The sequence below is a fragment of the Streptomyces endophytica genome, assembly GCF_026153355.1.
Taxonomy (GTDB): Bacteria; Actinomycetota; Actinomycetes; order Streptomycetales; family Streptomycetaceae; genus Streptomyces; species Streptomyces endophytica.
In genome coordinates this window covers 6,723,336-6,781,006 of the sequence record NZ_CP110636.1, presented here as the reverse complement: position 1 = coordinate 6,781,006, position 57,671 = coordinate 6,723,336, and the positions used below count along the sequence as shown (strand labels likewise).

The window sequence follows — 57,671 nt, the reverse complement described above, 5'->3', positions numbered from 1 at the left end:
GCTTCCTCCGCACTCCGGCGCCCGGCCCTCACCGTCCGCCCGAGCGTGGGCTCGTCGCCTTCGCATCCGCGGCCGGGGGAACCCGGCACGGTCTCCTCGCTCAGAACGCCCTGGAAACACACGCCGACCAGGTCGCAGTGGCGATGCGCGGTCACGCGGTTCTGGGTGCCGCAGCGACACCGCGGCGACTGCTCGGCGAACTCGCCGACGCGCGTTACGTCCACGTGGCCGCGCACGGGGCCCACAACGAGTGGGCCCCGTGGTACCAGTGCCTGTTCCTGTCGCCGGATGCGGACAACGACGGTCGTGTCTTCGCCCACGACATTCTCCAGGCCGACCTGCGGGGCGTCGAACTCGTGACGATGAGTTCCTGCGAATCTGCTCTGGGTCGCTTCGACGTCAATGACAATCTGCGCGGCCTGCCCGCCGCGTTCCTGTCCGCCGGCGCTTCGGCCGTCATCGGCTGCCTATGGCCGGTTCACCCAGACGTGGCCACGGACTTCTTCGGAACGCTCTACGAGCGTCTCGCGCAGACACCGGACCGGCGGGCCGCCTTCCGCGCCGCGCAGTCGGCCGTCCGCGGCCGCCATCCGGCATTCCGCGATTGGGGCTCGTTCTGCTTCATCGGCGACTGGCGCCATTCCGATTCGAACCAAGGAGTTGCCTCGTGACCCATCTGGAACTGCCCCTGCCCCCGCTCCACGACATCGACCTGGTGGAGGTGCCCCGGCTGCAGTTGCCTGCCCCGCAGCATCGCATCGAAGGGCGGGTATCGCTCAGCACCGCCGTCGTTCATCCACTGACTGCCGAGGAGGCAGCCGCAGGCGAGGCGGATTGGCTCGGCTTCCTGACCGCGGAGGCGTCGCACAGCGACTATCTCCTCCTCAGCCTCACGTGCGCCTTCCGCCCGTCGGCAAATGGTGATCCTTTCGCCGACGCTGCCGTCGGCGTTCGTCTGGAGTCTTCTGATGAGCCTGCAGACCGACAGCCGATCGCTTGGTCGATCTCTCCCAAGAAGCGCTCCCACCCGGTGGAACGGGCAACCACCATTGGACTCAGTGCCAAGCTCGCGATCGTCGAATCCACGCTCGAAATCACCCCCGGCCAAGGCCGGGAGGACCTTTTCGTCATCGGAATGGGCGAAAGGGACAGTGACCCGGAGTGGCGCGTCCAGGCGACCAGCCGTCACCCCCTGATCGGCGACGAGACCTTCACGCTGATCGTCAAGGCCACTGCCGGCGCTCCCGTTCAGGCCCACGTGACGGTGGCAGCCACCATCAAGCATCGGCGATTCGGCCTGATTCCCTACCGGGCAGACCTCCCCGCCACATTGCGAACCATCGATCTGCGTCGTCAGACCGATCGGTGGGACCGAAACACAACGGCTGCCTTGCCTACGAGCGGCGCTTGACACAGAGCGAGCCGCCGGAGTGAAGTGATGCCGCCAGGCCAGTTCTGCTGCAAGGGACTGGACAGCAGGGAGAAGTGCGGGTGTTCCCAGCGGAACGCTGTGCGCGTACTCTCCGCCCGGCTCCGGCAAGCTAGCGTGGAAGTAGCGCAGGAGCGAGAGACCGCGGCGTCCTCATGCATGAGATGGGCTCGGATCGTGCAGCTTCTTCAATTGAAGACCACGCTTCGGAAGGCATTGCGGATGCGGGTCAACGGTTCGCGGTCGCGGGTGTAGTAGAGCTTGTTTGTCAGCAGGACGGCCCAGGTTCCCCGCTTGGGGGAGATCCACATGCCGGTGCCGGTGAATCCGTAGTGCACGTAGGTGCGGTCGGCGGGGTCGGTGCCGGGGGCGGGGTGCCAGAAGAGACCGCGCACGGGCTCCAGGGTTCCGGTCTGGACGCTGAGCGACTCCTCGACCCAGCTCGGCCCGAATCCCGGCGCTGCGGGGGCGGTCGTGGGGTCGAGCATGTACCGCAGGAAGCGGGCGAGGTCGTCGAGGACGGAGAAGGTGCCGGCGATACCGCAGACGCCGCCGAGGAGGCGGGCGGAGAAGTCGTGGGCGGTGCCCTTGAGGTGGCGGCCGGTGTCCTCGTCGAGTTCGGTCGGGGCACAGCGGACGGTCAGCTCGGGTAGCAACGGGCCGAAGCGGGTGTGGGCCATGCCCAGGGGCTGCCAGATGTGGGTGTGGGCGAGTTGGTCGAGGCGCCGGCCGGAGAGGTGTTCGGCGAGGTAGCCGAGGATGAGAGCGGCCCGGTCGGTGTATTCGACGGCCTCGCCGGGCGGCCGGTGCAGGGCTTCGTGAAGCACGCCAGCCCGGATGGCGGCCGGGTCGGTGCCGTAGAGGTTCTTCAGCTGGGCTCGCAGTGGTACGCCGGCGGTGTGGGTGAGCAGGTGGCGGGCGGTGACCTGGCCGAGGGGGCGACCTGTGGCCTCGGGCCAGAAGGTGTCGAGGGGCTCGTCGAGCGGGAAGGAGCCGTCTTCCCAAAGGGCGCCGACTGTGGACCAGACGGCCAGGATTTTGGTCAGGCTGGCGACGTCGAAGACCGTGTCCGGCCGCATGGGGATGTCCGGCTCGGCGGGGTCGAGGACACCGGCGGTACCTCTGGCCTTGATGCCTGTGGCGTTGCCGGTGGCCCACACCGCGCCGGGGTAGACCTTGTCGCGGACGCCGTCCGCCACGAGCTGCTTGATCCGGTCGGTGCTGTCTTCCATGAACATCTCCGATGTCGCGGTGCGGGCCCGCCCGTCAGCGTAGTGACGCGGGCGGGCCCGGCCGGGGAACGTGGCGGGGCGGTCAACTGATCCGGTGGCCGACCTCGGTCAGGGCCCTGGCGGTGGCGCTGAGCGGGTAGCGGGCGGCATTGCTCCGCCCGGCCTGCCGCAAGGCAGCGAGCAGCCCGGGGTTGTACGAAGGCGGTCGACGTCTCGGGTAACGGCTGCGGGGCGGGTGAAGTCGGTCGCGGTGCCGGAGGCGGCGAGCATTTCGGCCAGGCCGGGGACGGGCTGGTAGAGCACGGGCAGGCCACAGGCTTGGGCTTCGAGGGCGACCAGTCCCATGGCTTCGAGGGTGGTGGAAGGCATGACGAGCAGGTCGTGGTCGGTGAAAGTTCTCCACAGCTGTGGGCGGCGGAGCCAGCCGAGGTACCGGATCTTGACGCCGGACCGCCGTACCGCGCGGCTGAGGGTGCGGAACTGGTCTTGCGGGGCGGCGATGCTCAGCTCGACGCCCTGTACGGCCGCCAGGGCCAGCAGCAGATTCTCGGCGCCCTTCTCCGGCGTGAGCCGCCCGGCGTACAGCAGCCGGAAGGGACTGCCTGGCGGACGGGGCCTCTGTGCGGCGGGTTGGCCAGGAGTCGGTCGGGGATGCCCCAGGGAATGTGGGCGATCTTCGCGCGGTCGGTGGTAGGCGCGATGCGCAGGAGCCGGTCTGCCATGGCCGGTGTCGGCACGACGATGGCGTCGGCGAGCCGCACGGCTTCGGTCAGCACTTTGTGCTGGTGGCGGTGGGCTTCGGCGAACAGCAGGTCGGTGCCATGCACGAGTGCGATCCGCGGGTGCTCGCGCAGGGCCCTGATCAGCGCGGGGGTGCCACCGAAGGTGAGGTGCTGGAGGTGAAGGACGCCGATGTGGTCCGGGTCGATTGCCTCGGCCAGGGACCGTTGGAGGGCTGCTACGTAGCGGTGGAAGGCCGGGCCTTCGAGACACTTGCCGACGACTGGCAGCAGGCCGAGACCGGCGGGCAGTTGGGGGCTGGGGCTGGCGGGGGCGAGCATGAAGGCTTGTGCGGGAATGAGGGGCCTGTCCCCGGTGTAGAGGTCGAGGAAGAGCTCGACGCTGCCGCCGGGGCTGGGGAAAGGGAGGTCGAGGGCAGTGGCCACCTTGACGTTCATGGTCGGCAGCCCCCAGGGATCTCCTCGTACAGGCGGGAGGTCTCGATTCCTTGGCTGGCTGTGTACTTGAGGCCGTGCTGCTGGTAGCTGGCCGCAGCGCCGAGGGGCTGCAGGAAGACGAGCTTGCCGAAGGTCATGCCGGGATAGACGCGGACCGGCTGGCTGGCGCGGATCTCCAGGGTCCAGCGGATGGCGTGGCCTTGGTGGCCGAGCGGGGCGGAGACGTGGACCCAGATCCCGAGGGCGCCGGTGGTGCGGTCGCCGTTGAGGAGCTGTGCGTAGGTCTCTGAACCGGTCTTCTCGTGGGTGACGCCGAGGTAGAGCACACCGGGTTTCAGGACAAACCCCGTGCGGGGGATGGAGATCTCGGTGGACGAGGTTGGGGTGGCGGCGTCGAGGTCTCCGTCGCAGATGCGCAGGTGGTTGCCGAGACGCCAGTCGTAGGCATTAGGGGAGAGCCTGTCGGGGTCGTACGGGTCGATGGTGATCTCGCCCGCGGCGTGGGCTGCGGCAATGGCGGGGCCAGTGAGGATCACGGCGCCACCGCTTCCAGTTGGGCGACGTCCCGCCAGAAGGCGGAGGGCTTGGGCCCGCTGGCTGCCTGGTACTTGCCCGAGTAGGGGGTGATGGGCCCGACGGCGACGAAGAACATGATCTGCCCGATCTTCATGCCCGTGTAGACGCGTAAGGGGCGGATGGGGGAGAGCATCAGAGTCCATTGGCCGTGGAAGCCGATGTCGCCGATGGGGCGGTGATCTCGACGAACAAGCCGAGCCGGCCGACGGAGGAGCGGCCGAACAGGAGGGGGACGAAGGTGTCGGAGCCGACCTGCTCGACGGTGTGGCGCAGGTAGAGCTGGCCGGGTTTGAGGACGTAGCCGTCGGCGCCGATCTCGATGCGGTGGGTCGGGTTGGACCGGTGGGCGTCGATGACAGGGGCTTTGTAGGTGAGCAGGGTCGGGCCCAGGCGGACGTTGTAGCTGTTGGGGTTGACCTGCGCGGCGTCGAAGGGGTTGATGCGCAGGCGGCCGTCGACCTCGGCTGCGGTGATTTCGGGGCCGGTGAGGATCATCGGTGAGGTCCTTCGGTCAGGATCCGCTGGAGGGCCTGGCGGAGACGGATGCCGGCTTGGTGGGTGCGGCCGTCCAGGTAGCTCTCGGCGAGGTAGTCGGTGGACAGCACGGTCGGCAGAGGCGGCGGCAACGGTGCCGGTTCGGTGATCAAGGGGCCGGCGCTCTTGGTGAGGTGCGCCAGCAGCGCGCCAGGGTTGTCTCTCAGCGCGTCGGGGACACGGGCGTGGACGAGCTGGTTGTTGAAGGGCTCGATGGTGAGGAGGTCGCCGAAGGTGAGGACGTCGTCGAGCTGAGTGGAACGCAGGGCGGTCTCGTTGAGGACGACGGCTTCGGCGCCGAGGGCGGTGTGGAGTCGGGTGGCGAGGTTGGAGAGGAGGCGTCGTCGATCGAGAGCCTTGCCTCGGTACGGCTCGGCGACGGCGCCGATCGGCAGGGCCAGGCGATCTCTGAGGTCCTCGCTCCGGGCATGGACGGAGGCGAGTTGGGGCGGTAGCGCTGTCGTGCCGGTCGTGCCGGTCGTGTCGGGGAAGCGGGCGGTGTGCCCGGCCCATCGTGCGGGGGCCGGTCCGGCGAGGGCGTAGCCGACGCCCAGTTCGCGGCCCTTGAGGACGAGGGTCTCGCCCACATGGATGGGGCCGTACTGGTCGCTGTGGCAGTGGCCGGCGAAAATCACGTCGAGAAAGGGGCAGGCGGCGGCCAGTTCGAGGTCCTCGTCGAAGCCGCTGTGGCTCAGCACGACCCAGGCGTCGACTTCGTGGTGGTGCGCCAGCATCACTTCGCGCAGGGCCTGGGCCGGGTCCGTGACTCGGTGCCCAGCTCGCTGTTCGACGGGGATGGAGCGGAACGCCTGCTCGCCGATGACCGCAGTGACGGCGACGCGCCGGTTGCCGATGCAGACGGTGTGCAGGCGGCGGAAGAGGGGTTCGCCGGTAGAGCCCTCTACGGCGTTAGCGCACACGGTGATGTCCCGGACCGCGGGTTCGAAGTGGTGGACCCATCCGTGGTTCCCGGGCGCGATCACGTCGTAGAGGCCCTGGAGGATTGCGGTTTCGATACGGCCGTGGCCGAGGCGGTAGTAGCCGCTGCCTTCGAAGAAGTCGCCGCAATCGACGATGAGCGTGTCCCGCCGGATGGCGTGCAGGTGGGTCAGCATCGGCAGGGCGTTGTCGAACGACGAGTGGACATCGGTGGTGGCGACGATCCGTTGCAGTGCGCGTGGACACGGGGTGACCTCGCAGATGTCGGCGCCGAGTGCGAGCAGCTTGGTGGGGAAATCAGCGTGGCCTCGGCGGAGCTGTTCGAGGCCGCCGAGGGTCGTGACGCCGCCGGCGGTGAGGCCGGCGATGAGTAGGGCCGACCCGGTGCGGATGTCGGTGGCCTCCACTCCCGTGCCGATCAGCTGCTGTGGCCCGGTCAGGCGGCACTGGGTGGGGGAGGTCTGGTGGATGTCGGCGCCGAGGCGAGCGAGCTGGGGGATCAGATTGCTGTGACGCCCGGGGTTGATCGCGTCGGCGAACAGATGGGTGCCGTGCATTCCAGCGCCAGTGCCATCAGAGCGGGTTCGAAGTCGGCGTCGAGCCCGCGGGGAGAGAGTGAGGCGATGGCTCGCAGGGGCTGGTGGGTGGGCCGAGTGCCCTCGGCACGGACGTGGAGGGCGTCGTGCTGGGCGTCGACGGGAATGCCGAGCCAGCGCAATGCGGCCACCATCGGCGCCACGTCCTTGCTGCGTACGCCCTCGACGCGGCCGTTTCCGCGGGTGGCAGCGATGGCGCAGGCCAAGGTGCCTGCTTCCACCTTGTCTCCGGGGACTTCCCAGGCCACCGGCTCCTGTGGTGCGGAGGCGGGCGGAGTCAAGGAGAGTACGCGCTCGTCGGCCCGTGTCTCCCAACCAGCCACCTGGAGTGCTTGCAGGACGCTGATGACTTCGGGCGAGAGGTTGGGCTGGCCCAGCCGCAGCGGTCGCCCGGCGACGACGGCGCGCAGTATTGCCGCGATGCTCGCGCCGCGGGAGCGGAACGGCAGCATCACCGACACCGAGCCGGTGCGGCTCTCACCGGCTTCGACGCTGTAGCCGTGGTCGTTGACGAGCGTGCGGTCGCCGAACGCCTCGTACACCTTGAAGTGCTGCTCCATCCCGCGGTCACCGATCCGGCAGCCGCCCGGCCACGGCAACACGGCCCGCCCGTGAACGGCGAGGAGAGCCGGAACCAGGTAGTACGAAGCCCGGATACGAGCAGCGGTTTCGTGGAATTCCGGCGCGATGTGCACACCGTCGCTCGGCAGTACAAGGGCCGTGTCGGGCTTGCCTACCGGGTGGGTGATGCCGTGGCCGGCGTGCTGGAGCAGCCTGAGCATGGCCTGGACATCGTCGTTGGCCGGGACGTTGGACAGCTGGACGGGCCGGCGCAGTACGGCTGCCGCAGCGAGGAGCGGCAGGGCGGCGTTCTTGGAGCCGTCGACGGTCACGGTCCCGGAAAGCGGCGGGCCGGGACGGATGGCGATCACCTCGGAGGTAATGGCTGGTGTCCGAGCGGTTGTCACGGTCGTCTCCTCGGAAGTGGAACGGGTAGTGCGACTTCGGGACTTGAGACTGCTTGGAGGTGGACCTCCGCCCAGCACCGCTTGCCAGACGCGGTCGGTTCGGTGCCGTACCGGTCGGCCAGGGCCGCGACGATGGACAGGCCCCGACCGTGCTCGTCGTCCTGGCTGGGCGACCGGGGCCGGGGCAGATCGCGAGTGCTGTCGCTGACCTCGACCCGAATGGCGTTGCCATCACAGCGGGCAGTCACGGTGACTGCGCCGGGACCTGCGTGCTGCACGGCGTTCGAGAGCAGTTCGCCGGCCATCAGTTCAGCGGCGTGGAGTGGTTCGCTGCCGGCAGGCAGGCCCCAGTCGCGTATCGCGGCGACGAGCCGACGCCGCGCGGACGCCGCGGCAGCGGGTGTACCGAAGACAGACAAGCGGATGTCGTGCACTTCCATGAGTGGCCTCCTGGATGGGTGCGGCTGCTCCACGCAACCGCTCCAGGAGCAAGCGCAACCAGTCCGTGTGCTGGGGCTGCATCACTTATGCACGAGCTGCATCACAGCCAAGTGCCAGTCCATTACGCTCGGTTGAGCAGGCAGGATCGGCGACGGCGGGAGGAGCCGTGGCGCAGATGGCCGAAGCGCAGAGTGAAGCGAGACGGATCGGTGAAGTGATCCGTCAGGCACGCGTGTTACAGCGGCGCTCGCAGAAGAACGTCGCTGCCGCACTGGGGTATCACCAGTCCAAAGTGAGCCGCCTGGAAGCCGGCAGAGGTGCCCAGGACGTCCACATCCTGCGCGAGATCGCGCGGGTGTTGGGCATCCCGCCGCACCACCTCGGCCTCGGCGCTGCTCCGGATGCCACTTCCTCCAACCCAGAGACAGAAGACATGCACCGCCGTACCTTCCTCGCTGCGGGCGTCGCCGCGCTTGCGGCCCCGACCACTCCCGCCGGCGCACACCAGGATCTGATCCAGTCCCTTCTCCCCGGCCCGAGCCCTGCGGCCACAGACCCCGTACCGGGTCTGCAGGAGATGCGAGATCACGTCGCCGCCGCACGCCGCCTCTTCTCCACCTGCCACTACACGCAGCTGGAGCGCACGCTGCCCGGACTGATCGGGCAGCTCCGGCAAGCCATCGGCGAATCCCCCGGCTCGACCGACCTGTCCGGACTACTGGCCACGGCCTACCAGACCTCGGCAAGCCTGCTGCTCAAACAGAGCGATCACGGCAACGCATGGCTCGCGGTCGGCAGGGCCATGGCCGAGGCCGAGCGCTCCGGAGACCCGGTGGTGCTCGCGTCCAGCGTCCGGGTACATGCCCACGCCCTCGCCCGTGCCGGCCACACCACCCAGGCCATCACCCTCGTCCGGCACACCGCCGACCAGCTCACGGGCGGTACGATCAGCGATCCCCGAAATACCTCGCCGCGCTCGGCCTGCTGCTCCTGCGAGGCGTCACCGCCGCCAGCACCGGCGCCGACCGCTCCGCCACACAGGACTTCCTCATCGAGGCCAAGGAAGTCGCCCGCTACGTCGCGCTCGACCGCCCCGACGCCTGGGCGAATTTCAGCCCGACCAACGTAGCCCTGCACGGCGTCAGCGCGGCCGTTGCCTTCGGCGACGCAGGAATCGCGCTGCAGACCGCCCGCCCCCTCATGCGACGCCACATTCCCGTGCCTGAGCGCCGCGCTGCCCTCTGGGTTGAATCCGCCCGCGCCTACAGCCAGCAGGGCCGCCTCGCCGACGGCTACCAGGCGCTGCGCATCGCCGAGAGCTGCGCGGCCCAGGACATCCGCCGCCCGGCGGTCCGGGAGCTGGTCGCTGACATGGCCGCCCGTGACCGCCGTCGTACCCTGCCGGAACTGCATCACTTCAGCCGTCGACTGGGAGTCCCCGCGTGAGCGAACAGCCTGACCAGCAGACCAAGAAGCCGTTCCTGTACGTCGTCGTATGCGCGTCCGGAATCGCCGACGACGTCGGCAAGCTGATCACGGCTGCGCAGGAGACGAACTGGGATGTCGGTGTCATCGCCACCCCACAGGGCCTCGGCTTCATAGACACGACGGCGGTCGAAGCGCAGACCGGCTACCCCATCCGCTCGGCCTGGCGTTCACCCGGCGATCCTCGGCCCCTGCCGCCCGCCGACGCCATCGCGGTCGCGCCGGCCACGTTCAACACGATCAACAAGTGGGCGGCCGGGATCTCCGACACCCTCGCGGTGGGCATCCTGTGCGAGGCGTACGGCTTCGGTATTCCGACCGCCGTCTTGCCGTATCTGAACTCGGCCCAGGCCGCCCATCCCGCGTACCGGCAGAGCTTGGACCGGCTGCGCGAGATGGGCGTCCTGATCGGTGGGTACGAGCCTCACCAGCCCAAGGCCGGCGGCGGGGCCGACCACTTCCGGTGGGAGGAAGCGCTGGAACTGCTCGCCCCGCAGGTGTCGGGGCGGTCGTGATCACCGGAGTCGTGGACGCGGCGCCTCCTGGTGGACGACTGCCTCCAGGGAAGGAGCAGCAGGGGGACTGCTGCGTGGACGCTGCGGCCGGGGTACGGACGCGTTCGGGGCGATGTACCCGAGGTGGTGCAGTCACCAGACCAGGACGTCACTGATCGACTCGGCGCTGCCCAGTTCACGCTGCTGAGCGGCCTTAGTCAGCAGGGCGACGATGTCGTGGCCGGCACCCTCGGCCTGGTCGAGAACAGCGGTCAGCGCGTCCCGGCCAAGCTCGGCCTCGAGGCGGTCGGCGAGGTGGGGGAGCGCGGCGCGGATCGTGGCGGCGTGACGCTCCCGGGCCGGGTCGGGCAGTCGCTGTCCGTAGGTACGCATGGCGGCCAGTGGACCGGCGGCAGTTGCCTGGTACGCGACGCGCAGGCGGTCTGCGGCCTGTTGAGCGGCCTCGGCCTGTTGGACATGGCCGCGGGCGGCGTGCCAGCGGGCAGCGCCGATGACGGCAAGGATCATGACGTCGAGGACCAGGGCAGTGGCGGCACCGTCCTGACCGCTGCTGAGCGCGATCCCAGAGTGGACGATCTGGTTGGCCGCGCGACGCAGGGCGTACATCTCCTCGTTCTTGGCGCGGATGTGGGAGCGAGCGGCGCGCTCGAAGTACCGAGCGGCTTCTCGCAGTTCTGCCTGTGTGGGCCGAGCGAGGTTTGGGCGAGGGCGTCGAGGACCTCGCCGACTCCGATCAGCTGGGCCGCTGTCGCGCTGTCGTCGTCGGACGACATCGACGCCAGTGCGGAGCCAGTGGCCTCGGCGGCGAAGTGGCGGGCGCGGACGGGCGCGGAGGCTGCGCTGCGCTCCAAGACTGCGGGAGGCTCGGGCATGTCCGTCGTGGCCGTCAATCGCTTTCGGATCCTGGGCAGGGACAGGTCCGGGGCGAGTTTGGAGCCGGAGAACCAGACAGGTTCGTTGTCTTTGTTGCGGTCGCCGACCATGGCGACCGAGTAGCCGAGCACGTCGCCGGAGGGCGCGATCCGCTTCTTGACGCGTACGCCTTCGGCGGCGAGCCGGTCGAAGAACTCGCTCTCGTCCATGGCCCCGGCCAGCGCCCGATGGACGCGCTCACGAAGGAGGTCACGTGAGGTGGCGTTCTGACCGCGACGTTCGGCCTTGTGGCGCTCGGCGCTGGTGGGGCGCTTGGCGGCGGTACCGTCACCGGGCGCGATGCGGCGGAGGCCGTAGTCGGCCTCGATGCGGCGGGCCTCGGTCTGGGCGCGGCGGGCTTCGTTGTGGAGGCGTGGGCGGCGGCCGTCGTCGCGGACGAGGGTGGCGATGATGTGGATGTGGTCGTCGGCGTGACGGATGGCCGCCCACCGGCAGGCTTGCTCGTCGCCGTCGGGGCGATGCCGGTGGCGGCGACCGTGCGGCGGGCGATGGCGGCCCAGTCTTCGTCGGACAGCACCGGGTCCTCGGGGCTGGCCCGCACGGAGATGTGCCACACGTGCTTGTCGGGGCGACGGTTCTTAGTCAGGGCGTTGACGGGCTGGTCGAGCAGGCGCTGCAGCTGCTCATAGGTGGCGCTGAGGTCGCGGCCGGGGTCGGGGGTGAGCGGGTCGAAGGCGGCGACCAGGTGCGGGTCGATGTGCTCCTCGTGGGCGCCGGGGCCGTAGAGGTAGCGGATCAGGCCGATCGTCTCGCTGCCGCGCTTGTGGATGCTGGGGATCACGCCGACTCGCTGCCGTCGCGGTGGGCGAGGAGGGCATCGGCGGCTTCCTCCATGCGGCGGGCCGCGTCGTGGACCGCCTGTGCGGTGGCGTTGAGGTGGGGTGCGTCGGCGCCGGAGTTGAGGGCTTTGGCGACCTGGTTGAAGAGGCCGTGGATGCGGCCCAGGTGCCGGCGGGCGGCGAAGATCTCGTCGAGGACTTCCCGTTCGGTGGCGATCTCGGCGGCGGTGCGGGTCAGGTCGCGGGCCGCCTTGTCGACGGCGTAGGCGAGGAAGGCGGCGTTGGTCATCTTGCAGTGGGCGGCTGCGGCGGTGAAGCGCGCGTACTCGGGCTCGTTCATGCGGCAGCTGGGCTGGTGCAGGCGCTTGAGCGGCTTCGGCTGACGGGCGCGCTGACGCTTCGGCGAGAGGGTCTCGGGCTGCCGTTCCCCTCCAGGCTGCGGTCCGCCCTCGGCCGCAGCTTGCCGGTCCGGTGCCCCCTGGCGCCGGTCCGCTCCCGCCACCCCGGGGCGGGAGACCCGGGAGCATTGCTCCCGGTACAACTTGCTCCGCATGGGGCTGGGGAGGCGGCTTCCGCGTTGGGATCGGTGGGGTTTTGTGGCGCGAATGGTGCATGGTCTCTCTGGGTGAGTGGGACGGGTGGGGAGTTGGGCTGTGAGCGCGCAGTGGTTGTGCGCAGGAGATGTCGTTGGGACCGGGGCCGGGCGCGGTTGTCCAGGGGCCGGGGCGGCGACGGGGATCGGTCCCCGCGAAGCACTGCGTTCGGGGACCGCGCTTCTGATGCCTGGTTTCCATTTCCCGCGAGCGCGGCGGTCGGCAGTGCCGCGACGGTCCCGCCCTCGGTTTGCCCTTTCAGTCCCGTTCGGGGACCGGGGCTGGGTGACCCTAGGCGGGGTGACCTGCGCCTTTGTTGGGACTGGTCCCCGAATCTGCTGTATCCGACGGGGACCGGTCCCCGAAGCGTCTGGGGACCGGTCCCAACTTTCGACCGGGACCGGTCCCCGGTTCTTGGCGGGACCGGTCCCCGACGGAGTGTCAGGGGGACCGTCCCCGGCGGGGACCGCGAGCGGGACCGGTCCCCTGGTGAGTCCCTGCTCGGTCCCCTGAGTCGGTGGTGCACGTCCCGAACAGTCTGGGGCTTTCGGTCCCTTGTGCGGTGGGGAATGGTCCCGGGACCGTCAGTTTTGGGACCGGCGCCTGCGGTCGGGGCCGTTGAGGATGACGCGTTCGGTCATCTCGGCGAGGCGGGAGGCGATGCGGTCGCCGAGGGCGGTGCGGAGGGCGTCGGTGGGGAGGTTGGTGGTGATGAGGGTGGGGCGCATGTGCTCGTACCGGTGGTTGATGAGCCGGTAGGTGAGCTCCTCGGTCCACTCGCTGTTCTTGGCCGCGCCGAGGTCGTCCAGGAGCAGCAGCGGGCAGCGCGCCAGGGTCTGCAGGTCGCGTTCGGCGTCGTGGCCGGAGCGGGGGCGCAGGCGGGCGTACAGGTCGGCGGCGGTGACGGCCTCCCAGCGCAGCCGGACTCCGGCGGTGAGCAGGGTGCGGACGGCGCCGTACGCCTGGTGGGTCTTGCCGGTGCCGGTGGGGCCGACGATCAGCAGGGACGGGCCTTCGGCGATGCCCGGTGCGCCGCTGGGGCCGGGGCGCCCGGTGGCGGCGATCGCCTCGGTCCAGGCGGTGACCTGTGGGTGGTCACCCAGGGCGTGGCGGTATCGGGCGGGGATGCGGGCATCGGCCAGCTCCAGGGCCGTGACCGGCTCGCTCGGCGGCTCCTGCGTGCTTGCTGCCTCGGGGGCGATGCCGCGTGCGGTGAGGATGGCGCCGAGCCGCTCGGCGAGCGGGCCGATGCGGTCCGGGGCGTGGGTGAGGGTGGCGGTCACAGGTCACCCCGTAGGCGGCGGCGACGTCGGACGGATTCGTCCACGACCGGTGGACGGCGCCGGATGCGGTCGGGGCGGCGTTCATGGCCTCGTGGACGAGGCTGGGCAGGGTGCTGGGGTGCAGACCCTTGGCCCGGTGACGGTCAAGACCCGCACGTATGTGGTCGGGGGCTATGCCCTCGCCGAGGAGCTTTTTGACTTCGCCGCCGAGGTGTCCGAGCACGCCCGCAGGCGGTCGGTGGCTGCAGGCGGCGGCGTACTCGCCTATGAGGTCCTTCGCCGAGACGGTCTGGGGCGCGGGGGCGCTCGCGCCCCCCAACGGGGTAGATCCTAGATCCTGTTCCTAGGTCCTAGATCCGGACCGTGAGCACTCGTCGCGGGCTCCGTGAGGTCTCCCTGCATCGGCGATGAGGACTCATTGAACCGGTCCTGACCTGCTGATTCGTCGCTCACCGCGTCCTGCGTGACACCTCCGGGAGCCGGTGCGGAGGGCTCAGTGAGGGGTGCGTGCGTCGGCGGTGAGGGCTCACGCGGAACACCCTGATCGTGGTGGGGACAGGCAGGATGGCGCACCCCGCTGGGACGGTTGACCTTCTGGTGCTGGGCGAAGGTGACGACGTGCAGGTACCGCTTGCCGTTGGCGCCTTGGTAACGGCAGACCAGCTCGGCGGTATGGAGCTGGGCGAGGTCGTCTTCGACGCCCAGAGGGCCGTGTTCAGGGCGAAGGGACCACAACAGGCCGGCGATGACGGCAGGCTGGTCGCGGAACCGGCCGTAGTCGTCTGCCTGGGTGAGCAAGCCGAAGAACGTCCGCTCGGCGGACAGGGAGACCGCCGCGAGGGACTCCGAGTGGAACGCCTCGGGCTTGATGGTGCGGATACGGGCGATGTCGATCGACCACCTTCGTCGCAAATCGGGGCAGGGAATTCGGCGGTGCCGGGGGCATGGACAAGACAGCCACACCAGGGAGCAAAAGTCCAGAGTTGGTTCTCAAACTCTGTACTACTTCCGGGCCGGTCGGAAAACAGTAGACCCGGATCCCCGGTTGCCGAAATCGGCCCTTTGAAATCTCTGACGATCGGCGCATCGCTCACAGCAGACGGGAAAGGGTTCCCGTCGCCGGGGAACGCAAGCTACAACACATCCATGCCACCGCATTCCTTTGAAATCGGCCCCGCAGGAAAGACCGCCGCTCGGGCCATCGTGCGCGCCCGCACCGCCCGCGGCTACTCCCAGCGTCAGCTCGCCGCCCGCGTCACCGCCCTCGGCCGGCCCATGACCGCCACCGCGCTCTCCCGCATCGAACGCACGGTCCGGCGCTGCGACATCGACGACTTCGTCGCCATCGCCACCGCGCTCGGAGCCGCCCCGCACACCCTCCTCGCCAGCTCTCCGCGCGACCGGGGCCATGCGGAGCGGGCGGAAACATAGCCGACGATCGCCGGTTGGCCAAACCGGCGATGCTCCGCATCATTGAATATCCCGGCACCCCGTCGTGCCTTCTTTCAGTAATCCGCTCTTTCCATGCGAGGAACCCCTTTGCCCCGACCCCTCATAAGCCCTGCCCGAAACCCCCTCGACAACGAGGAGGCGGGGTGCTGATGAATGGCTCCAGCCGCTCGCGTGACAAAATGACCGTGGACGAACTCTGCGCCGAGCTTCAGGTCTCCCGGTCGACTTTCTATGACCGGCGATAAAAGAGCCAGGTGCCCCGCTGGGTGAAACTTCCGAACGCCATTCTGCGTATCCTCCGCAATCATCTGGAGAACTGACCCACCGATTGCGAGTGCCGCGCATGACGAACCGGTCCTTCAAGGTCCGCTCCCTCCCGTACCTCACAGAGAACCTCCTATGCCTGCCCGATCTTTGCGTGCCCCCACAGCTTCCCCGGGCGCCCTACACACGGCCTTCCTGACCGTGAAGGCCGCCGCCGACTACCTCGGCCTCTCGCCCCACACCCTCTACGTCTGGCGCCACCGTCGACAGGGACCTCCGAGCTTCCGCATGGGTCCACGAGGCCGCGTCATGTACCGACTCGAAGCCCTCGACGCCTGGGTCCGCGAGCAGGAGCAGGCCGACTCGCGCTCAAACGAGGCTCTCAACCCGCTGAACGCTCCTCGTCAGGAACGGCCCACCCGCCTCATCAGCGCTTGACGCTCCAAGCGCCGTAGAACGCCGTCTCCATCCTCGACATCAAGGAGTTCCACCTGACCGGCTACATAGAAGACCGATGGCTCAAGAAGCGCCCCAACCCGACGACCGGCAAGCGCGAACGCACGGCCATGTACGGCAAGTGCACCCGCTACCGAGTCAAGGGCATACCCGGCGTCAAGGACCGTTCCTTCGACGTACTCCAGGACGCCAAGACCTGGCTCGCCCAGGCTCAGACCGACGCACGTCGGGGCGAGTTCGTCGATACACGCGATGGAGCCATCTCTCTCAAGGACTACATCGCGACCCACTGGTGGCCCACCCAGAGTGGCGACCCGTCCACGCTCGAACGCATCGAGCAACGGGTCCGCCGGCACATCGTCCCGCACCTCGGTGCCCTGCCGCTCAATGGCGTCGGTACCGAAGTGCTGCGGAGTTGGAAGAAGCGACTCGAGAAGGACCTGGGCCCCACCTCCATCCGTCTCGTCTGGGCCACACTGTCTGGTGTTCTCCAGGCCGCTGTCGAAGACCGACGCCTCGCACGTAACCCGTGCCGTGCGAGCACAGTTCGCCCTCCGGCGGCTGCACCGGGCCGGGTCGAGGCATGGCTGCCCGAGCGCGTGCTGGCCGTACGCGCAGCTATCCCGGACCGCTACCGCGTGCTTGTCGAGATTGGCGCTGGACTCGGCTTGCGACAGGGGGAGGCATTCGGCCTGTCGATGGAGGACATCGACTTCGACTCGGAGATCGTCCATGTCCGGCGCCAGGTCAAGATGGTGCGGACGAAGCTGTGCTTCGCTCTTCCCAAGGGGCGCAAGGTCCGCGACGTGCCCCTGCCCTCAAGCGTGGCCAAGGCACTACGGCAGCACGTGGAGTTCCTCGCACCCGTGCCGGTCACCATGCCGTGGGACGATCCGCGCCCGCCGCAGACCCGGTAGAAGCCAAGCTCCGTCGGCCCAGGACGTACAACCTCCTGGTGACGGGCCGCGAGCATAAGGCGATCAATCGGAACTACTTCAACTCCTACGCCTGGAAGCCCGCCCTGGCCGAGGTCGGCGTGATCGCTGCGCTGGAGGAGAGCGCACCGGACGGATCCCGAACCTGGGAGCCCTCCCGGGAGCACGGCTATCACGCCCTGCGTCACTTCTATGCCTCCGAGCAATTGGAGGCCGGCGAGTCGGTCGTCTCCCTGGCCAGGTGGCTCGGCCACTCTGACCCCGGCTTCACGCTCCGGAAGTACGCGCACTTCCTGCCCCGCGCCGGTGCACGCGGCGGCGCAGCCATCGACGCGGTCTTCGCGTAGCCGCAAGCCGACCGGCAGTAGCTCGGTCCTGGCGCAAAGTCCCAGAGAAGTCCCAGACATGCCGCCGCACCCCTCCCTAACCCGATAAGTAGCAGGTCAGACGGGGTGTGGCGGCATCCGCACATCAAATGTCCCGGAAGATCTCGATCTGGGCGCCGATCGAGTTGAGGCGGGCCGCGAGGTCCTCGTAACCGCGGTTGATGACATAGACGTTGCGGAGGACGGAGGTGCCCTCGGCGGCCATCATGGCGAGGAGGACGACGACGGCGGGGCGCAGGGCCGGGGGGCACATCATTTCCGCGGAGCGCCAGCGGGTCGGGCCGTCCACCAGGACGCGGTGCGGGTCGAGCAGTTTGACCTGGGCGCCGAGGCGGTTGAGGTCCGTCAGGTAGATCGCGCGGTTGTCGTAGACCCAGTCGTGGATCAGGGTCTGGCCCTGGGCGCTGGCCGCGATCGCCGCGAAGAAGGGGACGTTGTCGATGTTCAGGCCCGGGAAGGGCATCGGGTGGATCTTGTCCAGCGGGGCCTGGAGTTTGGACGGGCGGACGGTCAGGTCGATCAGCCGGGTGCGGCCGTTGTCGGCGGCGTACTCCGTGCTGCGCTCGTGGTCCAGGCCCATCTCCTCCAGGACCGCGAGCTCGATCTCCAGGAACTCCACCGGCACCCGGCGGATGGTCAGTTCCGACTCGGTGACGACCGCGGCGGCCAGCAGGCTCATCGCCTCGACCGGGTCCTCGGAGGGTGCGTAGTCCACATCGCGCTCGATGTGCGCGGTGCCGTGGACGGTGAGGGTGGTGGTGCCGATGCCGTCGACCCGGACGCCCAACTCCTCCAGGAAGAAGCAGAGGTCCTGGACCATGTAGTTGGAGGAGGCGTTGCGGATGACCGTGACGCCGTCGTGCCGGGCCGCCGCCAGCAGGGCGTTCTCGGTGACGGTGTCCCCGCGCTCGGTCAGCACGATCGCGCGCTTGGGGGCGACGCTGCGGTCGACCTCGGCGAGGTACGTGCCGTCGGTCGCGGTGATCTCCAGCCCGAAGTGCCGCAGCGCCGTCATGTGCGGGTGACGGTGCGGGTGCCGAGGTCGCAGCCGCCCGCGTAGGGCAGTTTGAAGTGGTCCATGCGGTGCAGCAGCGGACCGAGGAACATGATGACGCTGCGGGTGCGGCGGGCCGCCTCCAAGTCCATGGAGTCCAGGTCGAGTTCCGCGGGCGGCACGATCTCCAGGTCGTTGCCGTCGTTGATCCAGCGGGTGCGTACGCCGATGCTGCCGAGCACCTCCAGGATGCGGTAGACCTCCTCAATACGGGCCACCCGGCGCAGAGTTGTGCGTCCGGCGTTCAGCAGGGTGGCGCAGAGCAGCGCCACACAGGCGTTCTTGCTCGTCTTCACATCGATGCTGCCGGACAGCCGGCGGCCGCCGACCACCCGCAGATGCATCGGACCGGCATAGCCGAGCGAGACGATCTCGCTGTCCAGTGCCTCGCCGATGCGGGCGATCATCTCAAGGCTGATGTTCTGGTTCCCGCGTTCGATGCGATTCACCGCACTCTGGCTGGTGCCGAGCGCCTCCGCGAGCTGCGTCTGAGTCCAGCCACGGTGTTGCCGGGCGTCACGGATGAGCTTGCCGATGCGTACGAGGTAGTCGTCTGCCATGGGCCGACCGTATCTCAGATATGAGATGGATACGCAATTGATGGTGGTTGAGTTGTTCTAGTAGTATGCGAATAAGTGGGGGTGGTGACTGAGGGTGGGTCAACGTCGGTGCGTACGCGGTGTCGTGGGCGCGTGCCGAGTGGCTCTTTTCGGCTGGTACCCCCTATGGCGCACTAAATGCCGCACAAATGCTTCGTAGCGCGTGAAAGGTGTGAAAGGTGTGAAGGGGATGAAGGGTGTGTCAGAGGTCGGGGTCGGGGTGCGGGCGCGTTCCGGGTTGGCGTCGAAAGGTCCCTGGTGGGCCTGATCGCCGCGTTCCCGTTCGTCGCCGCGCTCACGACCGTCGTGCTCGTGTACGTGGCCGTCGCCGACCGGCTGCCCGAACCGCTCGCGACCCACTTCGCCACCGGCGGCCGGGCCGACGGCTATGGCACCGCCCAGGACCTCCTGACGGTGGCTCTGGGGCTGCTCGTGGTGTCCGGTGCGGTCTTCGGTGCCCTCCTCCAGGTGCGTGCGTTCCGCCCCGCCACCCCCTGGCTGATCGCCGGCGGGTACGCCACGGCCGCGGGGGTCGGCTATCCCGGCTGCATGACCCTGTTCCTCAACGACGGTGTCGCGAAGGCCTCGGCCGTACGGCTGCCGTTGTGGCATCTGCCCGCGATGGTGGCGGTCGCCCTGGCCGCCGGTGCACTCGGCCGGCTGCTGGCCGGCGCCCCGCCCCGGCAGCCGGACCCGGCGTCCGGCGGGGCGCCCCGGCTCGATCTCCCGGCCGGCACGACCGCCGGCTGGTCACGCACCGTCAGCTCGCCCCTGGTGGTCGTCCTCGGCATCGTGCTGTTCGGGGCCGGGCTCGCCGTCGGCGTCCTCGGTGCCTGGCCGACGACCCTGATCCTCACCCTCGTGGCCGTCCTGGTCCTTCCCTTCGCCTCCGTGCGGGTGACCGTCGACCGCCGCGGCCTGACCGTCGCGTCGGCCCTGCTGCCGTCGCGCCTCCGCCTCCGCCGTGTCCCCCTCGACCGCATCAAGCAGGCCACCGGCCGGCCGATCGCCGCGCTGACGGAGTACGGCGGCTGGGGCTACCGCATCCGCCCCGGCGGCAGCGGGCTCATACTGCGCTCGGGTGACGGGATCGTGGTCACGCTGACCGGCGGCCGGACGTTCGCGGTGACCGTCGACGACGCGGCCACCGCCGCTGCCCTGCTCAATACGTACGCCGACCGCGCGCGGTCGCGGCAAGGAGGCTGAGGTGCTCTTCCAGGTCGATCCCGGCTCGTCCGTCCCGCTCGGCGACCAGATCGCGGCATCGGTCCGCGGGGCGATCGCCGACGGCACCGTCGGCGCCGGGGAGCGGCTGCCGGCCGCCCGTGAACTCGCCGGGTCGCTCGGCGTGAACGTGCACACGGTCCTGCGCGGCTACCAGCGCCTCAAGGAAGAGGGGCTGATCGAGCTCCGCCGCGGCCGCGGCGCGGTCGTCACCGGCACCACCTCGCCGGCCCGCGCCCGCCTCGGGGAGACCGCCGCCCGCCTGATCACCGAGGCCCGCCAACTCGGGCTCTCGGACGAGGAGATCGTGGGGGTGGTGCGGGTGGGGCTGAACGGGCGGTGAAGAGGGGAGGGGGCGCGGAGCCGGCCGTCCGCCCGCTGCCGTCCCCCTCCCGGTGCCGGGCCGTACGGATCACACTGCCGCCATGGAACCCACCCAGGACCGGCGTACCGACGCCCTCCTTCAGCGCTTCCGTACCGCCCTGCACACCCACCTCCCGCTCCGGGCCCTGTGGGCGCACGGGTCGCTCGCCGGGGGCGACTACCAGGAGGGCCGCAGCGACCTCGACCTGATCGCGGTCCTCGACCGTCCCCCCACCCCGGAGGACGAACGGCACATCGGTGCGCTGCACCGCGCGCTCGACGCCACCGACCCGCTCGCCCCGCATCTGCACTGCAGCTACCTGGTCGCCGACGACACCGCCGCCGACCCCGGGTGCTGCCACCTCACCTGGGCCCAGCGGGAACTGTTCCACCGCCCGGTCACCCCCGTCACCCGACGCGAACTCCACACGTTCGGCCGCGTCCTCTCCGGTGACGCCCCCGGTGCGCTGCTCCCGCCCGTGACCGATGTTGAGCTCGCCACCCATATCCGTCACGACTTGCAGGGCTACTGGCGGCCCGCCCTGGACCGCCCGGCGCGCTGGCTCCAGGACGTCTGGGTCGACCTCGGACTGCTGACCCTCGCCCGCGCCACGGTGGCCCTGCGCGACGGCACCCTCATCACCAAGGCCGAGGCGCTGACCGTCCTCGGCGAACTCGGCGCCCCGGCCGCCGTCGTCACCGACATCACCAGCCGGCGGTACGGCCCCGGCCCCCGGCCGTCCCCACGGACCCGGGTGCTCCCGGTCCCTCGCCCTGGCACCTCCGCCGCGCCGACCTCACCCGGGCCTTCCTCGGCCCGGCCATCGACCGGACCCTCGCGACGTACGGAAAGGGCCGGGAGTGAGGCGTCAACCACACCGCGAACGCGGCAAGTTGAGCCCCTGCACCGCCGGCCGGGCCCGGCGTTCCGGGGTCGGTGAAAGCGGGCAATTGCCGTGATCTAGATTGGGCCGGGTGACCACTCGCCCCTCCCGTGACGGAGCCCGACGCCGACGTCGACGCCCTCGCAGACGCCCGCGCCCATGCCGGCTTCCGGCCGGTCCCGGTCCCGCGCCCGGGTGCGGGGGATCGCGCTCGGTGCCGTGCCGCTGGTGGCGCTGCTCGCCGTGGCGGCGGTCGCGCCGCTGCCGTACTCCGTCGCGCGGCCCGGGCAGACCACGAACGTGCTGGGAACGCACGGCGGCGGGGAGGTCGTCTCCGTCAGCGGTGCCCCGGTGCGCAAGACCCGCGGCCAGCTGCGGATGGTGGCGATCCAGGCGACCGGGCCGCATGTCGACATCCACCTGGGCCAGCTGGTCGACGCCTGGTTCCGTACGGATCGTGCGGTGATGCCCAAGGATGCAATCTTTCCGCCCGGAAAGTCTGATGCGCAGGTCGCTCAGCACAACACCGCGGACATGAAGTCCTCCCAGCGGTCCGCCGTCGCCGCCGCGCTCGGGCTGCTGCGCAAGGACCCGGACCAGGTGAAGGTGAAGCTGACGCTCGACGACGTGGGCGGGCCCAGCGCCGGGCTGATGTTCTCGCTTGGCATCGTCGACAAGCTGACCGGCGACGGCAGCGGCGTCGACCTCACCGGCGGTCGCACCATCGCCGGTACGGGGACGATCGACGCCGACGGCACGGTGGGTGCGGTCGGTGGCGCGGCGCTCAAGACGCAGGCGGCGCGGCGGGACGGCGCGAGCGTCTTCCTCGTACCGAAGGAGGAGTGCGCGCAGGTGCAGCCCGCACCGGCGGGGCTGCGGCTGGTCCCCGTCACCACGCTCAAGAGTGCGGTGCAGGCCCTGCGCGCGCTGGCCCGCGGCGGCACGGTCCCGCACTGCTGAGGACGGGGCCCAAATCACCGCCGCGGCATGCCAGTTGACCTCACTCATGACCAGCCGGTGACCTCCAGGTCGTCGCCCTCGTCGAGGATGGTCAGGTCCAGGCGCCGCAGCCGTGCGAGGTCGGCCAGGATGTTGATCTCGACGATCCTTCCGTGCGCGACGGTGAAGCCCATGACGGAGAAGAGCCGGCCGTTGTGCACCGTGACCGCCCCCGGCGCGCCGTTGACCAGGGCCGGCGGGCGGAGAGCGCCAACCGGAGAACAGCAGGGCCTGTTCGACGACCGGCCGGGCCCCACGGACGAGCTTCGAGATGCCGCCGGGCGCGGCACCGGCGTCCGCCCGCAGCACCACATCCGGGTCGAGCACCGCGAGCAGCGCGTCGAAGTCGCCCCCGCGCGAGGCGGCGAGGAAGGCGTCGACCACCTCCCGCTGACGGGTGAGGTCGGTGTCCGGAGCCGGTGCGGTGCCACGGACCCGCCGGCGGGCACGGCTGGCGAGCTGCCGGGTGGCGGCCGGCGTACGGTCGACGACCGGCGCGATCTCGTCGAAGGGCATCGCGAACATGTCGTGGAGCACGAAGGCCAGCCGCTCGGCGGGGGCGAGGGTCTCCAGGACGACCAGCAGGGCGAGCCCCACCGAGTCGGCCAGCAGCGCCTCCTGCTCCGGGTCGACGCGGTCCGGGCGGCTCACGATCGGCTCGGGGACGTGCGTGTCGAGGGAGTCCTCGCGGCGCGCCTTGCGCCTCCGCAACTGGTCCAGGCAGACCCGGCCCACGATCGTGGTCAGCCATCCGCCCAGGTTCTCCACGCCGTCCACGCCGGACCGGCCGAGCCGCAGCCAGGCCTCCTGCACCGCGTCGTCCGCCTCGCTGAGCGAGCCCAGCATCCGGTAGGCCACCGCCCGCAGATGCCCCGGTTCCGCTCGAACTGCTCCGCCAGCCACTGGGCGTCGGTCATCGCTCTCCTGCCTTCCCGCCGAGGTGCGTCATGGTGATGACGTAGGGGACCGGCACGATGTGACGACCACGCGACATCGGGTGGGTCTCACGCACTGACCGGATGGCCGACAGAGCCGCGGGCGCCGCCGGTGCAGTACGCGGACGGGCTGCTGGCCGTCCTCGCCCCCGATGTCGTACGCCGGGCCGACCCCGCCGTCCTGCCGCCGCGTCCCTGGTCCGGGGTGCGCGGACGCCGGCCGGGGGCACGATGGCGCTCGCCCGCGACGCGCGGTGCGCGGCACCGGCGCTGATCGACGGAACCCTGGGCATCGTGGTGGCGCCGCACGGCCGCCTGCTCCCGGTCCGGTGGCGGGAAGGCAGCACGGGGAAGTCAGGGCATGACCGCGCCGCCGCGATGTACTAGAGTTATCTCGACATCGAGATATCTGCCGAGAGGCGTACCGCGGCCCGCACCAGTAAGGCATGCCTAACTTAGGTTCACCTTAGCGGATGGGGCGAAAACCTGTGACGGCAGGATTGCGGTGGTACGCGCGAATTCATGCATGAAGGAGACTGTCGTGTCGGCGAACAGCTTCGACGCCCGCAGCACGCTGCAGGTGGGCGACGAGTCGTACGAGATCTTCCGGCTGGACAAGGTCGAGGGCTCCGCCCGTCTGCCGTACAGCCTGAAGGTGCTGCTGGAGAACCTGCTCCGCACCGAGGACGGCGCGAACATCACCGCCGACCACATCCGGGCGCTCGGCAACTGGGACTCGCAGGCCCAGCCCAGCCAGGAGATCCAGTTCACGCCGGCCCGCGTGATCATGCAGGACTTCACCGGTGTGCCCTGTGTCGTGGACCTCGCCACCATGCGTGAGGCCGTGAAGGAGCTGGGCGGCGACCCGGCGAAGATCAACCCGCTGGCCCGGCCGAGCTGGTCATCGACCACTCCGTCATCGCGGACAAGTTCGGCACGAAGGACGCCTTCGGCCAGAACGTGGAGCTGGAGTACGGCCGCAACAAGGAGCGCTACCAGTTCCTGCGCTGGGGCCAGACCGCGTTCGACGAGTTCAAGGTCGTCCCGCCGGGCACCGGCATCGTCCACCAGGTGAACATCGAGCACCTCGCTCGTACGGTCATGGTCCGCAACGGCCAGGCCTACCCCGACACCCTGGTCGGCACCGACTCGCACACCACGATGGTCAACGGCCTGGGCGTCCTGGGCTGGGGCGTCGGCGGCATCGAGGCCGAGGCCGCGATGCTCGGTCAGCCGGTCTCCATGCTCATCCCGCGCGTCGTCGGCTTCAAGCTGACCGGTGAGCTCAAGCCCGGCACCACCGCCACCGACCTCGTCCTCACGATCACCGAGATGCTGCGCAAGCACGGCGTCGTCGGCAAGTTCGTCGAGTTCTACGGTGAGGGCGTCGCCGCCACCTCCCTCGCGAACCGCGCCACCATCGGCAACATGTCGCCGGAGTTCGGCTCGACCGCCGCGATCTTCCCGATCGACGGTGAGACGCTCAACTACCTGAAGCTGACCGGCCGTTCGGAGCAGCAGGTCGCGCTCGTCGAGGCGTACGCCAAGGAGCAGGGCCTCTGGCTCGACCCGCCGCCGAGCCCGACTTCTCCGAGAAGCTGGAGCTGGACCTCTCCACGGTCGTCCCGTCGATCGCCGGTCCGAAGCGCCCGCAGGACCGCATCGTCCTCGCGAACGCCGCCGAGCAGTTCAAGATCGACGTCCGCAACTACGTCGACTCGGTCGACGAGGCGGGCCAGGAGTCCTTCCCGGCCTCCGACGCCCCGGCCGTCGCCCCGAACGGCGCCCCGTCCAACCCGGTCACCGTGACCGCCCCCGACGGCTCGACGTACGAGATCGACCACGGCGCCGTCACCGTCGCCGCGATCACCTCCTGCACCAACACGTCGAACCCGTACGTGATGGTCGCCGCCGCACTCGTCGCGAAGAAGGCCGTCGAGAAGGGCCTGACCCGCAAGCCGTGGGTCAAGACCACCCTCGCCCCGGGCTCGAAGGTCGTCACCGACTACTTCGACAAGGCGGGCCTGACGCCGTACCTGGACAAGGTCGGCTTCAACCTCGTCGGCTACGGCTGCACCACCTGCATCGGCAACTCGGGCCCGCTGCCCGAGGAGGTCTCGAAGGCCGTCAACGACCACGACCTCGCCGTCACCTCGGTCCTCTCCGGCAACCGGAACTTCGAGGGCCGCATCAACCCCGACGTCAAGATGAACTACCTGGCGTCCCCGCCGCTGGTCGTCGCCTACGCCCTCGCGGGTTCCATGAAGGTGGACATCACGCGTGACGCGCTCGGTGTCGACCAGGACGGCAAGCCGGTCCACCTCGCGGACATCTGGCCGACCGAGGCCGAGGTCAACGACGTCGTGGCGAACGCCATCGGCGAGGACATGTTCAACAAGTCCTACTCCGACGTCTTCGCGGGCGACGCCCAGTGGCAGGCGCTGCCGATCCCGACCGGCAACACCTTCGAGTGGGACGCCGAGTCGACGTACGTCCGCAAGCCCCCGTACTTCGAGGGCATGGAGATGGAGCCGGCCCCGGTCTCCGACATCTCCGGCGCGCGCGTCCTCGCCAAGCTCGGCGACTCGGTCACCACCGACCACATCTCGCCCGCCGGTGCGATCAAGGCCGACACCCCGGCTGGCAAGTACCTCACGGAGCACGGCGTCGAGCGTCGTGACTTCAACTCCTACGGCTCGCGCCGTGGCAACCACGAGGTCATGATCCGCGGCACGTTCGCCAACATCCGCCTGCGCAACCAGATCGCGCCGGGCACCGAGGGCGGCTACACCCGCGACTTCACGCAGGCCGACGCTCCGGTGTCGTTCATCTACGACGCCTCGCGCAACTACATCGAGCAGGGCATCCCGCTCGTCGTGCTCGCGGGCAAGGAGTACGGCTCCGGTTCGTCCCGTGACTGGGCCGCCAAGGGCACCGCGCTCCTGGGCGTCAAGGCCGTCATCGCCGAGTCCTACGAGCGCATCCACCGCTCGAACCTCATCGGCATGGGCGTCCTGCCGCTGCAGTTCCCGGAGGGCGCCAGCGCCGAGGCCCTCGGCCTGACCGGCGAGGAGACCTTCTCCTTCACCGGCGTCGAGGAGCTCAACAACGGCACCACGCCGCGCACGGTCAAGGTCACCACCGACACGGGCGTCGAGTTCGACGCGGTCGTCCGCATCGACACCCCCGGTGAGGCCGACTACTACCGCAACGGCGGCATCATGCAGTACGTGCTGCGGTCGCTGATCCGGAAGTAATCCCCGGCAGCCGCACCCGGCGGCAGCGCCACGACGGGCCGCACTCCTCGACCGAGGGGTGCGGCCCGTCCGCGTGCGGGCGGCGGTGTCACCGCCCCGGGTCACCGGGCGTCCGGCGCTCCCAGCAGCTCGACCTCGGCGAGCGTGGCGGTGCCGTCGGGCACCAGCCGGTAGTGCCGGTAGTCCGCGGGGTGGGTGAGCGCGAAGACCCGGGTCTGGCGGTCCCAGGCGAACGACTCACCGGAGCGGCGGTCCAGCGGCGTCCAGTGACTGCCGTCCGCGGAGCCCTCCAGCCGCCAGCCGGTCGGCGCGGTGCCGCGGTCGGCCGAGGTGAGGGTGTACGACGTGACCCGGGACGGCCGGGGCAGGTCGATCGGCGCCGCGGTGAGCGGGGCCGCCGTGTCGGAGGTGTTGTCGAAGAGCGGGCCGGCGGACGGGTCGGTGGTGTCCGCCGGCGGCACCGGCACCTCGTCGTCCTTGGTGAGCGACGTGGGCGCGGCGTGCGGGCCGGTGCCCCAGGAGGACGGCCGGTCGCCCATGGTGAAGGCGAGGGTGCCACCGCGGGCGAGCAGCCGGTGCGGCAGCGCGGTGGAATTCCAGGGCTTTCCGTTGACCCGGAGGCCCTGTACGTAGACATTGCGGGCGTTGTTGCGCGGGGCCTCGATGACGAGATCGCGGCCGTTCTCCAGATGGATCGTGGCCTTGCTGAACAGCGGCGAGCCCACCGCGTATTCGCCCTGGCCCATCACCAGCGGGTAGAAGCCGAGCGCGCTGAAGACGTACCACGCGGACATCTCGCCGTTGTCCTCGTCGCCCGGATATCCCTGGCCGATCTCACTGCCGAGGTAGAGCCGGGAGAGCGCCTCCCGGACCTTCTCCTGGGTCTTCCAGGGCTGCCCGGCCGCGTCGTAGAGATAGGCGATGTGGTGCGACGGCTGGTTGTTGTGGCCGTACATGCCCATCCGGGTGTCGCGGGCCTCGGTCATTTCGTGGATCACGTCGCCGTACGATCCGGCGAACTCCTTGGCGGCGGTTTCCGGGGTGGAGAAGTAGCCGTCCAGCTTCTTCGCCAGTGCGGCGCGGCCGCCGTAGAGGTTGGCCAGGCCCCGGGTGTCCTGCGGTGCGGTGAAGGCGGCGGTCCAGGCGTTGGTCTCGGTGTAGTCGTTGCCCCAGACCCGGGGGTCGAACTTCTCCGGGGGCAGCCGCCAGCGGCCCTGGGCGTCCTTGCCCTGGAAGAAGCCGATCCGGTCGTCGAAGAGCTTGACGTAATTCCGGGCGCGGCCCAGGAAATAGTCGGATTCCTCCTTGTAGCGGGGCTTCTTGGTCTTCTCGTAGAGCGCCTGGCCCATACGGGCGATGCCGAAGTCGTTGAGATAGCCCTCCAGGGCCCAGGACATGCCCTCACGGGTGGCGGTGCTCGTGTAGCCGAGGAAGGGCGCGGTGTTCATGCCCTTGCGGCCGACGCCGGAGCCGGCGGGGCGACCGTGGCGTTCTTGACGGCCGCGGCATAGGCGGCCTCGGCGTCGAACTTCACGCCCTTGACGTAGGCGTCGGCGAAGGCCACGTCGGAACTCGTACCGGTCATCAGGTCCGCGTAGCCGGGCGAGGACCACCGGGAGATCCAGCCGCCGTCCTTGTACTGCTGGACGAAACCGTCGACCATTCTCCCGGCCCGCCGCGGGGTGAGCAGCGAATAGGCCGGCCAGGTGGTCCGGTAGGTGTCCCAGAAGCCGTTGTTGACGTAGATCTCCCCGTCGACGATCTTCGAGCCGGTGCGGGTCGGGGTGTCCGGGCCGGTCTGCGGGGAGAACGGGCTCGCGTAGCTGCTGCGCGAACCCACCTGCTCGAAACCGGAGTTGGGGTAGAGGTAGAGCCGGTAGAGGTTCGAGTAGAGGCTGGTCAGCTGGTCGCGGCCGGCGCCCTGGACCTCGATGCGGCCGAGGAGCGCGTCCCACTGCGCCTGCGCCCGCTTCTCGACGGTGCCGAAGGCGGTGCCGGCCGGGATCTCCCGGTTCAGGTTCGCCCGGGCCTGGTCCACGCTGATCAGGGAGGTGGCGATCCGCATGGTCACGGTCCGGTCGGCGCCCGGGCGGAAGCGGAGGTAGCCGGTAACGTCCTTGCCGCCCCCGCCTTCCAGCCTTCCGCCGCCGGTCACCGGTGCGTCGAAGACGCCGTAGACGAAGAGCCGGGTGGCGCCGACGGACAGCCCGCTGCGGACGTCCGAGAAGCCGGTGACCACCCCGCGGTCGGTGTCCAGGCTCAGCCCGCCCTTGTTGTTGACGTTGTCGAAGATCAGGCTCGCCCGGTCGCCGGGGAAGGTGAAGCGCATCAGCGCGGCGTGGTCGGTCGGGGTGATCTCCGTCTTGAGGCCGTTGTCGAAGGTCACGCCGTAGTAGTGCGGCCGGGCGGTCTCGTTGCCGTGGTGGAACGGCAGCGCGCGGCCGGTGCGGGAGGCATCCGGGGTGCCGTCCGCGACGGACGGCATCACCTGGAAGGTCTGCCGGTCGCCCATCCAGGGGCTGGGTTCGTGGCTGGCGCTGAACGCCTGGAGGGTGGGCAGGTTGTCGGCGTTGTTCTTCCGCGCGTACTCGTAGAGCCAGTCGGCGGAGCCCGCGTTGGTCACCGGGGTCCAGAAGTTGAAGCCGTTGGGGACGGCGGTGGCCGGGAAGGTGTTGCCGCGCGAGAAGCTGCCGCTGGAGAGGGTGCCGCGGGTGGTCAGTGCGTAGTCCGACAGATGGGCGAGCGGCTTCTCCGGCGGGACGGGCCGGAGGGTGATGTCGTCGACCCAGCCGCGGAAGGCGGGCGCGGCGGAGGGGGCCTTGGGCGCGTCGTAGGCGACCAGGATCCGGTCGACGGTCTTGCCGGCGGCGACCGTGCCGATCCGCGAGGTGCGGTGGTTCCACTGGTTGACGTAGAGCGTCTTGGACGCGGCCTGGCCCTGCGGGGTCAGTGGGGCGCCGTGCTGGTCGACCGCCGACAGATCGCTGAGGTACGTGCCGTCGGTGAAGGCCAGATCGACCGCGACATGGGTCGCGGGGTAGGACAGATCGCTTTTGGCCATCTCCGGGAAGACCATGTACGAGAGCGAAGTGGCCGCGGTGACCGGGACGTTGACGTCGAAGATCTTGTTGTACGCGAAACCGTGGCCGTCGGCGGTGTGGGTGCCGGCGTACCGCAGCGCGTGCCCGCCGGTGAAGCCGGCGTGGGCCTTTGCGGTGGGGGAGTCGGTGGGGCCGGTGTCGGGGCGGGTGCTCATGCCGGGCGCCGCCGGGGTGGTCTCCGGGCTGACGCCGGAGGCCCGGGGCCTGCCGTCGGGGCCGGTCTCGGCGGTGTCGGTCCAGTCGGGCCGGGGTTGGCCGGGTTCGAAGGAGGAGCTGAACTCCGCGTCCGCGCGGGGGGCGTGGGGCGGCTCGGCCCGGGCCGGGCCGGGGAGGGTGAGGACGAGCAGAACGGCCGCCGTGAGGGCGGCCGGGCGGGTGATGCCCCGCAGATGACGGTGCCGGTGTCGGATCCGCACGCGAGCCCTCTCAACCAGAGTGACATCGTTGTCAGTTGAATGGCGCCAAGATAAACAGAGATAAGTAACGTGCGTGGGGACTTTGGTGTCAAGGGTGTCGCTGCGATCGGGGTGCCGGTCGTGTCGCGGGTGATCCCGCGGGCCGCCGGCGGCAGATGCGCCGCATGTCCGCGAGGTCTCAACTAGGGAAAGATGCCCGTCCAACCCTGCATTCGATCTTGCCCCTTCGGCTGGAAGTGGACTATACCTGTCGGCGTCCGACCGGCCGTACGACCCAGGCCGTGGATCCGGGGGGAAAGCGGGGAACGGATGATTGACCCGCATTTCCCTAGCAGGCCCGGTGCACATCCCGTACAACTCAGCTTCATCTGACCCGCGGTGCCGGGGTGGCTCCGGTACACCGCCTGAGTCCTGAAGAAGGCGAGGACTTGAGCATGGGATCCACCTCAGAATTCAATCGTCGTGATCTGGTCAAGCGAGCCGCCGCCCTGGGGATCGTTGCGGTACCGGCCATGAGCGTGCTGTCCGCCTGTGCCAGCGGCGGCGGCGGCGACGAGGACAAGGTCGAAAAGGGCAAGAAGTCGGCGAAGAATCCGCTGGCGGTCAACGATTCGGCCGGCCTCGACGTGGTCATCTTCGACGGCGGATTCGGCGACAAATACGCCAAGGACGCCCAGGCCCTGTACGTCAAGTCCTTCCCGAAGGCCGACGGCAAGGTCAAGCTGTCCTCGACCCAGAAGATCCAGTCGACCCTGCAGCCGCGCTTCAACGGCGGAAACCCCCCGGACCTGGTCGACAACTCCGGTGCCGAGCAGATGGATTTCGGCACGCTGGTGGCCAAGGACCAGCTGACCGACCTCACCCCGCTCCTGGACGCCCCCTCCGCCGACGACCCGAACAAGAAGGTGCGCGACACCCTGCGCCCCGGCGTCGTCGAAATGGGGCAGTTCGGCGGCAAGGAGACCTGGATCCTCTACTACGCCTACACGGTGTACGGCGTGTGGTACTCCCGGAGCAATCTGCAGAAGCTCGACGCGGAATACCCCGAAACCTGGGACGACATGCTCGCGCTCTGCGCGAAGGCCAAGAAGAAGGGCGTCGCCGGCTGGACGTACCCCGGTAAGTACCCGTACTACCTGCCCTTCAGCCTCTACCCGTTCATCGCGAAGATCGGTGGCGAAGAGGTCCTCAAGAAGATCGACAATCTGGAGCCCAACGCCTGGAAGGACCCGGCGGTCAAGGCGGCCTTCGAGGCCTATTACGAGCTGTACCGCAAGGGCTATGTGCTGAAGGGCTCGCCCGGCCTGGACCACCTCCAGTCGCAGAAGGCCTGGGCCGAGGGCAAGGCGCTGTTCATCCCCAACGGCTCCTGGGTGGAGAACGAGTCGGCCAAGCAGATCGCGAAGAACCCGAACTTCGACCTCGCGGTCGGCGCCCCGTCCAGCCTGTCCTCCTCCGACAAGATGCCGTACGGCACGATCTGGGCGTCCGGCGGCGAGCCGTACATCGTCCCGAGGAAGGCGCGGAACGCCGAGGGCGGAATGGAATTGCTGCGCATCATGCTCAGCAAGCAGTCCGCGCAGAACTTCATCAAGCAGGTGTCCTCACTGACCTCGCTCAACGGCGGAACGGAAGGGCTGAAGCTGCCGCCGGGCCTGGCATCGGCGCAGGCCGCGCTGCAGAAGGCGGGCCAGAACATCGTCAATCCGCGGCTCCAGGACTGGTACGTGGCGCTGCAGAAGGAACGCATCGGGGTCGGTGCGCTGGGCGAGATGATGGCCGGCCGGATGACGCCCGACGAGGCCATCACGAAGATCCAGAAGTACGCGGACGAAACCCGCGACGATTCCAGCGTGAAGAAGTACAAGCGCTGACCGATACGTCGTCCGACGCGTCACCGGCGGTGGGAACGCAGGCAGAGAGCGGGATCGGTAGTCATGAAACACGGTAAGTACCGTTTCATCGCGGGGTTCTTGGTGCTCCCGCTGGCGATTTATGCGATCTTCGTGATCTCGCCATTCCTCCAGGCCATCTACTACTCCTTCACGGACTGGACCGGCCTGAGTCCGGACCTGCAGGTGGTCGGGTTCGACAATTACGCCCGCCTGTTCAAGGACGAGGTGTTCTGGGCCGCGGTGGGCAACAGTGTCACGCTGTTGCTGCTGCTGCCGGTGGTGACGCTCTCGCTCGGATTGTTCTTCGCGTTCATGCTCAACGTCGGTGGCCGCCGCCGGAAGAAGGCGGTCATCGGCGGGGTGCGCGGCTCGGGCACCTACAAAATCCTCTACTTCTTCCCGCAGGTGCTGTCGGTCCCGATCGTGGCGCTGCTCTTCCAGTTCGCCTACAACCCGGAGAGCGGCGCCCTGAACGCGTTCTTCCAGGCGATCGGGCTCGACAATGTGCAGCCCGACTGGCTGGGGGACCCGCAGCTCGCGCTGTGGTGCGTGATGGCCGCCATGGTGTGGGCCAATGTCGGTTTCTACGTCGTGCTGTTCTCGGCCGGTATGAGTTCCATTCCGAAGGACTTCTACGAGGCCGCGCTGCTGGACGGCGCGAACCGCTTCAACACCTTCTTCCGGATCACCCTGCCGCTGCTGTGGGACACCGTGCAGACCGGCTGGATCTACATGGGCATTCTCGCCCTGGACGTTTCGGCCTTCGCGTTCGTGCAGATCATGAGCGTCGGCCCGGGCGGTCCCGACTATTCGACCGAGGTCCTTCCGCTGTACGTGTACCAGAAGACGTTCCGCGACGGTCAGGCCGGCTATGCGACCGCCATCGGCGTTTCCCTGCTGATCGTGACCCTGATCTTCTCGGGCATCGTCATGCGGCTGGGACGCCGCGAGCGACTGGAGTTCTGATGAGCGCGCAGACCGACCCCGCGGACCTCCCGGGCGTCACCAAGGAGCAGGGGCCGCCCGGCGGTACCGCCTCGCGGGTGCCCGGGCCGCGCGCCGGACGCGGCGGCACGGACGGTGCGGCCGGCCGGAACGGCGGCGGCGAGGGCCGGGTCCTCAACGTCTTCTCACACGGAGTGCTGGTCATCTGGGGCCTGTTGGTGACCATGCCGCTGCTCTGGGCGGTGGTCAGCTCCTTCAAGGACGACACCGAGATCTTCGGTTCGCCCTGGAGCCTGCCCTCGGTCCTGCACTTCGACAACTGGGCCCGCGCCTGGGACAAGGCGAACATGGGCCAGTACTTCCTCAACTCGCTGATCGTGGTGGGCGGTTCGCTGATCGGCACGATGCTGCTCGGGTCGATGGCGGCCTATGTGCTGGCCCGCTTCGACTTCCCCGGCAACCGTTTCCTCTACTTCCTGTTCGTCGGCGGCATGGGCTTCCCGGTCATCCTGGCGCTGGTGCCGCTGTTCTTCGTCATGAAGAACATGGCGCTGCTGGACAGCTACCACGGCCTGATCCTGGTCTACATCGCCTATTCGCTGCCGTTCACGGTCTTCTTCCTGAGCGGCTTCTTCCGGACGCTGCCCACCTCGGTGGCCGAGGCCGCGCTGATCGACGGCGCCTCGCACACCCGCACCTTCTTCCAGGTCATGCTGCCGATGGCCAAGCCCGGCCTGATCAGCGTCGGGATCTTCAACTTCCTCGGGCAGTGGAACCAGTACCTGCTGCCGACGGTGCTCAACGTCGGTGACCCGGACAAGAAGATGCTCACCCAGGGGCTGGTGGCCCTGGCGGTGAGCCAGGGGTACAAGGGCGACTGGTCGGGACTGTTCGCGGGTCTGACGATCGCGATGCTCCCGGTGCTCGCCGCCTACATCATCTTCCAGCGCCAGGTGGTGGCCGGGCTGACCGCCGGCGCGCTGAAGTAAGGCCTGATCAGACCGTGCCTCCCGCCGGATTGCCGGCGGGAGGCACGTGCGCTGTGCTGGTTTCGGGGTCGATGAAGGACTTGACGGGAGGTGGCCCGGGCGGCTCAGCTTAGATTCACATGTTGGAGACAAGCCGGGCCCCGCTGCTGTGGCCCGGCAAGGCGGGCGGTCGTCGCGCCGTCCGTCCCAGGCGGGAGTGGATGAGTCGATGGAGACTCCGGGGTCGCAGTCCTCGCTGCACCGGGCCAATCTGGAGCGGGTGGTACGCGCCGTACGCATGGCGGGCTCGCTCACGCAGGCGGAGATCGCCCGGAGCACGGGCTGTCCGCGGCCACCGTCTCCAACATCGTCCGGGAACTGAAGGACGGCGGAACCGTCGAGGTCACCCCCACCTCGGCGGGCGGCCGGCGGGCGCGCAGCGTCTCGCTCTCCGGCGACGCGGGCATCGTCGTGGGCGTCGACTTCGGCCACTCCCACCTGCGCGTGGCGGTCGGCAACCTGGCGCACCAGGTGCTCGCCGAGGAGGCCGAGCCGATCGATGTGGACGCCTCCGCCGCGGAGGGCTTCGACCGCGCGGAACAGCTGGTCAACCGGCTGATCGCGGCGACCGGGATCGGCGCTGACAAGGTCATCGGCGTCGGCCTGGGCGTGCCCGGACCGATCGACGTGGAATCCGGGACGCTGGGCTCGACCGCGATCCTGCCGGGCTGGACGGGCACGAACCCCCGCCAGGAGCTGTCCGGGCGGCTCGGTGTCCCCGTGTACGTCGACAACGACGCCAACCTCGGCGCGCTGGGCGAGCTGGTCTGGGGCGGTGGCCGCGGGGCCGCCGACCTCGCGTACATCAAGGTCGCCAGCGGTGTCGGTGCCGGGCTGGTGATCAGCGGGCAGATCTACCGCGGGCCGGGCGGCACCGCGGGCGAGATCGGGCACATCACGCTGGACGAGTCCGGGCCGGTGTGCCGGTGCGGCAACCGCGGCTGCCTGGAGACCTTCACCGCGGCCCGGTACGTCCTGCCGCTGCTGCAGCCGAGCCACGGACCCGATCTGACCATGGCGCGGGTGGTTCAGCTGGCCCGCGAGGGCGATCCGGGCTGCCGGCGGGTCATCGCGGACGTAGGCCGCCATATCGGCAGTGGTGTGGCGAACCTGTGCAATCTGCTCAATCCCAGCCGAGTGGTGCTCGGCGGGGATCTCGCCGACGCCGGTGAGCTGGTGCTCGCACCGATCCGCGAGTCCGTCTCGCGGTACGCAATTCCCAGCGCCGCACGGCAGTTGGGCATCGTCACCGGCACGCTCGGCGGTCGCGCCGAGGTGCTGGGCGCGCTGGCGCTGGTGCTGAGTGAGATGGGCGATTCGACCCTGCTCGACGGGGCGCGGAACGTGGACGCACCCGCCTTGGCATGAGCGCTCTGCGTTCACACAGCTAACGCATGGCACCGTTGCCATCTCGTTAAGGATTTACTTCTTGACGGTCGGCTGGCGGCCGAGTTGACTTCCCCCACCTCGGCCGCAAGGACGCGGCCTCGTCAGGGAGGCAACCCCAATGAACGTTTGGACGCGTCGCGTCGTCATAGGCACCGCCGCCGTCTCGATGGCGCTCTCCGTGGCCGCCTGCGGCAAGGCCGGAGACGGCGCCAAGGGCGGCGGTGGCGACAACAAGACCATCGGCCTGCTCCTGCCGGAGAACAAGACCACGCGCTACGAGACCTTCGACCGTCCGATGATGGAGGCGAAGATCAAGCAGCTGTGCAGCGACTGCACGGTGAAGTACAACAACGCGGCGCAGGAGACCGAGACCCAGAAGAAGCAGTTCGACGCGCTGATCACCCAGGGCGTGAAGGTGATCATCCTGGACCCGGTCGACTACAAGGCGACCCAGTCGTGGGTCAACCAGGCCGCCAAGAAGGGCGTCAAGGTCATCGCCTACGACCGTCTGGCCGAGGGCAAAATTTCGGCCTATGTCTCCTACGACAACGAGAAGATCGGCCGCCTCCAGGGGCAGGCGCTGGTCAAGGCGCTCGGCGACAAGGCCAAGGACAGCAATGTCGTCATGATCAACGGCTCGCCGACCGACCCGAACATGCCGTTCTTCAAGAAGGGCGCGCACAGCGTCCTCGACAAGCAGGTCAAGAAGGTCGCGTACGAGCAGGACATCCCGGACTGGTCCTCGGACGAGGCCAACAAGAAGATGAACGCTGCCCTCGACTCGCTCGGCAAGGACGGGATCCAGGGCGTCTACTCCGGCAACGACGGCATGGCCGGCGGCATCATCACCGCGCTGAAGCAGAAGGGCGTCAAGGTCCCGGTCGGCGGCCAGGACGCCGAGCTCGCGGGTCTGCAGCGGATCCTCAAGGGCGACCAGGCGTTCACCATCTACAAGCAGATCAAGCCGCAGGCCGACTCCACGGCCGAGATCGCGGTCAAGCTGCTCAAGGGCGAGAAGATCGACGGCCTGACGTCCACCAAGGTCGACAGCCTCAGCGGCGCGGTCAAGGGCATCCCCGCCAAGCTCTACGACGCGCAGATCGTGACCAAGGACAACATCGCCTCCACGATCATCAAGGACAAGGTCTACAAGGCGAGCCAGATCTGCACCGGCGACCTCAAGAAGGCCTGCGCGGCGGCCGGCATCAAGTAGCCGGCGGCGGCACCTACGCCACCTCACCCACGCGGCACCACGTACTCGGTACCGCGCAAGGCCTCCGGCCTCAAGGCCCCGGCCCGCGCCGACCCGTTCCGGCGCGGGCGGGGCCGTCCCCCTCACCCCGGCCCGCCGAGCACCCCTCTGACCCGCTCGCCGAGCCCCCTTGCCCCCTCTTCTCTCCCTGCTCAACACGCACCCCTCTTCGCACCACCATGCCCCCCGCCGTTGTGACGGCGGCGAAGGAGATGATTCACGTGTCCGCTACGCCTGTGCTGGCGTTGCGCGGAATCTCCAAGCGGTTCGGCGCCGTCCAGGCACTCACGGACGTCACGCTGGAGATCCACCCCGGTGAGGTGGTCGCCCTCGTGGGCGACAACGGCGCCGGCAAGTCCACCCTGGTCAAGACCATCTCGGGCGTCCACCCGGTCGACGACGGCACCATCGAGTGGGAGGGCGAGGCGGTCCGCATCAACAAGCCGCACGACGCCCAGGAGCTCGGCGTCGCGACGGTCTACCAGGACCTCGCGCTCTGCGACAACCTCGACGTCGTCGCCAACCTCTTCCTCGGCAACGAGAGCCGCACCGCCGGCGTCCTCGACGAGATCGCCATGGAGAAGCGCGCCAAGGAACTGCTCGACACCCTCTCCATCCGCATCCCCAGCGTCCGCATCCCGGTCGCCGCGCTCTCCGGAGGCCAGCGGCAGGTCGTCGCCATCGCCCGCGCGCTGATCGGCGACCCGAAGATCGTCATCCTCGACGAGCCCACCGCCGCACTCGGCGTCGAGCAGACCGCGCAGGTCCTCGACCTGGTCGAGCGGCTGCGCGAGCGCGGGCTGGGCGTCATCCTCATCAGCCACAACATGGCCGATGTGCAGGCCGTCGCGGACCGGGTCGCGGTGCTGCGGCTGGGCCGCAACAACGGTGTCTTCGACGTCGAGGGCACCTCCCACGAAGAGATCATCGCCGCCATCACGGGTGCCTCGGACAACGCGGTGACCCGCCGCAAGGCGCGCACGGACCAGGTGAAGAAGGAGGCCGGAGCATGAGCGACCTCACCAAGGGACGGCGGACGAGGCGACGGAGACCGCGGCCGACAGCGCTGCGGAGACCGCGGCCGAGGCCTCGGCGGAGACCGCGCAGGCCACCGCCGTCGACGCTCCCCAGCCCGCCGCCGTCGACCCCCGGCTGCTGGTCCGGGAAGCGGGCCTGGCCGGCTACCTCGCCGACTTCAAGCGCCGGCTGCGCGGCGGTGAGCTGGGCTCGCTGCCGGTCGTCATCGGCCTGATCGTCATCGCGATCGTCTTCCAGCTCAAGAACAGCAGCTTCCTGTCGGCGGACAGCCTCGCGAACATCGGTGTCTACACCTCCGGCCTCGGCATCATGGCCGTCGGCATCGTCTTCGTCCTGCTGCTCGGTGAGATCGATCTCTCCGTCGGCTCGGTCGCCGGTGTCGGCGCGGCCGTCTGGGCGGTGCTCAGCGTCACCCACGGTGTCAACGACTGGCTCGCGGTCCTGATCGCCATCGCGGCCGGTGTGGTCATCGGCGTCATCCACGGTTTCTTTTTCGCCAAGATCGGTGTGCCGGCGTTCGTCGTCACCCTGGCCGGATTCCTCGGTTGGAGCGGTCTGCAGATCTGGATGATGGGCCAGGAAGGCTCGATCAACACGCCGAGCGGCAGCCTGGTCGAGAACCTCACCGGCTACTACTTCGAGGACAAGGCCGCCGCGTACGGCCTGGCGCTGGTCGCGGTCCTCGCGTACGCCGGCTCGCTGCTGCTGGACAGCAAGCGCCGCAAGGCCGCCGAGCTGCCGTCCCGGCCGCTCAGCGAGATCCTGCTGCGCACCGGCGTGGTCGCGGTGATCGCCTTCGTGGTCGCCTACGTCCTGAACGAGCCGGCCGGCGCCCGCGGGCTCCCGCTGGCCCTGGTGCTGTTCCTGGCCGTCCTGGTCATCGCCGATTTCGTGGTGCGCCGCACCACGTACGGGCGGCAGATCTTCGCGGTCGGCGGCAACGCCGAGGCGGCCCGCCGGGCCGGTATCAACGTGAACAAGATCCGGATCAGCGTCTTCGCGATCTCCGGGATGCTCGCCGCCTTCGGCGGACTCTTCATCGCCAGCCTCTCCGGTGGCGCCACGAAGAACCTCGGCTCCGGCAACACCCTGATGAACGTCATCGCGGCGGCGGTCATCGGCGGCACCAGCCTCTTCGGCGGCCGCGGCAAGATCTGGTCCGCGCTGCTGGGCATGCTGGTCATCCAGTCCATCCAGCAGGGCCTGAACCTGCTGGGCATGGCCAGTGAGATCCAGTACATGATCACCGGCGCGGTGCTGCTGGCCGCGGTCGTGATCGACTCGGTGTCGCGGCGGACGCAGAAGACCGCCGGGCGCACCTGACCGCGGGTTTGCCTTTCGGCTGCGGCGGCGCCGCCGGGCGCACCTGACCGCGGGTTTGCCTTTCGGCTGCGGCGGCGCCGCCGGTCGGACGTGAGCACCTGACCTCACACCGTCGTCCCCCGACGGCTGGTTACCGGCCCCCACCGGGCGTGTCCCGGTGGGGGCCGAATCGTGTTCCCGGGGGGCATTCCCGGGGCGGCCGAAAGACGACTTCACCCGAGTGACATACATCGCAAGGCCCGGGCGTCGCGGCAGCGGGCGCGACATTAGACTCATCTGATCGGCAAGCTCGATCGATCGACGGCAGCAGCAGCAAGCAGCAAGGAGGCAGGGGTGGCGTTGCTTTCCCGTATCAGGGGACCGCGCGATCTGGACCGACTGGGCCCGGAGCAGCTGGAGCAGCTGGCGGGGGAGATCCGTACCTTCCTGGTCGACGCGGTCTCCAAGACCGGCGGCCACCTCGGCCCGAACCTCGGTGTGGTCGAGCTGACCATCGCCCTGCACCGGGTCTTCGACTCGCCCAGGGACCGGGTCCTCTTCGACACCGGCCACCAGTCGTACGTGCACAAGCTGCTCACCGGCCGTCAGGACTTCTCCAAGCTGCGGGCCAAGGGCGGCCTGTCGGGCTACCCCTCGCGGGAGGAGTCGGCACACGACGTCATCGAGAACAGTCACGCCTCGACGGTCCTGGGCTGGGCGGACGGTCTGGCCAAGGCCAACCAGGTGCGCGGGAAGAAGGACCATGTCGTCGCGGTCATCGGCGACGGCGCGCTGACCGGCGGTATGGCCTGGGAGGCGCTCAACAACATCGCGGTCGCCAAGGACCGTCCGCTGGTCATCGTCGTCAACGACAACGAGCGTTCCTACGCGCCGACCATCGGCGGCCTGGCCAACCACCTCGCCACCCTGCGCACCACCGACGGATACGAGCGCTTCCTGGCCCGCGGCAAGGACCTGCTGGAGCGCACCCCGGTCGTCGGCAAACCGCTCTACGAGACCCTGCACGGCGCCAAGAAGGGCCTGAAGGACTTCATCGCGCCGCAGGGCATGTTCGAGGACCTGGGCCTGAAGTACGTCGGCCCGATCGACGGTCATGACCTCGAGGCCCTGGAGTCCGCGCTGCAGCGCGCCAAGCGGTTCGGCGGCCCGGTCATCGTGCACTGCCTCACCGAGAAGGGCCGCGGCTACAAGCCGGCCGAGCAGGACGAGGCGGACCGCTTCCACGGCATCGGCGTCATCCACCCCGACACCGGTCTGCCGGTGGCCTCCGGCGGTGCCAGCTGGACCTCCGTCTTCGGCGACGAGATGGTCGAGCTGGGCCGGGAGCGCGACGACATCGTGGCGATCACCGCGGCGATGCTGCAGCCGGTGGGCCTGGGCAAGTTCGCCAAGGCGTTCCCGGACCGGGTCTACGACGTCGGCATCGCCGAGCAGCACGCGGCCGTCTCGGCGGCGGGCCTGGCCACCGGCGGTCTGCACCCGGTCTTCGCGGTCTACGCCACCTTCCTCAACCGCGCCTTCGACCAGGTCCTGATGGACGTCGCGCTGCACAAGTGCGGCGTCACCTTCGTCCTGGACCGGGCCGGCGTCACCGGCGACGACGGCGCTTCGCACAACGGCATGTGGGACATGTCCCTGCTCCAGGTCGTCCCGGGCCTGCGGATCGCCGCCCCGCGCGACGCCGACCAGGTGCGCGCACAGCTGCGCGAGGCCGTCGAGGTCAAGGACGCGCCGACCGTCGTGCGCTACTCCAAGGGCAAGGTCGGCCCCGCCGTCGAGGCGGTGCGCCGGGTCGGCGGCATGGACGTGCTGCGCGAGCCCGCCGCCGAGGCCGAGCGGCCGGACGTGCTGCTGGTGTCTGTGGGCGCGCTCGCCCCGATGTGCCTGGAGATCGCCGACCTCCTCGACAAGCAGGGCATCTCCACGACCGTCGTGGACCCGCGGTGGGTCAAGCCGGTCGACGAGGCGCTGCCCGGCCTGGCCGCGCGGCACCGGGTCGTCATCACCGTCGAGGACAACTCCCGTAGCGGCGGCGTCGGTTCGGCGATCGCGCAGGCGCTGCGGGACGCCGGGGTGGACCTGCCGCTGCGGGACTTCGGCATCCCCGAGCGGTTCCTCGACCACGCCTCCCGCAAGGAGATCATGGCGGAGATCGGGCTCACCGCCCCCGACATCGCCCGCCAGGTGACCGGCCTGGTCGCCAAGATCGACAACCGCGACGAGGAGGCCGTCGGCACCGCGGCGACCGAGGACGCCGCCGGCGCCCAGGGCACGGCGGAGCCCGCCGAGGTCGCCCGCGACTGAACCCCGCGCACTGACGCCGATGGGCCGGCCGGTCATCCGTACGGATGTTCCGCCCGGCCCATCGGCATCACGGCAACCGCACCCCATCGGGTGAATCCCCACCGCCTGGGGGCCCGCCGAAGCTGACTGTTTCACGCCATTGCGGAGACTCGGTCAGTTCAGGAGAGTTGCCAGGGTCGTCCAGGCGGAGGTTCGCCCATGAGCACACAGCACGGACCAGACATCGGACCACGACACACGGCGCGGCGGGACAACGGCCTGTTCCGCACCAAGTCCGTCGAGCAGTCGATCCAGGACACCGAAGAACCGGAACACACACTCAAGAAGTCCCTCTCGGCGCTCGACCTGACCGTATTCGGCGTCGGTGTCATCATCGGCACCGGCATCTTCGTCCTCACCGGAAAGATCGCCAAGGAGCAGGCCGGCCCCTCGGTCGCGCTGTCCTTCATCGCCGCCGGCGTGGTCTGCGCGCTGGCGGCACTGTGCTACGCGGAGTTCGCTTCCACCGTGCCGGTCGCCGGCTCGGCCTACACCTTCTCCTACGCCTCACTGGGCGAACTGCCCGCCTGGATCATCGGCTGGGACCTGATCCTGGAACTCGCCCTGGGCTGCGCGGTGGTCGCGGTCGGCTGGTCCGGCTACATCCGCTCGCTGCTGGACACCGCCGGGTGGCACCTGCCCGCCGGCCTCGCCGGCACGCACGAGGGGCACTTCGGGTTCGACCTGCTCGCCTGCGTCCTCGTCCTCGCCCTGACCGTCATCCTGGTCCTCGGGATGAAGCTGTCCTCCCGGGTGACCGGCGTGGTCGTGGCGGTCAAGGTGACCGTGGTCCTGCTGGTCATCATCGCCGGGGCCTTCCTGATCAGCGGTGCCAACTACCACCCGTTCATCCCGCCCAGCCAGCCCAGCGGGGCCGGTGCCGGGGCGTCCGCACCACTGATCGAGCTCCTCTTCGGGTTCACCCCGTCCCACTTCGGCACCATGGGCATCTTCGCCGGGGCGGCCGTGGTCTTCTTCGCGTTCATCGGCTTCGACGTCGTGGCCACCGCATCCGAGGAGACCCGCCATCCGCAACGGGACGTACCGCGCGGCATCCTCGGCTCCCTGGCCATCTGTACCGTTCTGTACGTCGCGGTCTCGGTCGTGGTCACCGGCATGGAGAAGTACAGCAGGCTGTCGGTCGACGCCCCGCTCGCGGACGCGTTCAAGGACCTCGGCAAGCCGTTCTTCGCCGACGTCATCAGCTTCGGCGCCGCGGTCGGCCTGACCTCGGTCTGCATGATCCTGCTGCTCGGCCAGAGCCGGGTGTTCTTCGCGATGAGCCGGGACGGCCTGCTGCCGCGGGTGTTCTCCGTCGCCCACCCGCGGTTCGGCACGCCCTACCGCTCGACCATCGCCCTGGGCGTCGTCGTCGCCATCGTCTCCGGCTTCACCTCGATCGACGTGCTCGCCGAGCTGGTCAACATCGGCACGCTCTTCGCGTTCGTGGTCGTCGCCGTCGGCGTCATCCTGCTCCGCCGCTCCCGCCCCGACCTGCCGCGCTCCTTCCGCACCCCGTGGGTGCCGGTGGTGCCGGTGGTGTCGGTCCTCGCCTCGCTGTGGCTGATGCTCAACCTGCCCGCCGAGACGTGGATCCGGTTCGCGATCTGGATGGCCATCGGCTTCGTCGTCTACTTCCTCTACAGCAGATCGCACAGCCGCCTCGGCCTCCGCAACCGGCAGAACAACGGCTAGCGCGGCCCGCCTCACGGATCACCCGGGCCGGCCGGGACCCCGACCGCACCTGCCCGGCCCGGGTGATCCCTGAGCACCCCTTACCCCACGACCCCTACGAACCGGCCGCCGTCGGGTTGACCGTGCTCCAGTCCTCCTTGCCGCGGCCCTTGGCCAGTGCCGTGCCGAACAGGGACAGCACACCGTCCAGGACCGGGTGCGGGAGTCCGCCGGCCATGCGGGCCGCGTACGCCAGGTCCTTGTGGGCCCACTCCGCCGAGAAGTTGACCGGCTCCGGCGGGGTCAGATAGCTGCTCCAGGCCAGTTCGGTGACCACACCGCCGGGGCGTTCCAGCAGGGCCGCGCCGACCTGTCCGATGTCCAGTCCGGCCGCCTCCGCCAGCCGCAGCGCCTCCCCGAAGCCCGCCAGGTGGATCGCCTGGAGGGCGTTCAGCACGAGCTTGAAGCGGGTGCCCGCCCCGGCCGGCCCGAAGTGCTTGACCTCCTTGGAGACCGCGCCGAGCACCGGCGCGAGCGGCGGCAGCGCCTCCTGGTCGCCGCCGGCCAGCAGCACCAGCTTCCCGGTCCGGGCGCCGGCCGCACCACCGGTGAGCGGCATGTCGAAGAAGACGGACCCGCGCCCGGCGCACGCCGCGGCGAGCTCCGCCACCCAGCCCACGGACAGCGTCGCCGAGGTGATCAGCACCGCCGACGCCGGGGCCCCCGCCAGGATGCCGTCGGCCCCCAGCCACACCCCGCGGGAGGAGGCGTCGTCGGCGGTGACCTCGAAGACCACCTCCGCGCGGGCGGCCGCGGCCGCCGGGCTCTCCGCCGGCACGGCCCCGGCCGCCACCAGCTCCGCGGCCCGCTCCGGGGTGCGGTTCCATACCACCACCTCGTGCCCGTTCCTCAGCAGGTTCTCGGCCATGCCCCGGCCCATGATGCCCAGGCCCACCACTGCGACGCTCGCCACTTCGACCCTCCCTTTCGCCGTCCCGCCGACGCGGTCCGGCACCTCCTCGGTACGGAAGAAGTCTGCGCCGCGGGGCCCCGCACGTGGGAGACCCGCCCAAGGGGGGCCCTCGCAGGGCCCCTCACCAGGACCCGGGCAGGAGGCATACTCAACGGGTGCAGAACGACACGGGGTTGGGAGAGTTCCTGCGTGCCCGCCGCGCCCGGGTGGCCCCCCAGGACGCGGGCCTGCCGGGCACCACCGGCCGGCGCCGCACCGCGGGCCTGCGCCGCGAGGAGGTGGCGATGCTCGCCGGGGTGAGCATCGAGTACTACCGGCGCCTGGAGCAGGGCAAGCAGAACCGCCCCAGCGCGGCGGTCCTGGAGGCCATCGCGGGCGTGCTGCGCCTCGACGGCGACGAGCGGGCGCATCTCTTCGCGCTCGCCCGCGCGGCGTCCCCGGCGCCCGCCTCCGGCCCGTCCCGGGAACCGGAGCCCGCGTCGCGCACACCGCGCCGGGACGTCCTGCGGATGCTCGACATCGTCGCGCCCTGCCCGGCGTACGTCCTGGGCCGGTCCAACGACCTGCTGGCCGCCAACACCGCCGGGATGCGGCTGCTGCCCGGCATCGAGGAGTGGCCGGACCGGCAGCGCAACACCGCGCGCTACACCTTCCTGCACCCGCGGGCCCGCACGCTCTACGGCAACTGGGACGAGGTCGCCGCGGCGACCGTGGCCCATCTGCGGGCCGCCGCCGGGGCCCACCCGGACGCGCCCGACCTCACCACCTTGATCGGTGAACTCACCGTCAAGAGCGGGGAGTTCGCGACCCTCTGGCAGCGCTATGACGTGCGCTCGCGGACCAACGGCCGCAAGCGCTTCGCCGATTCGGCGGTCGGGCGGATGGAGCTGAGCTACGAGGCGTACACGGTGGCCCGCACCGACGGCCAGCGCCTCGTCGTCTACCAGGCCGAGCCCGGCACCCCGGACCACGACGCGATGCTCCTGCTGAGCCTCACCGGCGCGCCGGCCGCCCCGTCGGCGCCCTGACCCGGGCCGCCGCCTCCGGCCGCGGTCGCGGGCGTCAGGAGCGTCCGCCTCCGCGGACCGACCGCGGGCCGGCCACCCGGGCGCCCAGCGCCTGGACGCGGTCGCGCAGTCCACGGTCCGCGGTGACCACCAGGCAGTCCCGCCCGGTGCCCTCGTCCGCGACCAGTTCCACGATCCGGTCGTCGCCGCTGCCGGGCGCCGGCACCACCCGTACGCCCTCCACGGACGTCACCCCGCGCGCCGCGCCCTCCACCACGAGGACCAGCTCCAGGGGCGGGTCGGCGAGTCCCGGCAGTCCGTCCGCGGCATAGGCCGGCAGGGTGTCGCGCAGCCGTTCCGCCGCGCCGTGCCGGTCCCGCCACCAGCCGTCGGGGACCGAGCCCACGACGTTCGCGGCATCGACGATGACCAAGGTGTCCATGGCGCCACCCTGCCATGCCGGGGCGCCGACGGACCCCGCCCGGACAGACGGCAGCGCGGGCCGGCTCCGCCGAGCCGGCCCGCGCCTTGGTCCTGAGCCTCGTTACGCGGGCACGCTCGCCACGCCGGGGGCCAGGAACTTCTTGCCGGTCACCCGCTCGGAGACGCCCTCACGGTCCAGGTACGGCGTGATGCCGCCCAGGTGGAAGGGCCAGCCGGCACCGGTGATCAGGCACAGGTCGATGTCCTGCGCCTCGGCCACCACGCCCTCGTCGAGCATGAGGCCGATCTCCTGCGCGACCGCGTCGAGCACCCGGTCGCGGACCTGGGCCTCGGTCAGCACCGAGTCGCCCTGCTTGAGCAGCGCGGCGACCTCGGGGTCCAGCTCCGGCTTGCCGCTGTCGTAGACGTAGAAGCCGCGCTTGCCGGCCTCGACGACCGCCTTGAGGTTCGGCGACACCTTGAAGCGCTCGGGGAAGGCGCCGTGCAGCGTCTCGGAGACGTGCAGACCGATCGCCGGGCCGACCAGCTCCAGGAGGACCAGCGGGGACATCGGCAGGCCCAGCGGCTCGATGGCCTTCTCGGCGACCTCGACCGGGGTGCCCTCGTCGATGACGTTCTGGATCTCGCCCATGAAGCGGGTCAGGATGCGGTTCACGACGAACGCCGGGGCGTCCTTGGTGAGGACCGCGGTCTTCTTCAGCTTCTTGGCGACGCCGAAGGCCGTGGCCAGCGCGGCGTCATCGGTCTTCGCGCCGCGCACGATCTCCAGCAGCGGCAGGATCGCGACCGGGTTGAAGAAGTGGAAGCCGACGACCCGCTCGGGGTGCTTGAGCTTCGACGCCATCTCGGAGACCGACAGCGAGGAGGTGTTGGTGGCGAGGATCGCGTGCGCCGGGGCGACCGCCTCGACCTCGGCGAAGACCTGCTGCTTGACGCCGATCTCCTCGAAGACGGCCTCGATGATGAAGTCCGCGTCCGCGAAGCCCTCGGCCTTGTCGAGGACGCCGGTCACCAGGGCCTTGAGGCGGTTGGCCTTGTCCTGGTTGATCCGGCCCTTGCCCAGCAGCTTGTCGATCTCGCCGTGGACGTAACCGACGCCCTTGTCGATGCGCTCCTGGTCGATGTCGGTGAGCACCACCGGCACCTCCAGGCGGCGCAGGAACAGCAGCGCCAGCTGGGAGGCCATCAGACCGGCGCCGACCACGCCGACCTTGGTGACCGGGCGGGCCAGGCTCTTGTCCGGGGCGCCGGCCGGCCGCTTGGCGCGCTTCTGCACCAGGTTGAACGAGTAGATGCCGGCGCGGAGTTCGCCGCCCATGATGAGGTCGGCGAGCGCCTGGTCCTCGGCGTCGAAACCGGCCTGCAGGTCACCGCTCTTGGCGGCCGCGATGATGTCCAGCGCGCGGTAGGCGGCCGGGGCCGCGCCGTGCACCTTGCCGTCGGCGATGAAGCGGCCCTTGGCGACGGCCTGGTCCCAGGCCTCGCCGCGGTCGATCTCGGGACGCTCGACGGTGACGTCACCCTTGAGCACCTGCGCGGTCCAGATCAGCGACTGCTCCAGGAAGTCCGCGCCCTCGAAGAGCGCGTCCGCGATGCCGAGGTCGAAGACCTGCTGGCCCTTGAGCTGCTTGTTCTGGTTGAGCGAGTTCTCGATGATGACCGAGACGGCCTTGTCCGCACCGATGAGGTTCGGCAGCAGGGCGCAGCCGCCCCAGCCGGGGACCAGACCGAGGAAGACCTCGGGCAGCGAGAAGGCCGGCAGGGCCTTGGAGACCGTGCGGTACGAGCAGTGCAGACCGACCTCGACGCCACCGCCCATCGCGGCACCGTTGTAGTACGCGAAGGTCGGCACGGCGAGCCCGGAGAGCCGCTTGAAGACCTCGTGGCCGCCCTTGCCGATGGCCAGCGCGTCCTCGTGCCGCTTCAGCAGCTCGACGCCCTTGAGGTCGGCGCCGACCGCGAAGATGAACGGCTTGCCGGTGATGCCGGCGCCGACGATGTCGCCGTCCGCGGCCTCCTTCTCGACCTGGTCGAGCGCGGCGTTGAGGTTCGCCAGCGAGCCCGGGCCGAAGGTGGTCGGCTTGGTGTGGTCGAAGCCGTTGTCCAGCGTGATGAGGGCGAACCGGCCCGCACCGAAGGGCAGGTCGAGGTGGCGGACGTGCGCCGACGTCACGACCTCGTCCGGGAACAGCTCGGCCGCGCCCTTGAGCAGCTCGGCGGTAGTGGTGGTGGTGCTCACTTGTCGCCTCCGGCGTCCTTGTGGTGCGGGTTCTCCCAGATGACCGTCGCGCCCATGCCGAAGCCGACGCACATGGTGGTCAGGCCGTAGCGGACCTCGGGCTGCTCCTCGAACTGGCGGGCCAGCTGGGTCATCAGCCGGACGCCGGAGGAGGCCAGCGGGTGGCCGAAGGCGATGGCGCCGCCGTACTGGTTGACCCGCTCGTCGTCGTCCGCGATGCCGTAGTGGTCGAGGAAGGCGAGGACCTGGACGGCGAAGGCCTCGTTGATCTCGAAGAGGTTGATGTCCTCGATGGAGAGCCCGGCCTTGGCGAGCGCCTTCTCCGTCGCCGGGATCGGGCCGTAACCCATGACCTCGGGCTCGACGCCCGCGAAGGCGTAGGAGACCAGGCGCATCTTCACCGGGAGGTCGTGCTCCCGGGCGAAGTCCTCGGACGCGATGATCGAGGCGGTGGCACCGTCGTTGAGACCGGCGGCGTTACCGGCGGTGACCCGGCCGTGCGTACGGAACGGGGTCTTGAGGCCCGCGAGGTTCTCCAGGGTGGTGCCCGGGCGCATCGGCTCGTCGGAGGTGACCAGACCCCAACCGGTCTCGCCCACCTCGGCGTTGGTGTTGCGCACCGAGATCGGGACCAGGTCCTGCTGGATCTTCCCGTTGGCGTACGCCTTCGCCGCCTTCTCCTGCGAGCGCACCGCGTAGGCGTCGGAACGCTCCTTGGTGATCTGCGGGTAGCGGTCGTGGAGGTTCTCCGCGGTCATGCCCATGAACAGGGCGGACTCGTCGACGAGCTTCTCGCTGACGAAGCGGGGGTTGGGGTCGACCGCCTCGCCCATGGGGTGGCGGCCCATGTGCTCGACACCGCCGGCGATGACGGCGTCGTACGCGCCGAAGGCGATGGAGCCCGCGGTGGCCGTGACGGCCGTCAGCGCACCGGCGCACATGCGGTCGATGGAGTAGCCGGGCACCGACTGCGGGAGGCCCGCGAGGATGCCGGCGGTGCGGCCGAGGGTCAGGCCCTGGTCGCCGATCTGGGTGGTGGCGGCGATGGCGACCTCGTCGATCTTCGCCGGGTCGAGACCGGGGTTGCGGCGCAGCAGCTCCCGGATCGACTTCACGACCAGGTCGTCGGCGCGGGTCTCGTGGTAGATGCCCTTCGGGCCCGCCTTGCCGAACGGGGTGCGGACGCCGTCGACGAAGACGACGTCCCTAGCGGTACGAGGCACGTTGGCTCTCCTCCAGGTGCGGGATGGCACTGCTGCGGGGCGCCCCCAGGGACGCTTCCCACCGACATGCTACTTACGGGTAACCAACCTGCCCACCCCCACCGCCCGGAGCGGTGAAGGTCACACCGGATGGAGGTGTGGGGCCGCCGGGACGGCGTGCCGCCGACGGGGAACGGGGCGGCGGGAAACCGATGATCGAAAACGTCCGGATGTCGTCGGGTCCTGGCGCAAACCGCATCACATCGCACTTAAAGTGACCGTATGGACACAAAGAGGAGTGCGGCGCTCTGCACCGCCGTCGCCCTGGGTGGCGCCCTGCTGGCGGGCTGCGGAAGCGGGAACACCAAGGGCACCGGGACGCCCGGCCGGGACAGCGCGGCCCCGTCCCGGGCGGTGGCCGCCTCGGCCCCCGGCTCACCGGGCACCACGCTGACCGCCGACCAGACCGAACGGAAGGCGCTGATCCCGGCCGCCAAGGTGGACTACGCGCGGGCGCTGCGGGCGGCGGTCGCCGCGGTGCCGGCCTCGGAGCCGGTCGCGGCCGAACTCAAGGGCACCCCGAAGAGCCCCTACTGGCAGACGGCGGTCGCGACGTCCGACGGGACCGCGCACGCCGTCCGCGTCAACGCGGTCTCCGGCAAGGCCGATCCACCGCGCACCGAGTCCGACGACGCCGACGACAAGAAGGAACTGGCCGCCCGGCTCGGCGAGGCCACCGTCACCGCGCAGCAGGCCGCCGAGACGGCCACCGCCAAGACGAAGGGCACGGTCACCAGCGTCGAGCTGGGCGAGGCCGACAACGGCAGCAGGAAGGCCGCCTGGTCCGTCGACGTGGTCACCACCGACGACTGGAACAAGACCACCTACGACATCGACGCGACCAACCGCAAGGTCCTCCGGATGCACGTCGACCAGGACTGATCCCGGGATCGGTCCTGGTCGGTGCGCGGGCGGGCCGGACGGCTCAGCCGTCCTCGCCGCCCGTCAGCAGGGCCTCGGTGAGGAGCGGGGCGACCTGCTCGATCTGCCAGGGGCGGGCGCCGTAACCGGTGAGGATCTCGGCGACCGTCTCGCGGCTGGGCGCGGCGGGCGGCTCCCAGCACAGCCGGCGCACCGTGTCCGGCGTGATGAGGTTCTCCTGCGGCAGGTTGAGCTCCTCGGCCAGCGCGGTGACCGCGGTGCGGGCGGCCGTCAGCCGGGCGGCCGCGGCCGGGTCCTTGTCGGCCCAGGAGCGGGGCGGCGGGGGGCCGTTGAGCGGCTGGCCGGGCTGCGGCAGCTCGTTCTCGGGGAGCGCGCGGGCGCGGTCGACGGCGGCCTGCCACTGCTCCAGCTGGCGACGGCCCATGCGGTGGCCGAAGCCGGGCAGCGCGGCCAGCGCGTGGCTGTTGGGCGGGAGGTTCAGCGCCGCCTCCACGATCGCGGCGTCGCCCAGCACCTTGCCCGGGGAGACGTCGCGCCGCTGGGCGACCTGGTCACGGGCCGTCCACAACTCCCGTACGACCGCCATCTGGCGGCGCCGACGGACCTTGTGCATGCCGGACGTACGGCGCCAGGGGTCCTTGCGGGGTGGCGCCGGGGGAGCGGCGGCGATCGCCGCGAACTCCTGGTGGGCCCACTCCAGCTTGCCCTGCCGGGTCAGCTCCTCCTCCAGCGCGTCGCGCAGGTCCACCAGCAGCTCGACGTCGAGCGCGGCGTAACGCAGCCAGGGCTCGGGCAGCGGGCGGGTGGACCAGTCGACCGCGGAGTGGCCCTTCTCCAGCGCGAAGCCGAGGACGTTCTCGACCATCGCGCCCAGGCCGACCCGGGCGAAGCCGGCCAGCCGCCCGGCCAGCTCGGTGTCGAACAGCCGGGTGGGGACCATCCCTATGTCGCGCAGGCACGGCAGGTCCTGGGTGGCGGCGTGCAGCACCCACTCGGCGTCACCGATCGCCTCGCCCAGGGCCGACAGGTCGGGACAGCCGACCGGGTCGATCAGCGCGCTGCCGGCGCCCTCGCGGCGCAGCTGCACGAGGTAGGCGCGCTGGCCGTAGCGGTAGCCCGAGGCGCGCTCGGCGTCGACCGCCACCGGGCCGGTGCCGGCCGCGAAGGCCGCCACCACCTCGGCGAGCGCCTCGTCCGTCGCGACCACCGGGGGGATGCCCTCGCGGGGCTCCAGGAGAGGGACCGGCGCCGGTCGGGGATCCGGAGGGGAGTCTCCGGGGGCTCGCAGTGTCGTGTCTGCTGCGGTCTTTTGGGCGTCGGTCACCAGTCAAGGGTATCTGTGTATGCACGTCGCCCGTCGAGGGAACGTTCCCTCGACGGGCGAGCCGGTCGTGTAAAGGGGGTCAGTGGATGATGCCGGTGCGCAGCGCGACCGCGACCATGCCGGCCCGGTCGCCGGTGCCGAGCTTGCGGGCGATCCGGGCGAGGTGGCTCTTGACGGTCAGGGCGGACAGCCCCATCGACACGCCGATGGCCTTGTTGGACTGGCCCTCCGCCACCAGCCGCAACACCTCGACCTCACGGCCCGACAGCTCCCGGTAACCGCCGGGGTGCCCGGGGGCGCCCGGAGGACGGCGCTGCATACGGGCCGCGTTGGCCCCGATGGGAGAGGCGCCCGGACGGCCGGGGATGCCCAGGTTGGTACGGGTTCCGGTGACGACATAGCCCTTGACGCCGCCGGCCAGGGCGTTGCGGACGGCGCCGATGTCGTCGGCGGCGGACAGGGCGAGGCCGTTGGGCCAGCCGGCCGCCCGGGTCTCGGACAGCAGGGTGAGGCCGGAGCCGTCGGGAAGGTGGACGTCGGCAACGCAGATGTCACGCGGGTTGCCGACGCGGGGGCGCGCCTCCGCGATGGACGACGCCTCGATCACGTCACGCACTCCGAGGGCCCACAGGTGGCGGGTGACGGTGGAGCGGACGCGGGGGTCGGCCACGACGACCATGGCCGTCGGCTTGTTCGGGCGGTAGGCGACCAGGCTCGAAGGTTGCTCAAGGAGAACAGACACCGGGCCTCCTGGGGGAGTGGCGGGGGGACGGAAGCCGGCTGGGGGGAGCCGGAATGATCCGTGTTTGAAGGGTCACTGACCTCTTCGGCAGTAATCCGGCGGGACTTTAGACTTTGATCACGATTTAGTTAGGGGCAATTCGGGCAAATCGGATGCGTGATCGATCAGGTGGGCACCCAGTGCATACCGAGATGATCAGAGCCGGCGCGAACGTGATCAATGCGGCCGGAGCGCGGCCGGCCGCGACGGCGGTCAGCGGGGATGGGCGCCGCGGCGCTGCGGCAACGGGACGACCCCGCCGCGCGGTCCCGCGTCCGGCGCGGCCGGCGGCAGCCCCGCCACCTGCGCCAGCAGATCGCACCAGGCCGCCAGGTGCACGCCCAGGTCCAGCGCCCCGCCGGGCCCCTCGGCCGGCGTCCAGGACGCCCGGATCTCGATCTGGGTCGCCGGCTCGCGCGCCGCGAGCCCGCCGAAGTAGTGCGACCCGGCCCGGGTCACCGTCCCGCTCGGCGCGCCGTACCGCACCCCCCGGGCCTCCAGCGCACCCGTCAGCCACGACCAGGACACCTCCGGCAGCAGCGGATCGGCGCCCATCTCCGGCTCCAGCTCCGCCCGCACCAGCGTCACCAGACGGAACGTGCCGTGCCAGGCGTCCTCGCCGGCCGGATTGTGCAGCAGCACCAGCCGGCCGTCCGCCAGGTCCCGGTCCTCCTCGCCCGGCGCCGTCGCCCGCTCGACGACCGCCGCCTCCAGCGCGTACGCGTACGGGGCGAGCCGTTTGGGCGCGGGTGCCGGATCGATCTCGACCTCCGGCCGCAGTCGTGCCGCGCGGAGCGCCTCGACCGCCTGACGGAAGGGGATCGGGGCCTCGTCCGCGCTGTCCGCGAGGTGTTCGTGAGCCGCAGCCATGCCCGGAAGATTAGGCGGAACCGGGCCCGCATACGGGGAGGACACCCGGTACACGCGTCGCCCATTCGGAGGCGCCCCGGAGCGCATGCGAAGATTTGGGGCGTGAGCGCCAACCACAGCCCCGAGGGCACGCAGCAGACCGGTACCCACGACTCGGCCTTCCTCCGGGCCTGCCGGCGCGAGCCGGTACCGCACACGCCGGTGTGGTTCATGCGGCAGGCGGGCCGGTCGCTGCCTGAGTACCTCAAGGCGCGCGAGGGCATTCCCATGCTGGAGTCGTGCACGCGGCCCGAGCTGGTCACCGAGATCACGCTGCAGCCGGTCCGCCGGCACGACGTCGACGCGGCCATCTACTACAGCGACATCGTCGTGCCGCTCAAGGCCATCGGCATCGACCTCGACATCAAGCCCGGTGTCGGCCCGGTCATCGCGAACCCGATCCGCAGCCGCGCCGACCTGGCACAGCTGCGCGACCTGACCCCCGAGGACGTCTCCTACGTCACCGAGGCCGTCGGCCTGCTCACCGCCGAGCTGGGGCCCAAGCCCCTCATCGGCTTCGCCGGCGCGCCGTTCACGCTCGCCAGCTACCTCGTGGAGGGCGGCCCGTCCCGCAACCACGAGAACACCAAGGCGCTGATGTACGGCGACCCGCAGCTCTGGGCCGACCTGCTCGACCGGCTCGCCGACATCACCTCCGCGTTCCTGAAGGTGCAGATCGAGGCCGGCGCGAGCGCCGTGCAGCTCTTCGACTCCTGGGTCGGCGCGCTCACCCCCGCCGACTACCGCCGCTCCGTGATGCCCGCCTCCGCCAAGGTCTTCCGGGCCGTCGCCGATTACGGCGTCCCGCGGATCCACTTCGGCGTCGGGACCGGCGAACTCCTCGGCCTGCTGGGCGAGGCGGGCGCGGACGTGGTCGGCGTCGACTGGCGGGTGCCGCTCGACGAGGCGGCCCGCCGGGTCGGCCCCGGCAAGGCGCTCCAGGGCAACCTCGACCCGGCCGTCCTCTTCGCCCCCCGCGAGGCCGTCGAGACCAAGGCCGGCGAGGTCCTCGACGCCGCCGCCGGCCTCGAAGGCCACATCTTCAACCTCGGCCACGGCGTCCTGCCGAACACCGACCCGGACGCGCTCACCCGCCTCGTCGAGTACGTCCACACCCGCACCGCGCGCTGACCGGACGGCACGCCGGCCGGTCGATGCGCCGAACGCCGCGCCGCGGTCAGACGCCCGCCGCCCGCACCGCCCCCGTGGCCTTGCGGGCGGCCACCAGGACCGGGTCCCAGACCGGGGAGAACGGCGGGGCGTAGCCCAGGTCGAGGGCGGTCATCTGCTCCACCGTCATCCCGGCGGTGAGCGCGACCGCGGCGATGTCCACGCGCTTGCCGGCGCCCTCCCGGCCGACGATCTGCACACCGAGCAGCCGGCCGGTCCGGCGCTCGGCGAGCATCTTGACGTGCATCGGCCGGGTGCCGGGGTAGTAGCCGGCGCGGCTGGTCGCCTCGACGGTGACCGAGACGAACCGCAGTCCGGCGGCGTGCGCCTGGCTCTCCAGCAGTCCGGTCCGGGCGATCTCCAGATCGCAGACCTTGCTGACCGCCGTGCCGACGACCCCCGGGAAGGTCGCGTAGCCACCGGCCACATTGGCGCCGATGACCTGGCCGTGCTTGTTGGCGTGGGTGCCCAGCGCGATATGGCGGGTGCGGCCCGAGACCAGGTCCATGACCTCGACGCAGTCGCCGCCGGCCCACACGTTGTCGTGGCCGCGCACCCGCATCGCCAGATCGGTGAGCAGCCCGCCGGACTCGCCCAGCGGCAGCCCCGCAGCCTCGGCCAGCGCGGTCTGCGGCCGTACGCCCAGCCCCAGGACCACCACGTCCGCCGGGTACTCGGCGGCCTCGGTGGTGACCGCGCGGGCCCGGCCGTCCTCATCGGTCAGTACGCCCGTGACGGTGGCGCCGAGCACCGTCTCGATGCCCATCCCGCACATCGCCTCGTGGACCAAAGCGCCCATGTCCGGGTCGAGGGTCGACATCGGCTGGGCGGCCTGCTCCAGGACGGTGACCTCGTAACCACGGTGGATCAGCGCCTCGGCCATCTCCACGCCGATGTAGCCCGCCCGACGACCACGGCCCGCCGGCCCGCGGACCTCTCCAGCGTGTCCAGCAGCGCCTGGCCGTCGTCCAGGGTCTGCACGCCGTGCACGCCGGGGGCGTCGATCCCCGGCAGCGGGGGCCGTTTGGGCGTCGCGCCGGTGGCCAGCACCAGCTTGTCGAAACCGGTCCAGGTCTCCCGCCCGCCGTCGTCCAGCTCCCGGCTGCGCACCCGCCCCCGGTCCAGGTCGAGTTCGGTGACCTCGGTGCGCATCCGCAGATCGATGTCCCGGGCGCGGTGCTCCTTCGCCGTACGGGCGATCAGCGCGTCCGGCCCGTCGACCTGGCCGCCCACCCAGTACGGGATGCCGCAGGCGGAGTAGGACGTGAAGTGGCTGCGCTCGAACGCGGTGATCGCGAGCTCCTCGGGCTTCTTCAGCCGGCGCGCCTGCGACGCGGCCGACATCCCCGCCGCATCGCCCCCGACGATCACCAGCCGCTCGGCCGTCGCCATGCCGTGTCCCTTCGCCGGATGTACCGGATATGCCGGATGCACCTGATGTGCCGGTCCGTTCGTTTGCTGGGTACCCGGTCGTCGCCCGCGTCTACCGCGTGTCCGTGCGGATGCCGGATCGCCCATGGGCGGGCGTGCCGTGCCGCCGCGGGCCGCCGTGGTCCCGGCCGACGGACGGTCCCGTCACCGCTCCAGTACGAGCGCCAGGCCCTGGCCCACGCCGATGCACAGGGCTGCCAGGCCGGTGCCCGAGCCCGCGGCGGCGAGCTGGTGGGCGACCGCGCCGGCCAGGCGGGCGCCGGAGGCGCCGAGGGGGTGGCCGATGGCGATCGCGCCGCCGCGCGGGTTCACCACGGACGGATCGAGCTCCGGCCACTGGCCCAGGCAGCCCAACGCCTGGGCCGCGAACGCCTCGTTCAGCTCGAACGTGGCCAGGTCGGCGAAGCCGCGCCCGGACCGGTCCAGCGCGCGCCGGACCGCCTCCACCGGGCCCAGCCCGAACAGCTGGGGCTCGATACCGGTCACCGCGCTCGCCCGGATCCGGGCCAGCGGCTCCCGCCCGGTGGCCCGCAGCCCCTCCTCGTCGACCAACAGGAGCGCGGCCGCACCGTCGTTGAGCGGGGAGGAGTTGCCGGCGGTGACCGTGCCCCCGGCCGTCCGGAACACCGGCTTCAGCTTGGACAGCGCCTCCAGGGAGGAGCCCTCACGGATCGTCTCGTCGCGGAGCAGGTCGACGCCGGGGAGCGGGACCACCTCGGCGTCGTAACCGCCCTCCTGCCAGGCCCGGACCGCCTTCTGGTGGCTGGCCAGCGCGAACACGTCCTGCTGTTCCCGGGTGATGCCGTGCGCGTCGGCGATCAGCTCGGCGCCCTCGCCCAGCGCCACCGTCCACTCCGGGCGCATCCGCGGATTGACCATCCGCCAGCCCAGCGTCGAGGAGAACATCTCCTGATGGCCGGCGGGGAAGGCCCGCTCGGGCTTGCGCAGGACGTACGGCGCGCGGCTCATCGACTCCACTCCGCCCGCCACCACGATCTGCGCGTCGCCGTGCGCGATCGCCCGGGCCCCCTGGATGACCGCCTCCAGGCCGGAGCCGCACAGGCGGTTGACGGTGACGCCGGGCACGGTCACCGGCAGCCCGGCGAGCAGCACGGCCATCCGCGCGACATTGCGGTTGTCCTCGCCGGCGCCGTTCGCGTCACCGAAGCACACGTCGTCGATCCGCGCCGGGTCGAGGTCGGGGGTGCGGTCGACCAGGGACCGCACCACATGGGCGGCCAGGTCGTCGGGCCGGACGCCGGCCAGCGCGCCGCCGTATTTGCCGACGGGGGTCCGTACGGCGTCGACGATGTAGACATCCCGCAGGCGTGGCTCGGTCATCAGGCGCTGTCCTCGCTGTCCCGGCTCTCGAACGGTCGGCGGACGGTACGAAGATCGCCGCCGCCGCACCGAGTCTTTGCCCGCCGCCGTCCGCTGTCAACGGGGTCCTCGGTCACCCTCCCCGGCCGGCACGGTCCGGTCCGGGTCCCGCGGGACGTCCGCCGGTCCGTCGTCCGCGGCGTGCTTCCCGACGGCCGGTCCCGGCTGGTCCCGGGTGTCCGCGGCCCGGTTCCGGCGGCGGAGCGCCGACGGCAGCCGGTCGCGGACCAGCCGCCACAGGCCGTACAGCAGCCCCACGGCCACTGCGAACGGCAGCACCGCGCCGAGCGCCACCAGCAGCCACTTCACGGCCGCCAGGAAGGCGCGCCAGCCGCCGGACAGCGCGTCCCCGAAGGACCGCGTGTCGTCGTCCGAGGCGCCGTCGGGGGCGGCGTCCGGTTGCCGCAGCAGCAGCGTGACGGTGGCCATCGCGGTCCGGTCCTTGAGCGACTTCAGCTGCGCCTCCAGGGACTCCAGATCCGCCTGCCGGCGGCTCAGTTCGGACTCCAGCGAGACGATGTCGCCGATCGACGCCGCCTTCTCCATCAGCGCCCGGACCCGCGCCACGCTCGCCCGCTGCGTCCGGACCCGGCTGTCGACGTCCACCACCTGACCGGTGACGTCCTTCGCCGAGATCTGACGGGACACCACGGTGCCCAGCCGGGCCAGCCGCACCAGGACGGCGTCGTACTCCGCCGGCGGCACCCGCAGGACCAGCCGCGACCGCTCATGACCCTCCGGGTCCCGGTCGGTGGTCGGCGCGGCCGGGTAGCCGCCCGCGCCGTCGACGACCGCCCGCGCCCGGGCCGGCCGACGCGCCGCAGCCGGAGGCCGTGAGGGCGACGGCGAGCAGCAGCCCCGCCGTCGCCGGTCGCCCCGCTCGTGCTGTTCCCCGCATGTGCGCTCCCCGCGAAGTGACGTGCCGGTGGCGCTTCTTCGACCGGCGCTTCTTCGACGGGGGCGCCCGGAGGGGGGTTGCGCTGTGCCGGGTCGCGATCCGGTCACGGCGCTGTCGGTGCCCTTTGAGAGAGTGGAGCCATGAGCGCAGCGCACACGAGTACGGCCCCCGGGAGCGGCGGCGGGCATGTCGTCGTCATCGGCGGCGGCATCTCCGGACTGGCCGCCGCCCACCGGCTGCTCGAAGGCGGCGCCCGGGTGACCGTCCTCGAAGCGTCG

General features: G+C 70.4%; 40 protein-coding genes and 11 pseudogenes (2 of these 51 cut by a window edge). 27 read left to right on the top strand and 24 right to left on the bottom strand.

The window, feature by feature from the left end; all coding sequences use genetic code 11:
- A protein-coding gene (locus tag OJ254_RS30260; protein WP_265364920.1) for a CHAT domain-containing protein crosses the window boundary here: on the top strand, window positions 1-671 show its end. The gene continues 3,373 nt to the left of window position 1, outside the view; only the last 671 of its 4,044 coding nucleotides appear in the window; its start codon lies beyond the left edge, outside the window; it ends in the stop codon at window positions 669-671.
- Complete coding sequence (locus OJ254_RS30255) at window positions 668-1,411, top strand: hypothetical protein (RefSeq protein WP_265364919.1); 744 nt, start codon at window positions 668-670, stop codon at window positions 1,409-1,411. Before OJ254_RS30260 ends, OJ254_RS30255 begins: the two co-directional genes overlap by 4 nt.
- 206 nt (window positions 1,412-1,617) lie before the next feature.
- On the opposite strand, the gene OJ254_RS30250 is transcribed toward OJ254_RS30255, so the two are convergent.
- The 7 genes and pseudogenes from OJ254_RS30250 to OJ254_RS30220 form a co-directional block, all read right to left on the bottom strand.
- A complete protein-coding gene (locus tag OJ254_RS30250) occupies window positions 1,618-2,661 on the bottom strand; it encodes a serine hydrolase domain-containing protein (protein WP_265364918.1) in 1,044 nt (347 codons plus the stop codon).
- An 82-nt stretch (window positions 2,662-2,743) separates the two neighbouring features.
- Window positions 2,744-3,839 (bottom strand): annotated as a pseudogene (locus OJ254_RS30245) (glycosyltransferase family 4 protein).
- The gene (locus OJ254_RS30240) at window positions 3,836-4,375 is read right to left on the bottom strand and encodes a dCTP deaminase (RefSeq protein ID WP_265364917.1); all 540 of its coding nucleotides are present in this window, start codon (window positions 4,373-4,375) and stop codon (window positions 3,836-3,838) included. Before OJ254_RS30240 ends, OJ254_RS30245 begins: the two are co-directional and overlap by 4 nt.
- Window positions 4,372-4,910: pseudogene (gene dcd / locus OJ254_RS30235) on the bottom strand (dCTP deaminase). Before dcd ends, OJ254_RS30240 begins: the two are co-directional and overlap by 4 nt.
- Entirely contained in the window at window positions 4,907-6,445 is a 1,539-nt protein-coding gene (locus OJ254_RS30230) for a metallophosphoesterase (RefSeq protein ID WP_341483760.1), read from the bottom strand. Before OJ254_RS30230 ends, dcd begins: the two are co-directional and overlap by 4 nt.
- Window positions 6,388-7,377: a UDP-N-acetylglucosamine 1-carboxyvinyltransferase gene (locus OJ254_RS30225; protein WP_265364916.1), complete on the bottom strand. Its 990-nt coding sequence runs from the start codon at window positions 7,375-7,377 to the stop codon at window positions 6,388-6,390. Before OJ254_RS30225 ends, OJ254_RS30230 begins: the two co-directional genes overlap by 58 nt.
- Before the next feature lie 71 nt (window positions 7,378-7,448).
- Window positions 7,449-7,892 (bottom strand): ATP-binding protein, encoded by a 444-nt coding sequence (locus tag OJ254_RS30220; protein ID WP_265364915.1) that lies wholly within the window; start codon window positions 7,890-7,892, stop codon window positions 7,449-7,451.
- A 176-nt stretch (window positions 7,893-8,068) separates the two neighbouring features.
- On the opposite strand from OJ254_RS30220, the pseudogene OJ254_RS30215 reads away from it, so the two are divergent.
- Window positions 8,069-9,339: pseudogene (locus tag OJ254_RS30215) on the top strand (helix-turn-helix domain-containing protein).
- Window positions 9,336-9,893, top strand: a complete 558-nt coding sequence (locus OJ254_RS30210) for a flavoprotein (protein WP_265364914.1) — start codon at window positions 9,336-9,338, stop codon at window positions 9,891-9,893. Before OJ254_RS30215 ends, OJ254_RS30210 begins: the two are co-directional and overlap by 4 nt.
- Here OJ254_RS30210 and OJ254_RS30205 read toward each other — a convergent pair.
- From OJ254_RS30205 to OJ254_RS30190, 4 genes and pseudogenes are all read right to left on the bottom strand, one after another.
- A pseudogene (locus OJ254_RS30205) lies at window positions 9,894-11,607 on the bottom strand (relaxase/mobilization nuclease domain-containing protein).
- The gene (locus OJ254_RS30200) at window positions 11,604-11,945 is read right to left on the bottom strand and encodes a plasmid mobilization relaxosome protein MobC (RefSeq protein WP_265364913.1); all 342 of its coding nucleotides are present in this window, start codon (window positions 11,943-11,945) and stop codon (window positions 11,604-11,606) included. The pseudogene OJ254_RS30205 and the gene OJ254_RS30200 overlap by 4 nt, the downstream one beginning before the upstream one ends.
- A gap of 837 nt (window positions 11,946-12,782) precedes the next feature.
- Window positions 12,783-13,481: an ATP-binding protein gene (locus tag OJ254_RS30195; protein ID WP_265364912.1), complete on the bottom strand. Its 699-nt coding sequence runs from the start codon at window positions 13,479-13,481 to the stop codon at window positions 12,783-12,785.
- 7 nt (window positions 13,482-13,488) lie between these two features.
- Window positions 13,489-14,369 (bottom strand): annotated as a pseudogene (locus OJ254_RS30190) (hypothetical protein); the annotation flags it as partial.
- Between the two features lie 258 nt (window positions 14,370-14,627).
- On the opposite strand from OJ254_RS30190, the gene OJ254_RS30185 reads away from it, so the two are divergent.
- From OJ254_RS30185 to OJ254_RS30170, 4 genes are all read left to right on the top strand, one after another.
- Window positions 14,628-14,912, top strand: coding sequence for a helix-turn-helix domain-containing protein (locus tag OJ254_RS30185; protein ID WP_265364911.1), 285 nt, complete (start codon window positions 14,628-14,630; stop codon window positions 14,910-14,912).
- 420 nt (window positions 14,913-15,332) lie between these two features.
- Entirely contained in the window at window positions 15,333-15,635 is a 303-nt protein-coding gene (locus OJ254_RS30180; protein WP_265364910.1) for a helix-turn-helix transcriptional regulator, read from the top strand.
- Window positions 15,636-15,763: 128 nt separating this feature from the next.
- On the top strand, window positions 15,764-16,570 hold the full coding sequence (locus OJ254_RS30175; protein ID WP_265364909.1) for a tyrosine-type recombinase/integrase: 807 nt from the start codon (window positions 15,764-15,766) through the stop codon (window positions 16,568-16,570).
- Between the two features lie 38 nt (window positions 16,571-16,608).
- The gene (locus OJ254_RS30170) at window positions 16,609-16,935 is read left to right on the top strand and encodes a site-specific integrase (RefSeq protein WP_265364908.1); all 327 of its coding nucleotides are present in this window, start codon (window positions 16,609-16,611) and stop codon (window positions 16,933-16,935) included.
- Window positions 16,936-17,059: 124 nt separating this feature from the next.
- Here OJ254_RS30170 and OJ254_RS30165 read toward each other — a convergent pair.
- Window positions 17,060-18,588, bottom strand: a pseudogene (locus OJ254_RS30165) (helix-turn-helix domain-containing protein).
- Window positions 18,589-18,885: 297 nt separating this feature from the next.
- Here OJ254_RS30165 and OJ254_RS30160 point away from each other — a divergent pair.
- The 4 genes from OJ254_RS30160 (at window position 18,886) to OJ254_RS30145 (ending at window position 22,058) form a co-directional block, all read left to right on the top strand.
- Entirely contained in the window at window positions 18,886-19,833 is a 948-nt protein-coding gene (locus OJ254_RS30160) for an SdpI family protein (RefSeq protein WP_265364907.1), read from the top strand.
- Between the two features lies 1 nt (window position 19,834).
- The gene (locus OJ254_RS30155; RefSeq protein ID WP_265364906.1) at window positions 19,835-20,194 is read left to right on the top strand and encodes a GntR family transcriptional regulator; all 360 of its coding nucleotides are present in this window, start codon (window positions 19,835-19,837) and stop codon (window positions 20,192-20,194) included.
- Window positions 20,195-20,276: 82 nt separating this feature from the next.
- Entirely contained in the window at window positions 20,277-21,155 is an 879-nt protein-coding gene (locus OJ254_RS30150; RefSeq protein ID WP_265364905.1) for a nucleotidyltransferase domain-containing protein, read from the top strand.
- Window positions 21,156-21,257: 102 nt separating this feature from the next.
- A complete protein-coding gene (locus OJ254_RS30145) occupies window positions 21,258-22,058 on the top strand; it encodes a S16 family serine protease (protein WP_265364904.1) in 801 nt (266 codons plus the stop codon).
- Between the two features lie 44 nt (window positions 22,059-22,102).
- Here the strand turns inward: OJ254_RS30145 and OJ254_RS30140 are convergent.
- Window positions 22,103-23,014 (bottom strand): annotated as a pseudogene (locus OJ254_RS30140) (sigma-70 family RNA polymerase sigma factor).
- A gap of 249 nt (window positions 23,015-23,263) precedes the next feature.
- On the opposite strand from OJ254_RS30140, the gene OJ254_RS31290 reads away from it, so the two are divergent.
- Together OJ254_RS31290 and acnA are read left to right on the top strand one after the other, a co-directional pair.
- On the top strand, window positions 23,264-23,419 hold the full coding sequence (locus OJ254_RS31290; RefSeq protein WP_341483759.1) for a hypothetical protein: 156 nt from the start codon (window positions 23,264-23,266) through the stop codon (window positions 23,417-23,419).
- Between the two features lie 154 nt (window positions 23,420-23,573).
- A pseudogene (gene acnA, locus OJ254_RS30130) lies at window positions 23,574-26,289 on the top strand (aconitate hydratase AcnA).
- A gap of 101 nt (window positions 26,290-26,390) precedes the next feature.
- On the opposite strand, the pseudogene OJ254_RS30125 reads toward acnA, so the two are convergent.
- A pseudogene (locus tag OJ254_RS30125) lies at window positions 26,391-29,806 on the bottom strand (GH92 family glycosyl hydrolase).
- A 434-nt stretch (window positions 29,807-30,240) separates the two neighbouring features.
- On the opposite strand from OJ254_RS30125, the gene ngcE reads away from it, so the two are divergent.
- From ngcE to OJ254_RS30080, 9 genes and pseudogenes are all read left to right on the top strand, one after another.
- On the top strand, window positions 30,241-31,680 hold the full coding sequence (ngcE, locus tag OJ254_RS30120) for an N-acetylglucosamine/diacetylchitobiose ABC transporter substrate-binding protein (RefSeq protein ID WP_265364903.1): 1,440 nt from the start codon (window positions 30,241-30,243) through the stop codon (window positions 31,678-31,680).
- A gap of 63 nt (window positions 31,681-31,743) precedes the next feature.
- A complete protein-coding gene (locus tag OJ254_RS30115; RefSeq protein ID WP_265364902.1) occupies window positions 31,744-32,667 on the top strand; it encodes a carbohydrate ABC transporter permease in 924 nt (307 codons plus the stop codon).
- The gene (locus OJ254_RS30110; RefSeq protein ID WP_265364901.1) at window positions 32,667-33,635 is read left to right on the top strand and encodes a carbohydrate ABC transporter permease; all 969 of its coding nucleotides are present in this window, start codon (window positions 32,667-32,669) and stop codon (window positions 33,633-33,635) included. Before OJ254_RS30115 ends, OJ254_RS30110 begins: the two co-directional genes overlap by 1 nt.
- 208 nt (window positions 33,636-33,843) lie before the next feature.
- Window positions 33,844-35,042, top strand: a pseudogene (locus tag OJ254_RS30105) (ROK family transcriptional regulator).
- Between the two features lie 139 nt (window positions 35,043-35,181).
- A complete protein-coding gene (locus OJ254_RS30100; RefSeq protein WP_265364900.1) occupies window positions 35,182-36,276 on the top strand; it encodes a substrate-binding domain-containing protein in 1,095 nt (364 codons plus the stop codon).
- A gap of 251 nt (window positions 36,277-36,527) precedes the next feature.
- The gene (locus OJ254_RS30095) at window positions 36,528-37,328 is read left to right on the top strand and encodes an ATP-binding cassette domain-containing protein (protein ID WP_265364899.1); all 801 of its coding nucleotides are present in this window, start codon (window positions 36,528-36,530) and stop codon (window positions 37,326-37,328) included.
- A gap of 139 nt (window positions 37,329-37,467) precedes the next feature.
- The gene (locus OJ254_RS30090; RefSeq protein WP_265365374.1) at window positions 37,468-38,676 is read left to right on the top strand and encodes a sugar ABC transporter permease; all 1,209 of its coding nucleotides are present in this window, start codon (window positions 37,468-37,470) and stop codon (window positions 38,674-38,676) included.
- Window positions 38,677-39,009: 333 nt separating this feature from the next.
- A complete protein-coding gene (dxs, locus tag OJ254_RS30085) occupies window positions 39,010-40,980 on the top strand; it encodes a 1-deoxy-D-xylulose-5-phosphate synthase (RefSeq protein ID WP_265364898.1) in 1,971 nt (656 codons plus the stop codon).
- A 198-nt stretch (window positions 40,981-41,178) separates the two neighbouring features.
- Entirely contained in the window at window positions 41,179-42,714 is a 1,536-nt protein-coding gene (locus tag OJ254_RS30080) for an amino acid permease (RefSeq protein ID WP_265364897.1), read from the top strand.
- A 94-nt stretch (window positions 42,715-42,808) separates the two neighbouring features.
- On the opposite strand, the gene OJ254_RS30075 is transcribed toward OJ254_RS30080, so the two are convergent.
- Entirely contained in the window at window positions 42,809-43,666 is an 858-nt protein-coding gene (locus tag OJ254_RS30075) for an NAD(P)-dependent oxidoreductase (RefSeq protein ID WP_265364896.1), read from the bottom strand.
- Between the two features lie 155 nt (window positions 43,667-43,821).
- Between OJ254_RS30075 and OJ254_RS30070 the strand changes: the two genes are divergently transcribed.
- On the top strand, window positions 43,822-44,694 hold the full coding sequence (locus OJ254_RS30070) for a helix-turn-helix transcriptional regulator (RefSeq protein ID WP_265364895.1): 873 nt from the start codon (window positions 43,822-43,824) through the stop codon (window positions 44,692-44,694).
- Between the two features lie 34 nt (window positions 44,695-44,728).
- Here the strand turns inward: OJ254_RS30070 and OJ254_RS30065 are convergent, their stop codons facing one another.
- From OJ254_RS30065 to OJ254_RS30055, 3 genes are all read right to left on the bottom strand, one after another.
- Window positions 44,729-45,115, bottom strand: a complete 387-nt coding sequence (locus tag OJ254_RS30065; protein WP_265364894.1) for a PIN domain-containing protein — start codon at window positions 45,113-45,115, stop codon at window positions 44,729-44,731.
- Window positions 45,116-45,217: 102 nt separating this feature from the next.
- Complete coding sequence (locus tag OJ254_RS30060; protein WP_265364893.1) at window positions 45,218-47,356, bottom strand: 3-hydroxyacyl-CoA dehydrogenase NAD-binding domain-containing protein; 2,139 nt, start codon at window positions 47,354-47,356, stop codon at window positions 45,218-45,220.
- Complete coding sequence (locus OJ254_RS30055; RefSeq protein WP_265364892.1) at window positions 47,353-48,579, bottom strand: thiolase family protein; 1,227 nt, start codon at window positions 48,577-48,579, stop codon at window positions 47,353-47,355. The genes OJ254_RS30060 and OJ254_RS30055 overlap by 4 nt, the downstream gene beginning before the upstream one ends.
- A gap of 261 nt (window positions 48,580-48,840) precedes the next feature.
- Between OJ254_RS30055 and OJ254_RS30050 the strand changes: the two genes are divergently transcribed.
- Window positions 48,841-49,500 (top strand): PepSY domain-containing protein, encoded by a 660-nt coding sequence (locus OJ254_RS30050; protein WP_265364891.1) that lies wholly within the window; start codon window positions 48,841-48,843, stop codon window positions 49,498-49,500.
- Window positions 49,501-49,543: 43 nt separating this feature from the next.
- Here the strand turns inward: OJ254_RS30050 and OJ254_RS30045 are convergent, their stop codons facing one another.
- The 3 genes from OJ254_RS30045 to OJ254_RS30035 all read right to left on the bottom strand — a co-directional run bounded on the left by OJ254_RS30045 (window position 49,544) and on the right by OJ254_RS30035 (window position 52,475).
- Entirely contained in the window at window positions 49,544-50,824 is a 1,281-nt protein-coding gene (locus OJ254_RS30045; RefSeq protein WP_265364890.1) for a ribonuclease D, read from the bottom strand.
- Between the two features lie 79 nt (window positions 50,825-50,903).
- Complete coding sequence (locus OJ254_RS30040) at window positions 50,904-51,566, bottom strand: response regulator transcription factor (RefSeq protein ID WP_084774702.1); 663 nt, start codon at window positions 51,564-51,566, stop codon at window positions 50,904-50,906.
- A 252-nt stretch (window positions 51,567-51,818) separates the two neighbouring features.
- The gene (locus tag OJ254_RS30035; protein ID WP_265364889.1) at window positions 51,819-52,475 is read right to left on the bottom strand and encodes a DUF3000 domain-containing protein; all 657 of its coding nucleotides are present in this window, start codon (window positions 52,473-52,475) and stop codon (window positions 51,819-51,821) included.
- A 102-nt stretch (window positions 52,476-52,577) separates the two neighbouring features.
- On the opposite strand from OJ254_RS30035, the gene hemE reads away from it, so the two are divergent.
- A complete protein-coding gene (gene hemE, locus OJ254_RS30030; protein ID WP_265364888.1) occupies window positions 52,578-53,645 on the top strand; it encodes a uroporphyrinogen decarboxylase in 1,068 nt (355 codons plus the stop codon).
- Window positions 53,646-53,691: 46 nt separating this feature from the next.
- Here hemE and OJ254_RS30025 read toward each other — a convergent pair.
- The 3 genes and pseudogenes from OJ254_RS30025 to OJ254_RS30015 form a co-directional block, all read right to left on the bottom strand.
- A pseudogene (locus OJ254_RS30025) lies at window positions 53,692-55,076 on the bottom strand (FAD-dependent oxidoreductase).
- A gap of 183 nt (window positions 55,077-55,259) precedes the next feature.
- Window positions 55,260-56,456 carry a thiolase family protein gene (locus tag OJ254_RS30020; RefSeq protein WP_265364887.1) on the bottom strand — a complete coding sequence of 399 codons (1,197 nt, stop codon included), beginning with the start codon at window positions 56,454-56,456 and terminating at the stop codon, window positions 55,260-55,262.
- Window positions 56,457-56,552: 96 nt separating this feature from the next.
- Entirely contained in the window at window positions 56,553-57,581 is a 1,029-nt protein-coding gene (locus tag OJ254_RS30015; protein ID WP_265364886.1) for a DUF4349 domain-containing protein, read from the bottom strand.
- Between OJ254_RS30015 and hemG the strand changes: the two genes are divergently transcribed.
- Window positions 57,534-57,671: the start of a protoporphyrinogen oxidase gene (gene hemG, locus OJ254_RS30010; protein WP_265364885.1), read on the top strand. Its footprint extends 1,338 nt past the window's final position; the window shows 138 of its 1,476 coding nt (coding positions 1-138); it begins with the start codon at window positions 57,534-57,536; its stop codon lies beyond the right edge, outside the window. The genes OJ254_RS30015 and hemG overlap by 48 nt on opposite strands.

Coding starts and splice junctions, on each gene's coding strand:
- OJ254_RS30065 (WP_265364894.1), bottom strand. CDS start 45,115: ATGGACACCTTGGTCATCGTCGATGCCGCGAACGTCGTGGGCTCGGTC.
- OJ254_RS30020 (WP_265364887.1), bottom strand. CDS start 56,456: ATGACCGAGCCACGCCTGCGGGATGTCTACATCGTCGACGCCGTACGG.
- OJ254_RS30080 (WP_265364897.1), top strand. CDS start 41,179: ATGAGCACACAGCACGGACCAGACATCGGACCACGACACACGGCGCGG.
- OJ254_RS30110 (WP_265364901.1), top strand. CDS start 32,667: ATGAGCGCGCAGACCGACCCCGCGGACCTCCCGGGCGTCACCAAGGAG.
- OJ254_RS30180 (WP_265364910.1), top strand. CDS start 15,333: ATGCCTGCCCGATCTTTGCGTGCCCCCACAGCTTCCCCGGGCGCCCTA.
- OJ254_RS30185 (WP_265364911.1), top strand. CDS start 14,628: ATGCCACCGCATTCCTTTGAAATCGGCCCCGCAGGAAAGACCGCCGCT.
- OJ254_RS30220 (WP_265364915.1), bottom strand. CDS start 7,892: ATGGAAGTGCACGACATCCGCTTGTCTGTCTTCGGTACACCCGCTGCC.
- OJ254_RS30115 (WP_265364902.1), top strand. CDS start 31,744: ATGAAACACGGTAAGTACCGTTTCATCGCGGGGTTCTTGGTGCTCCCG.
- OJ254_RS30145 (WP_265364904.1), top strand. CDS start 21,258: ATGCCGGCTTCCGGCCGGTCCCGGTCCCGCGCCCGGGTGCGGGGGATC.
- OJ254_RS30050 (WP_265364891.1), top strand. CDS start 48,841: ATGGACACAAAGAGGAGTGCGGCGCTCTGCACCGCCGTCGCCCTGGGT.
- OJ254_RS30015 (WP_265364886.1), bottom strand. CDS start 57,581: ATGCCCGCCGCCGCTCCCGGGGGCCGTACTCGTGTGCGCTGCGCTCAT.
- OJ254_RS30230 (WP_341483760.1), bottom strand. CDS start 6,445: ATGCACGGCACCCATCTGTTCGCCGACGCGATCAACCCCGGGCGTCAC.
- OJ254_RS30035 (WP_265364889.1), bottom strand. CDS start 52,475: ATGGCTGCGGCTCACGAACACCTCGCGGACAGCGCGGACGAGGCCCCG.
- OJ254_RS30250 (WP_265364918.1), bottom strand. CDS start 2,661: ATGGAAGACAGCACCGACCGGATCAAGCAGCTCGTGGCGGACGGCGTC.
- OJ254_RS30200 (WP_265364913.1), bottom strand. CDS start 11,945: ATGAACGAGCCCGAGTACGCGCGCTTCACCGCCGCAGCCGCCCACTGC.
- OJ254_RS31290 (WP_341483759.1), top strand. CDS start 23,264: ATGGCGCTCGCCCGCGACGCGCGGTGCGCGGCACCGGCGCTGATCGAC.
- OJ254_RS30095 (WP_265364899.1), top strand. CDS start 36,528: ATGATTCACGTGTCCGCTACGCCTGTGCTGGCGTTGCGCGGAATCTCC.
- OJ254_RS30100 (WP_265364900.1), top strand. CDS start 35,182: ATGAACGTTTGGACGCGTCGCGTCGTCATAGGCACCGCCGCCGTCTCG.
- OJ254_RS30150 (WP_265364905.1), top strand. CDS start 20,277: ATGGAACCCACCCAGGACCGGCGTACCGACGCCCTCCTTCAGCGCTTC.
- ngcE (WP_265364903.1), top strand. CDS start 30,241: ATGGGATCCACCTCAGAATTCAATCGTCGTGATCTGGTCAAGCGAGCC.
- OJ254_RS30175 (WP_265364909.1), top strand. CDS start 15,764: ATGTACGGCAAGTGCACCCGCTACCGAGTCAAGGGCATACCCGGCGTC.